General features: G+C 66.1%; 55 protein-coding genes. 6 read left to right on the top strand and 49 right to left on the bottom strand.

Annotated features, from left to right (window positions below; all coding sequences use genetic code 11):
* Window positions 1–33 precede the first annotated feature (33 nt).
* From ACPT9U_RS07765 to ACPT9U_RS07785, 5 genes are all read right to left on the bottom strand, one after another.
* Window positions 34–816, bottom strand: coding sequence for a VWA domain-containing protein (locus ACPT9U_RS07765; RefSeq protein ID WP_418365134.1), 783 nt, complete (start codon window positions 814–816; stop codon window positions 34–36).
* Between the two features lie 439 nt (window positions 817–1,255).
* On the bottom strand, window positions 1,256–2,164 hold the full coding sequence (gene cyoE / locus ACPT9U_RS07770; RefSeq protein WP_435750476.1) for a heme o synthase: 909 nt from the start codon (window positions 2,162–2,164) through the stop codon (window positions 1,256–1,258).
* An 81-nt stretch (window positions 2,165–2,245) separates the two neighbouring features.
* On the bottom strand, window positions 2,246–3,337 hold the full coding sequence (locus tag ACPT9U_RS07775; RefSeq protein WP_435750477.1) for a COX15/CtaA family protein: 1,092 nt from the start codon (window positions 3,335–3,337) through the stop codon (window positions 2,246–2,248).
* Between the two features lie 10 nt (window positions 3,338–3,347).
* Entirely contained in the window at window positions 3,348–3,950 is a 603-nt protein-coding gene (locus tag ACPT9U_RS07780; RefSeq protein WP_435750478.1) for a hypothetical protein, read from the bottom strand.
* A complete protein-coding gene (locus ACPT9U_RS07785; RefSeq protein ID WP_435750479.1) occupies window positions 3,937–4,833 on the bottom strand; it encodes an SURF1 family protein in 897 nt (298 codons plus the stop codon). The genes ACPT9U_RS07780 and ACPT9U_RS07785 overlap by 14 nt, the downstream gene beginning before the upstream one ends.
* Before the next feature lie 26 nt (window positions 4,834–4,859).
* Between ACPT9U_RS07785 and ACPT9U_RS07790 the strand changes: the two genes are divergently transcribed.
* The gene (locus ACPT9U_RS07790) at window positions 4,860–5,081 is read left to right on the top strand and encodes a DUF2909 domain-containing protein (protein ID WP_435750480.1); all 222 of its coding nucleotides are present in this window, start codon (window positions 4,860–4,862) and stop codon (window positions 5,079–5,081) included.
* Between the two features lie 39 nt (window positions 5,082–5,120).
* On the opposite strand, the gene ACPT9U_RS07795 is transcribed toward ACPT9U_RS07790, so the two are convergent.
* The 6 genes from ACPT9U_RS07795 to ACPT9U_RS07820 form a co-directional block, all read right to left on the bottom strand.
* Window positions 5,121–6,005 carry a cytochrome c oxidase subunit 3 gene (locus ACPT9U_RS07795; protein ID WP_435750481.1) on the bottom strand — a complete coding sequence of 295 codons (885 nt, stop codon included), beginning with the start codon at window positions 6,003–6,005 and terminating at the stop codon, window positions 5,121–5,123.
* 55 nt (window positions 6,006–6,060) lie between these two features.
* Window positions 6,061–6,588 carry a cytochrome c oxidase assembly protein gene (locus tag ACPT9U_RS07800; protein ID WP_435750482.1) on the bottom strand — a complete coding sequence of 176 codons (528 nt, stop codon included), beginning with the start codon at window positions 6,586–6,588 and terminating at the stop codon, window positions 6,061–6,063.
* Window positions 6,589–6,615: 27 nt separating this feature from the next.
* On the bottom strand, window positions 6,616–8,226 hold the full coding sequence (gene ctaD, locus ACPT9U_RS07805; RefSeq protein ID WP_435750483.1) for a cytochrome c oxidase subunit I: 1,611 nt from the start codon (window positions 8,224–8,226) through the stop codon (window positions 6,616–6,618).
* 3 nt (window positions 8,227–8,229) lie between these two features.
* Entirely contained in the window at window positions 8,230–9,396 is a 1,167-nt protein-coding gene (gene coxB / locus ACPT9U_RS07810; RefSeq protein WP_435750484.1) for a cytochrome c oxidase subunit II, read from the bottom strand.
* Window positions 9,397–9,747: 351 nt separating this feature from the next.
* Window positions 9,748–10,797, bottom strand: coding sequence for a Glu/Leu/Phe/Val dehydrogenase dimerization domain-containing protein (locus ACPT9U_RS07815; protein WP_435750485.1), 1,050 nt, complete (start codon window positions 10,795–10,797; stop codon window positions 9,748–9,750).
* A gap of 153 nt (window positions 10,798–10,950) precedes the next feature.
* Window positions 10,951–14,547, bottom strand: coding sequence for an indolepyruvate ferredoxin oxidoreductase family protein (locus ACPT9U_RS07820; protein WP_435750486.1), 3,597 nt, complete (start codon window positions 14,545–14,547; stop codon window positions 10,951–10,953).
* Window positions 14,548–15,018: 471 nt separating this feature from the next.
* Here ACPT9U_RS07820 and ACPT9U_RS07825 point away from each other — a divergent pair, with 471 nt between their 5' ends.
* A complete protein-coding gene (locus ACPT9U_RS07825) occupies window positions 15,019–16,359 on the top strand; it encodes a sodium-dependent transporter (RefSeq protein WP_435750487.1) in 1,341 nt (446 codons plus the stop codon).
* A gap of 46 nt (window positions 16,360–16,405) precedes the next feature.
* Here ACPT9U_RS07825 and ACPT9U_RS07830 read toward each other — a convergent pair whose 3' ends face one another.
* The 15 genes from ACPT9U_RS07830 to sucC all read right to left on the bottom strand — a co-directional run bounded on the left by ACPT9U_RS07830 (window position 16,406) and on the right by sucC (window position 34,101).
* Entirely contained in the window at window positions 16,406–16,864 is a 459-nt protein-coding gene (locus ACPT9U_RS07830) for an Lrp/AsnC family transcriptional regulator (RefSeq protein WP_418365146.1), read from the bottom strand.
* 7 nt (window positions 16,865–16,871) lie between these two features.
* Entirely contained in the window at window positions 16,872–17,216 is a 345-nt protein-coding gene (locus ACPT9U_RS07835) for an FKBP-type peptidyl-prolyl cis-trans isomerase (protein ID WP_435750488.1), read from the bottom strand.
* A 66-nt stretch (window positions 17,217–17,282) separates the two neighbouring features.
* Window positions 17,283–17,828 carry a peptide-methionine (S)-S-oxide reductase MsrA gene (gene msrA / locus ACPT9U_RS07840; protein ID WP_435750489.1) on the bottom strand — a complete coding sequence of 182 codons (546 nt, stop codon included), beginning with the start codon at window positions 17,826–17,828 and terminating at the stop codon, window positions 17,283–17,285.
* A 104-nt stretch (window positions 17,829–17,932) separates the two neighbouring features.
* The gene (locus ACPT9U_RS07845) at window positions 17,933–22,102 is read right to left on the bottom strand and encodes a translocation/assembly module TamB domain-containing protein (protein WP_435750490.1); all 4,170 of its coding nucleotides are present in this window, start codon (window positions 22,100–22,102) and stop codon (window positions 17,933–17,935) included.
* Between the two features lie 9 nt (window positions 22,103–22,111).
* Window positions 22,112–22,912, bottom strand: coding sequence for an indole-3-glycerol phosphate synthase TrpC (gene trpC / locus ACPT9U_RS07850; RefSeq protein WP_435750491.1), 801 nt, complete (start codon window positions 22,910–22,912; stop codon window positions 22,112–22,114).
* On the bottom strand, window positions 22,909–23,952 hold the full coding sequence (gene trpD, locus ACPT9U_RS07855; protein ID WP_418365151.1) for an anthranilate phosphoribosyltransferase: 1,044 nt from the start codon (window positions 23,950–23,952) through the stop codon (window positions 22,909–22,911). The genes trpC and trpD overlap by 4 nt, the downstream gene beginning before the upstream one ends.
* Window positions 23,953–23,972: 20 nt before the next feature.
* Window positions 23,973–24,560 (bottom strand): aminodeoxychorismate/anthranilate synthase component II, encoded by a 588-nt coding sequence (locus ACPT9U_RS07860; RefSeq protein ID WP_418365236.1) that lies wholly within the window; start codon window positions 24,558–24,560, stop codon window positions 23,973–23,975.
* A gap of 82 nt (window positions 24,561–24,642) precedes the next feature.
* Complete coding sequence (gene trpE / locus ACPT9U_RS07865; RefSeq protein ID WP_435750492.1) at window positions 24,643–26,115, bottom strand: anthranilate synthase component I; 1,473 nt, start codon at window positions 26,113–26,115, stop codon at window positions 24,643–24,645.
* A 298-nt stretch (window positions 26,116–26,413) separates the two neighbouring features.
* Window positions 26,414–27,088 (bottom strand): phosphoglycolate phosphatase, encoded by a 675-nt coding sequence (locus ACPT9U_RS07870; protein ID WP_418365153.1) that lies wholly within the window; start codon window positions 27,086–27,088, stop codon window positions 26,414–26,416.
* Window positions 27,085–27,780 (bottom strand): ribulose-phosphate 3-epimerase, encoded by a 696-nt coding sequence (rpe, locus tag ACPT9U_RS07875; RefSeq protein ID WP_418365154.1) that lies wholly within the window; start codon window positions 27,778–27,780, stop codon window positions 27,085–27,087. The genes ACPT9U_RS07870 and rpe overlap by 4 nt, the downstream gene beginning before the upstream one ends.
* 94 nt (window positions 27,781–27,874) lie before the next feature.
* Window positions 27,875–30,226, bottom strand: coding sequence for an ATPase, T2SS/T4P/T4SS family (locus tag ACPT9U_RS07880; protein ID WP_435750493.1), 2,352 nt, complete (start codon window positions 30,224–30,226; stop codon window positions 27,875–27,877).
* 78 nt (window positions 30,227–30,304) lie between these two features.
* Window positions 30,305–31,066 (bottom strand): 3',5'-cyclic-nucleotide phosphodiesterase, encoded by a 762-nt coding sequence (locus tag ACPT9U_RS07885; RefSeq protein WP_418365156.1) that lies wholly within the window; start codon window positions 31,064–31,066, stop codon window positions 30,305–30,307.
* A gap of 118 nt (window positions 31,067–31,184) precedes the next feature.
* Entirely contained in the window at window positions 31,185–31,877 is a 693-nt protein-coding gene (locus ACPT9U_RS07890; protein ID WP_435750494.1) for an FHA domain-containing protein, read from the bottom strand.
* Between the two features lie 157 nt (window positions 31,878–32,034).
* Window positions 32,035–32,928: a succinate--CoA ligase subunit alpha gene (sucD, locus tag ACPT9U_RS07895; RefSeq protein ID WP_418365158.1), complete on the bottom strand. Its 894-nt coding sequence runs from the start codon at window positions 32,926–32,928 to the stop codon at window positions 32,035–32,037.
* Between the two features lie 12 nt (window positions 32,929–32,940).
* Complete coding sequence (gene sucC, locus ACPT9U_RS07900) at window positions 32,941–34,101, bottom strand: ADP-forming succinate--CoA ligase subunit beta (protein WP_418365159.1); 1,161 nt, start codon at window positions 34,099–34,101, stop codon at window positions 32,941–32,943.
* A 460-nt stretch (window positions 34,102–34,561) separates the two neighbouring features.
* Between sucC and ACPT9U_RS07905 the strand changes: the two genes are divergently transcribed.
* On the top strand, window positions 34,562–36,217 hold the full coding sequence (locus tag ACPT9U_RS07905; RefSeq protein WP_435750495.1) for a type IV pilus assembly protein FimV: 1,656 nt from the start codon (window positions 34,562–34,564) through the stop codon (window positions 36,215–36,217).
* Between the two features lie 3 nt (window positions 36,218–36,220).
* On the opposite strand, the gene ACPT9U_RS07910 is transcribed toward ACPT9U_RS07905, so the two are convergent.
* Window positions 36,221–36,970: a Nif3-like dinuclear metal center hexameric protein gene (locus ACPT9U_RS07910; RefSeq protein ID WP_435750496.1), complete on the bottom strand. Its 750-nt coding sequence runs from the start codon at window positions 36,968–36,970 to the stop codon at window positions 36,221–36,223.
* Between the two features lie 71 nt (window positions 36,971–37,041).
* Between ACPT9U_RS07910 and ACPT9U_RS07915 the strand changes: the two genes are divergently transcribed.
* Complete coding sequence (locus tag ACPT9U_RS07915; protein WP_435750497.1) at window positions 37,042–38,205, top strand: Do family serine endopeptidase; 1,164 nt, start codon at window positions 37,042–37,044, stop codon at window positions 38,203–38,205.
* A gap of 53 nt (window positions 38,206–38,258) precedes the next feature.
* Here ACPT9U_RS07915 and tatC read toward each other — a convergent pair whose 3' ends face one another.
* The 10 genes from tatC to hisB all read right to left on the bottom strand — a co-directional run bounded on the left by tatC (window position 38,259) and on the right by hisB (window position 43,836).
* Window positions 38,259–39,080 (bottom strand): twin-arginine translocase subunit TatC, encoded by an 822-nt coding sequence (gene tatC / locus ACPT9U_RS07920; RefSeq protein WP_435750498.1) that lies wholly within the window; start codon window positions 39,078–39,080, stop codon window positions 38,259–38,261.
* A complete protein-coding gene (tatB, locus tag ACPT9U_RS07925; RefSeq protein ID WP_435750499.1) occupies window positions 39,077–39,568 on the bottom strand; it encodes a Sec-independent protein translocase protein TatB in 492 nt (163 codons plus the stop codon). Before tatB ends, tatC begins: the two co-directional genes overlap by 4 nt.
* A 93-nt stretch (window positions 39,569–39,661) precedes the next feature.
* The gene (gene tatA / locus ACPT9U_RS07930) at window positions 39,662–39,892 is read right to left on the bottom strand and encodes a Sec-independent protein translocase subunit TatA (protein WP_418365165.1); all 231 of its coding nucleotides are present in this window, start codon (window positions 39,890–39,892) and stop codon (window positions 39,662–39,664) included.
* A gap of 10 nt (window positions 39,893–39,902) precedes the next feature.
* Window positions 39,903–40,250, bottom strand: a complete 348-nt coding sequence (locus ACPT9U_RS07935) for a histidine triad nucleotide-binding protein (RefSeq protein ID WP_418365166.1) — start codon at window positions 40,248–40,250, stop codon at window positions 39,903–39,905.
* A complete protein-coding gene (locus ACPT9U_RS07940; RefSeq protein WP_418365167.1) occupies window positions 40,247–40,585 on the bottom strand; it encodes a phosphoribosyl-ATP diphosphatase in 339 nt (112 codons plus the stop codon). Before ACPT9U_RS07940 ends, ACPT9U_RS07935 begins: the two co-directional genes overlap by 4 nt.
* Window positions 40,582–40,977: a phosphoribosyl-AMP cyclohydrolase gene (gene hisI, locus ACPT9U_RS07945; RefSeq protein ID WP_418365168.1), complete on the bottom strand. Its 396-nt coding sequence runs from the start codon at window positions 40,975–40,977 to the stop codon at window positions 40,582–40,584. Before hisI ends, ACPT9U_RS07940 begins: the two co-directional genes overlap by 4 nt.
* Window positions 40,974–41,732, bottom strand: coding sequence for an imidazole glycerol phosphate synthase subunit HisF (gene hisF, locus ACPT9U_RS07950; protein WP_435750500.1), 759 nt, complete (start codon window positions 41,730–41,732; stop codon window positions 40,974–40,976). Before hisF ends, hisI begins: the two co-directional genes overlap by 4 nt.
* A gap of 22 nt (window positions 41,733–41,754) precedes the next feature.
* On the bottom strand, window positions 41,755–42,504 hold the full coding sequence (gene hisA, locus ACPT9U_RS07955; protein ID WP_435750501.1) for a 1-(5-phosphoribosyl)-5-[(5-phosphoribosylamino)methylideneamino]imidazole-4-carboxamide isomerase: 750 nt from the start codon (window positions 42,502–42,504) through the stop codon (window positions 41,755–41,757).
* A gap of 44 nt (window positions 42,505–42,548) precedes the next feature.
* On the bottom strand, window positions 42,549–43,187 hold the full coding sequence (gene hisH, locus ACPT9U_RS07960; protein WP_435750502.1) for an imidazole glycerol phosphate synthase subunit HisH: 639 nt from the start codon (window positions 43,185–43,187) through the stop codon (window positions 42,549–42,551).
* Between the two features lie 61 nt (window positions 43,188–43,248).
* On the bottom strand, window positions 43,249–43,836 hold the full coding sequence (gene hisB / locus ACPT9U_RS07965; protein WP_418365171.1) for an imidazoleglycerol-phosphate dehydratase HisB: 588 nt from the start codon (window positions 43,834–43,836) through the stop codon (window positions 43,249–43,251).
* Between the two features lie 168 nt (window positions 43,837–44,004).
* Between hisB and hisC the strand changes: the two genes are divergently transcribed.
* Window positions 44,005–45,078, top strand: coding sequence for a histidinol-phosphate transaminase (hisC, locus tag ACPT9U_RS07970; protein WP_435750503.1), 1,074 nt, complete (start codon window positions 44,005–44,007; stop codon window positions 45,076–45,078).
* A 55-nt stretch (window positions 45,079–45,133) separates the two neighbouring features.
* Here hisC and hisD read toward each other — a convergent pair whose 3' ends face one another.
* Together hisD and hisG are read right to left on the bottom strand one after the other, a co-directional pair.
* A complete protein-coding gene (gene hisD, locus ACPT9U_RS07975) occupies window positions 45,134–46,441 on the bottom strand; it encodes a histidinol dehydrogenase (RefSeq protein ID WP_435750504.1) in 1,308 nt (435 codons plus the stop codon).
* Window positions 46,442–46,451: 10 nt separating this feature from the next.
* The gene (gene hisG, locus ACPT9U_RS07980; RefSeq protein ID WP_418365174.1) at window positions 46,452–47,096 is read right to left on the bottom strand and encodes an ATP phosphoribosyltransferase; all 645 of its coding nucleotides are present in this window, start codon (window positions 47,094–47,096) and stop codon (window positions 46,452–46,454) included.
* A gap of 150 nt (window positions 47,097–47,246) precedes the next feature.
* Here hisG and rnk point away from each other — a divergent pair, with 150 nt between their 5' ends.
* A complete protein-coding gene (gene rnk, locus ACPT9U_RS07985; protein ID WP_418365175.1) occupies window positions 47,247–47,654 on the top strand; it encodes a nucleoside diphosphate kinase regulator in 408 nt (135 codons plus the stop codon).
* 133 nt (window positions 47,655–47,787) lie between these two features.
* Here rnk and murA read toward each other — a convergent pair whose 3' ends face one another.
* Genes murA through ACPT9U_RS08035 form a run of 10 tightly spaced genes read right to left on the bottom strand, consistent with a single transcriptional unit; the run spans window position 47,788 to window position 54,948 of the window.
* Window positions 47,788–49,038 carry a UDP-N-acetylglucosamine 1-carboxyvinyltransferase gene (gene murA / locus ACPT9U_RS07990; RefSeq protein WP_435750505.1) on the bottom strand — a complete coding sequence of 417 codons (1,251 nt, stop codon included), beginning with the start codon at window positions 49,036–49,038 and terminating at the stop codon, window positions 47,788–47,790.
* Window positions 49,039–49,045: 7 nt separating this feature from the next.
* Complete coding sequence (locus ACPT9U_RS07995) at window positions 49,046–49,303, bottom strand: BolA family protein (RefSeq protein WP_418365177.1); 258 nt, start codon at window positions 49,301–49,303, stop codon at window positions 49,046–49,048.
* A 10-nt stretch (window positions 49,304–49,313) separates the two neighbouring features.
* Complete coding sequence (locus ACPT9U_RS08000) at window positions 49,314–50,111, bottom strand: ABC transporter permease (protein ID WP_435750506.1); 798 nt, start codon at window positions 50,109–50,111, stop codon at window positions 49,314–49,316.
* A 22-nt stretch (window positions 50,112–50,133) separates the two neighbouring features.
* Entirely contained in the window at window positions 50,134–51,030 is an 897-nt protein-coding gene (locus tag ACPT9U_RS08005; RefSeq protein ID WP_418365179.1) for an ABC transporter ATP-binding protein, read from the bottom strand.
* Window positions 51,027–51,320 carry an STAS domain-containing protein gene (locus tag ACPT9U_RS08010; protein WP_435750507.1) on the bottom strand — a complete coding sequence of 98 codons (294 nt, stop codon included), beginning with the start codon at window positions 51,318–51,320 and terminating at the stop codon, window positions 51,027–51,029. The genes ACPT9U_RS08005 and ACPT9U_RS08010 overlap by 4 nt, the downstream gene beginning before the upstream one ends.
* Window positions 51,317–51,982, bottom strand: a complete 666-nt coding sequence (locus ACPT9U_RS08015; RefSeq protein WP_435750508.1) for an MlaC/ttg2D family ABC transporter substrate-binding protein — start codon at window positions 51,980–51,982, stop codon at window positions 51,317–51,319. Before ACPT9U_RS08015 ends, ACPT9U_RS08010 begins: the two co-directional genes overlap by 4 nt.
* Before the next feature lie 15 nt (window positions 51,983–51,997).
* Window positions 51,998–52,840 carry an MlaA family lipoprotein gene (locus tag ACPT9U_RS08020; protein ID WP_435750509.1) on the bottom strand — a complete coding sequence of 281 codons (843 nt, stop codon included), beginning with the start codon at window positions 52,838–52,840 and terminating at the stop codon, window positions 51,998–52,000.
* A 31-nt stretch (window positions 52,841–52,871) separates the two neighbouring features.
* The gene (gene mlaD / locus ACPT9U_RS08025) at window positions 52,872–53,339 is read right to left on the bottom strand and encodes an outer membrane lipid asymmetry maintenance protein MlaD (RefSeq protein ID WP_418365238.1); all 468 of its coding nucleotides are present in this window, start codon (window positions 53,337–53,339) and stop codon (window positions 52,872–52,874) included.
* A 2-nt stretch (window positions 53,340–53,341) separates the two neighbouring features.
* Window positions 53,342–54,130 carry a lipid asymmetry maintenance ABC transporter permease subunit MlaE gene (mlaE, locus tag ACPT9U_RS08030; RefSeq protein WP_418365183.1) on the bottom strand — a complete coding sequence of 263 codons (789 nt, stop codon included), beginning with the start codon at window positions 54,128–54,130 and terminating at the stop codon, window positions 53,342–53,344.
* A complete protein-coding gene (locus ACPT9U_RS08035; RefSeq protein WP_435750510.1) occupies window positions 54,127–54,948 on the bottom strand; it encodes an ABC transporter ATP-binding protein in 822 nt (273 codons plus the stop codon). Before ACPT9U_RS08035 ends, mlaE begins: the two co-directional genes overlap by 4 nt.
* Window positions 54,949–55,341: the final 393 nt, after the last annotated feature.

Below are 55,341 nucleotides of genomic sequence, written 5' to 3' on the forward strand. Positions count from 1 at the left end.
CCTCTTGATTCACATCGAAGTTTCCGAAGTGCCTCAGGCGGCAGTCTGCAGCATACCTTCGTCGCGACGACGGCGCATGGCGGCCAGGCCGAACATGCCAAGACCAAGCAAGGCGAGGCTGGTGGGCTCAGGCACCGTGCCGCCACCCGTATCATCCACCACACGGCGGACCTTGGCGGCCAGCGCCCCTTCGTAACCCTCAAAACTGTTCACCGTCAGCACGAAACCCTGCTGCAGCGGATTCGGCAGGGCGCTCGGGTCGCTGGTCGTGACACCAGGATTCGGCGACACGAGGGCTTGAAGGTAGGTCAGATTGAACGAGCCGATCGCCTCGGCGCTGATGCTATCCCAACCGGCGGCGACGAGTGAGTTTCGCAGATCCAACGCTGCAGGCCCGGAGCTCGAACCATCGGTACTGATGTTCAGAAGACTCAAGTCTCCGAACCCCAAGCCCGTGTAGGCTGTCGTAAGCGCCGTGGTCGCGGTCGAGATGTTGGTGCCTCCGCCCGTGTAGGCGAGGCCGCGAATGATGTCTTGCAGGGACACCAGATTCCCGGAGGTGACGATCGTCGGCGCCAGATCCAGCGTCGCCGTGCTCGCAAAGGAGGAAACTGCGATGCGGTACTGGTTGGTCCCCGAAGTCGGGATCAAGGACAGCGCGTTGGCCAGCCCATTGACGACTGTGCTCCAGTTCGTCCCTCCGACGCTGCCGGAACGATCCAGCGCAAAACCCAGGTCGATCAAAGCTGCCTGCGCCGGCCCCACTCCCACGCCGAGGGCAATGACCACCCCGGCAAAGCATTTACGTAGCTTCATGTTGGCTTCTCCGCAAAGTATCCGAAAAACGACGGCACGGACAATACAAGCAGGAATGATGCCAAAAATAATTTACAGTTATATTTCATGGAGTTACGAAAACGCACGCTCCATCCCAGATTTGATGTGTAAATTCTTCCGACAGCACCGAACGCTGCTCCACACGCAGAAGCCCCCGGCTGCACTCCGAAGAGCCGACAGAATGTCGGAAACGAGCAGACGCCCTCGCAAGGCGCCCTGGGCGCGATCGAACCGAACCCCATTGCCCCTATCCGCCGCCCACAGCCTGCCGGCGGGCGCCGCACCGTACCCCGCCTGACCGAAGACCCGCCCGCAGACACAGGCGAAGCTGTCCGGCATCAGCGGCGTCGGCGACTGCGAGCTGGAGCACTATTGGGCGGCGATCCCGAAGTTGCTCGCCAAAGAGCGCGGCCCTCGATCACAGATAGTGATCCACCAGCAGCACGAGGAACAGCAGCATCAGGTGGGTGATCGAGAAGCGGAAGGTGCGGATCGCGGTGTCGGCACGCGGGGCGAACTTGAGCCGCCAGGCGTGGCGCAGGAACTGCAGGTTCAGCGCCAGGCCGCCGGCGAGGTAGAGCAACCCGCTCATCCCCACCAGATACGGCAGCAGGCACACCGCCAGCAGGAGCACGGTGTACAGCAGCACCAGGGTGCGGGTGAATTCGATGCCGTGGGTGACCGGCAGCATCGGCAGACCGGCGCGGCGGTAATCCTCGACCCGGTGGATGGCAAGCGCCCAGAAGTGCGGCGGGGTCCATGTGAAGATGATCATCATCAGCAACAGGGCCTCGGCACCGACGCTGCCGGCGATCGCCGTCCACCCCAGCACAGGCGGCAGCGCCCCCGCCACCCCGCCGATGACGATGTTCTGCGGCGTGGCGCGCTTGAGGAACACGGTGTAGATCACCGCGTAGCCGAACAGGCCGGCCAACGTCAGCCATGCGGTGAGCGCGTTGACCGTGACCAGCAGCAGCGTAAATCCCGCCGCGGAAAGTGCGAAGGCGAAGCTCACCGCCTGCGCGTTGCTGAGCCGACCGGAGGGAAGCGGTCGCATCCGCGTACGGGCCATGCGGGCATCGATCTTTTGGTCGAGCACGTGATTGAAGGCGGCCGCCGCACCCGACACCATCGCGATGCCCAGGCTCGCCACCGCCATCAACGCGGGATCGGGCAGGTCCTCGCTGGAGAGCATCATGCCCACCCAGGCGGTCAGCACCAGCAGCGCCACCACCCGCGGCTTGGTGAGCTGCCAGAAGGCGCGACCGAGCACGAGCGCCTCACCCAGGCTGGCCGCCACCGTCGGAATACGCTTGTAGCCGTCCATGTTCGTCTCCCCTTCATCTCACTACCGGGCCCGGTTCGCGGCATGGCGCCGCGCGCTTTACTTGGCGCCGCTTGACATCGCCTACCGGGCCTTCGCCGGGCTTTCAACCACCATCGCACACGAGCGCCTGACCGGCGACTGCCTGCAGGAAGCTGCGTTCCGCCCCGCCTGCACGTGCAAATGCCGGGTCAGCAGCACCAGGGTGGCAAGCAGGCAGGCGGCGGTGAGGTTGTGCGCGACTGCGTTCAGGAGTGGTACCTGGCCAATGACGTTGATCAGACCGAGCGTCACCTGCAGCGCGAGCAGCCCCCCGACACCGGCCGCCAACTGGCGCAATCGCGCGTCTGCCGCGTGGCGCCAGCACAGCAGCACCAGGCTGCCGACCACGCCGGTGGCGACCAGCGCGCCCATGCGGTGCAAGACGTGGATGCTCATGCGCGCCTCGTAGGGCAGCACGCCGAATTCATAGGTCTCGTGACCGAGCGGCAGGCTGAAGGCAGCGCGCAGCGAGAACTGGGCGCTCCAGCCGCTCTCGCAGAAGGGCAACTGGTAACACACCGCGGCCGCGTAGTTGGCCGAGGTCCAGCCTCCGAGCACGATCTGCGCCAGCAACACGACAAAGGCCAGCCAGGCGAGCGGCAGCAGGCGGGCGCCCCAGGGGCCGCCTGCTGCCGATTCCGGCGCGGGTCGCGGCAGCGTCGCGCCGACATCGCGGCCGAGTTCGAAGCGCAGCAGCGCCAACAACGACAGCAGCGCGAAACCGCCGCAGAGGTGCGCCACCACCACCACCGGCATCAGGTTCATGGTCACCGTCCACATACCGAGCGCAGCCTGGAACACCACTAGCCCCAGCAGCGCCGCGGCCAACCCGCGCCCGCGCGGCAGGCGGCGCGAGACGACGAAGATCGCCAGCACGCACAACCCGAGCAGGCCGGCAAGGTAGCGGTGCACCATCTCGTTGCGCGCCTTGAAGGGGTCGACCCGGGCGTCGGGAAAGCGCGCCTGCGCCGCGGCGATGTGCGTGTCGTGCACCGGGGGCGTGAGCCGGCCGTAGCAGCCGGGCCAGTCCGGACAGCCGAGCCCGGCATCGGTGAGCCGGGTGTAGGCGCCGAGCGCGATCACCGCGAGCGCGAGCACCAAGGTCGCAGTCACCAGCCAGCGCGCACGTTTCATCGCCACCTCCTCATACCCCGCTGCGGTCGTAGTTCATCAGCCTCAGCAGGTCGCTGCGGATTTCGCCCGCCACGCGCTGCGCCTGCGCAGCCCCCGGCTCAACCGCATAGCGCAGCAGCGCCAGGCCGCGCGGATCGACCAGCACGATACGCCCGAGGAGCGCGGTGTCGCTGATCTGCGCAGCCTGCCATGCGATATGTGGATAACGTGCCCGTGCCGCTGGGTCCTCCGCCGCCAGCACCAGCGCCTGCACCCGAGCCTGCTTGCGTCCGAGCCCGGCGTGGAGTTGCTGCAGGATCAACAGCGCCTGCTCGCAGCGCGTGGCCGGGGCGACTGCCCGGGTCGTCGTTGCACGGTCGCCATCCGTCCTGGCCGACGCATCCTGCCCGTCAAGACAAGTCAACTCGCCCTCCCCCGCCGGCACATAGACCAGATGCCATTGCCCGCCACCCTGCGCGGGCGGGGGCAGCAGGCGCAGCTCCTGCGTCAGCCACTCGCCGTGGTTGACCGTTGGTGCTGCGGCAAACCAACCAAAGCGCAAACTCGCCCATGCCGCCGCCAGCGGCACCAAGGCGCAGAGCAGGAACAGGCTGAGAAACTTACGGCTGCTCATGAGCGATCTCCCGAGAGGCGGCGGGCAACCGGCGCGCGCTGGCGGCGAGCGCGACGCCGATCACCGCCAGCGCGATCAGGCCCCACTGCAGCGCGTAGCCGCGGTGGCGCTCGGGTGGCAGCACCACCGGCCGGTAATGGACGTGGAAGGGCGAGCCCTGCTGCTGGTAGATCAGCCCGGGCGCCAGCGGCACCGCCAGCCAGCCCGCGAGTTGCGCCGGACCAGCCTGCTGGATGCGCATCGGCCAGCGCCCGTGGTCCTCGACGTTGGCACCGAGCAAGAGGCCGGTGACGTCGGTGCGGAAGACGCCCTGCACGCGCAGCTGCGACGGGATCGCCGGCACCGGCAGCGCATCACGCCCGCGCTCGGCCGCGATCCAGCCCAGATTGACCAGCGCCGCACGCGGCGCCGCGCCGCTGCTGCCCGCGGCGCGCGCATCGGCGACGTCTTCCACCGCGATCACCACGTCGTAGCCCGGCTGGCGGTCGACGATGCGGTTATCGACCAGCCAGACCATCGGCGCGATCCAGCGCGCTTCGAAGTCGAGCTGCATGCCATCGAGCGTGACCGGCACGCCCGGCGCCGCCCGGCCTTCGACCAGCGTGCGGGTCGAATCGCCGCTCTGCGCTGGGGTGGTGCGCGCGGTGGCCACACCGGCCGCCTCGCGTCCCACAGGCGCATGCAGTTCCGCCAGCCGCGCCAAGCCCACCGCGCCCTCGCGCTCCCACTGCGCGATGCGGGCCAGCGTCGCCAGCTTGTCCTCGCCGCGCTGCCACTGCCACACTGATAGCCCCGCGGGCACCGCGGCGACCGCCAGCACCGCGAGCACCCACGGCCAGCGCAGCACCCAGCAGTGGCCGAACGCGCTAACCTTCATCGCCATACCTCGCCACCCGCCGGAGAATCTTCATGACCAGCTCGCTCGCCATCAAGCTCGTGATCGTGGTGCTGCTCGCCCTGGTCGTCGTGAGCCTTTTCCAGGCGCTGCTCGTGATGCTGAAGGGCGGCGACAGCAGCACCCGGATGTCGAAACACCTCGGCCGCCGCCTCGCGTTCTCGGTCGCGGTGATGGCGCTTCTGCTGGCGCTGCTCGCCACCGGGGTGATCACGCCCAACGCCCGACCGTACTGAACCCGCCCATCTCGATCGCCTGCCCGCATCGCTCCGGCCTCACAGCACATAGACGAAGATAAACAGGTTCAGCCACACCACATCCACGAAGTGCCAGTACCAGGCCGCGGCCTGAAAGCCGAAGTGGTGCTCGGCGGTGAAGTGGTCCTTGATCACGATGCGCAGCAGCATCACCAGCAGGATCAGCGCGCCGATGGTGACGTGCAGGCCGTGGAAGCCGGTGAGCAGATAAAAGGTGTTGCCGTAGACGCCGGAGTCCAGGCGCAGGCCCAGGTCGTCGTAGGCGTGCATGTACTCGTAGCCCTGCAGGAACAGGAAGCTCACCCCGAGCAGCACGGTGATCGCGAGGAAGAGCTTGAGCCGCAGCCGATTGCCCTGCTCGATCGCCACGTGCGCCACCTGCAGCGTCACCGACGAGGCGAGCAGGATCAGCGTGTTCCACAGCGGCAGGCCCGACCACGGCATGGCCTGGGTCTCGGTGCCGCCGGGGGTCTTCAACAGCGGCCAGGCGGCCTCGAAGTCGGGCCACAGGATCTCGGCGGTCATGGCGTTGTTGCTGGCCCCGTCGAGCCAGGGCACCGACACCATGCGCGCATAGAACAGCGCACCGAAGAAGGCGAGGAAGAACATTACCTCGGAGAAGATGAACCAGCTCATGCACTGGCGGAACGAGCGGTCGAGCTGCGCGCTGTAGAGGCCCCGCTGGGACTCGTCGATGACCTTGCCGAACCAGCCGAACAGCGTCACCACCAGCAGACTGATGCCGCCAGCGAACACCCAGGGACCGGTGTGCGCATCGGGCTGGTCGAGCTGGCTGATCCAGGTCGCGCCGCCATAGCCGATCAGCAGCAGCGCGAGCGCGCCGACGATCGGCCAGGCGCTGTCGTGCGGCACGTAGTACTTCTCATGCGTGGTCGTGGTCATGTTGCCCCTCCCTTGCTGCGGGCCCGAGCGCAGCCTGCGCCCGGGCCGCATGACTTCAGCGACTCGCGGTCTGGCCCACACTGCGATACAGGCGGTAAGACAAAGTCATTGTCTTGAAGCGCGCAGGTAGCGCCGGATCGACGTAGAACTGCACCGGCATGGACTTGCGCTCGCCCGGCGCCAGCGGCTGCTCCTGGAAGCAGAAACATTCGATCTTCATGAAGTGGCGGGCCGCCTCGCCGGGTGCCACCGAGGGCACTGCGGTGGTCACGATCGGCTGGTCGCTGCGGTTCTCAACCATGAACTCGACCACCTGCAGGTCGCCTGGATTGAGCTGGATGCGCGCGGTCTGCGGCGCGAAGTCCACCGCCACGGTCGGATCATGGGTGGCGAGGAACTCGACCGTGATCTCGCGCCCGCGGTCGATGCGGTCCGGGGCCGCGGCGGCAACCTTGTCGGTCTTGCCGTTGATGCCGGTGATGTCGCAGAACACGTCGTACAGCGGCACGAGTGCAAAGCCGAAGGCGAACATCGCCACGCAGGCAAACAGCAGCTTGCTGATCAGGCTACGGTGGGCAGACATTGCACGTCCTCCCTGCGCCGCCGTCGCTTACTTCACGACCGGCGGGGTGTCGAAGGTGTGGTACGGCGCGGGCGACGGCACTTCCCACTCCAGCCCCTGCGCGCCTTCCCACACCTGGTCGGTGGCCTTGTCGCCGATGCCGCGCATGCAGCGCACCACGCCCCACACGAACAGCAGCTGCGACAGGCCGAAGAGGAAGCCGCCGATGCTCATGAAGGCATTGAGGTCGGCGAATTGCAGCGCGTAGTCGGGGATACGGCGCGGCATACCGGCCAGGCCGACGAAGTGCATCGGGAAGAACAGCATGTTCACCGAGATCAGCGAGCACCAGAAATGAACCTGGGCGAGGCGCTCGTTGTACATCACGCCGGTCCACTTCGGAATCCAGTAGTACACCGCGGCGATGATGCCGAACACCGCGCCGGTCACCAGCACGTAGTGGAAGTGGGCGACGACGAAGTAGGTATCCTGGTACTGGAAGTCGGCCGGGATGATGGCCAGCATCAGGCCGGAGAAGCCGCCGATCGTGAACAGCACGATGAAGGCGAGCGAGAACATCATCGGCACCTCGAAGCTCATCGAGCCGCGCCACATCGTCGCCACCCAGTTGAACACCTTCACCCCGGTGGGCACGGCGATCAGCATGGTGGCGTACATGAAGAACAGTTCGGCGACCACCGGCATGCCGGTGGTGAACATGTGGTGGCCCCAGACGATGAAGGACAGGAAGGCGATGCTGGCGGTGGCCACCACCATCGACTCGTAACCGAACAGCGGCTTGCGGGCGAAGGTGGGGATGATGCTGGAGACGATGCCGAAGGCCGGGAGGATCATGATGTACACCTCCGGGTGGCCGAAGAACCAGAAGATGTGCTGGAACATCACCGGGTCGCCACCGCCCGCGGCGTCGAAGAAGCTGGTGCCGAAGTACTTGTCGGTGAGCACCATGGTGACCACGCCGGCGAGCACCGGCATCACCGCGATGAGCAGGAAGGCGGTGATGAGCCAGGTCCACACGAAGAGCGGCAGCTTCATCCAGGTCATGCCGGGCGCGCGCATGTTCCAGATGGTGACGATGACGTTGATCGCGCCCATGATCGAGGACACGCCCATCAGGTGCACCGCGAGCACGAAGAAGGCGGTGGAGTCGCCGCTGTAGGTCGTCGACAGCGGCGCGTAGAAGGTCCACCCCGCCGCCGGCGCGCCGCCCTCCATGAACAGCGTGGAAAGCAGGATCGTGAACGCGCACGGCAGGATCCAGAAGCTCCAGTTATTCACCCGCGGCAGCGCCATGTCGGGCGCGCCGATCATCAGCGGAATCATCCAGTTGGCCAGGCCGACGAAGGCCGGCATCACCGCGCCGAACACCATCACCAGGCCGTGCACCGTGGTCATCTGGTTGAAGAAGTGCGGATCGACGAACTGCAGCCCGGGCTGGAACAGCTCGGCGCGGATCACCATCGCCAGGCTGCCGCCGATGAACAGCATGGTCAGCGAAAACAGCAGGTAGAGCGTGCCGATGTCCTTGTGGTTGGTGCTGAACAGCCAGCGCGCGAGACCGCGCGGCTTGTGGTCGTGGTCATGCGCGTGACCTGCAGCGCCGTGCGCGTCCAGGGTGCCTGTGATCTGGGTGCTCATCGCTTACTCCCCCTTCTCGATCGCGGCCGCAACATCGGCTGGCTGCACCATGTCGCCCTTGGCGTTGCCCCAGGCGTTGCGCTCGTAGGTGATGACGGTGGCGAGTTCCTTGGCGCTCAGCTGCTTGCCGAAGGCCTGCATCGCGGTGCCAGCCTTGCCGAACAGCACGATGTGGATGTGCGCGGCGGGGTCGCCGGTAGCGATCGCGCTGCCCTTCAGGCCTGGAAACACGCCGGCCAGGCCCTCGCCGTTGGGCTGGTGACAGGCCACGCAGGCGCGGTCGTAGACCTCCTGGCCGAGCGCCATCAGCTCGTCCATCGCCATCGGGCCGGCGGTCGCGGCCTCGGCCTTCGCCTGCTCGGCGGCCGCGACCTGCTGCGCCGCCCAGGCCTCGAAGTCCTCGGGGGTCTTCACATCGACCGCCACCGGCATGAAGCCGTGGTCGCGGCCGCACAGCTCGGCGCACTTGCCGTAGTACAGCCCGGGCTTGTCGACCCGCGTCCAGGTCTCGTTGATGAAACCGGGCACCGCGTCCTTCTTGATCGCGAAGTCCGGCACCCACCACGAGTGGATCACGTCGTCGGCGGTGAGCAGAAAGCGCACCTTCTTGCCGGTGGGCAGCACCAGCGGCTTGTCCACCGCCATCAGGTAGTCGGGGTCTTTCTCGGCCTCGTTGGCGATCTGCGCGCGTGGGGTGGCGAGCACCGAGTAGTACTCGATCGGGTAGTCGAGGTACTTGTAGTGCCACTTCCACTGCGAGCCGGTGACCAGCACGGTGAGCTCGGAGGCCGAGACATCCTCCATCGCGACCAGCGTGCGCGTGGCCGGCACCGCCATCGCAACCAGGATCAGCACCGGGATCGCGGTCCACAGGATCTCGATCTTCATGCTGCCGTGGAACTGCGCAGGCACCGCCCCCTTCGACTTGCGGTGATGCACGATGGACCAGAACATCAGGCTGAACACGACCAGCGCGATGGCGACGCAGATGTAGAAGATCGTCATGTGCAGGTCGAAGACCTGCTGGCTGATCTCGGTGGCGCCGCGCGTCATGTTGAAGCGGGCTTCCTGCGCGCCCGCCGGGACACTGGCCGCGAACAGCGTGGCTGCGGCCGTGGGATGGTTCAGATACGTCCTTGCTTGCCTCAACCCGGATGAATGGTGTCTCACTGCCGACCCCCTCTTATCGTTATGGGTGTGATGCCGCCGGAAAAGCGCAAATGAAGGTCTGCGGGCTCCCTGTGTACGTGTGTGAGATCTGGCGCGGGGACCGTGTTGGGGTGCGGCCGCCCGCCGCTCGCCACCTTGACGACCCGGCCAAGGCGACCGGGACTTTAGATTCACTATAAGCAGCAGAACCAGAAAGGCAAGGAAGGATGCGAACGAACGCGCAAGCCATTCGCATTAGCGCCTCCGGCTGATCCTGCCGGCCGCCGGGCCAAGCGCCGAGTCCACGGCAGGTCCGGCGGACCGAGAGTCGGTCGACACAGGGGCGCCCGATGCACGGCGCCCCTGCCCCGCTCAGCGCTTGAAGCGCTCCTCGGCGATGGCGTCCGCCACCTCGCCGGTTGGCCGCTCTTCCTTGCGCGCGCGCTCGAAGACCTCCATCAGATTGTCATGGATGCCCTCGATATGCTTGAGCAGCGCGCTGCGGTCGAAGCCGATGCGCTCGTGATAGACGTCGATGATGCCGCCGGCATTGATGACATAGTCGGGCGCATACAGGATGCCGCGCTTCATCAGCTCGAGGCCGTGGCGGGCTTCGGCGAGCTGGTTGTTGGCGGCGCCGGCGACGATCTTCGCCTTCAGCTGCGGGATGGTGCTGTCGTTGAGGATGGCACCGAGCGCGCAGGGGGCAAAGACATCGACGTCGAGGCTGAAGATCTCCTCCGGCGCGACCACCGTGGCGCCAAGCTCGCGGCTGGCCTGCACGAGCGGCTCGCGATGGATGTCGGTGACCCACAGCTGGGCGCCGGCTTCCTTCAACTGGCGGGCGAGGTCGTAGCCGACGTTGCCTACGCCCTGCACCGCCACGCGCAGGCCTTCGAGCGAGTCGCGACCGAGGCACTCCTTCACCGCAGCCTGGATGCCGATGAAGGTGCCGTAGGCGGTGGCCGGCGACGGGTCACCGCTGCGCGTGCCCTCGTCCGAGGGCTTGTCGTGGATGCCGGCCACATGCTGGGTGAATTGCGTCATGTACTTCATGTCGGCGACGCTGGTACCGGAGTCCTCGGCGGCGATGTAGCGGCCGTTCAGCTGCTCGAGCGCGCGTGCGAAGGCGGCCAGGAGCTCGGGTGTCTTCTGCGTGCGCGGGTTGCCGATGATCACCGACTTGCCGCCACCGAGCTTCAGATTGGCCATCGCCGACTTGTAGGTCATGCCGCGCGACAGGCGCAGCACGTCGCGGATCGCCTCGTCCTCGCTGGCATACGGCCACATACGGCAACCGCCGAGCGCGGGGCCGAGCTTGGAATTGTGGACGGCGATGATCGCCTTCAGTCCACTCTTGTCGTCGCTGACGAAGACCACCTGCTCGTGGTCGGCGAAGTCGCTCAGGGAAAATACGGCCATGCTGTGTCTCCTTCCTTGTGGGAACGTGGGTATGCGCCGTCCCGCCCGGCGCTGCTCGTGGCAGGCCGGGGCAGGCAGGCGGGGCGTGAAACGGGGTGTTCTGAATCGACGGATCGTGGGGAATAAGAAATAGGGGACAGACCCCATTGATCTTCAGCCGGGGATGATGGCGATGGTCTTGCGCGCCTTGGTTGCGAGCGGGGCGCTGGGCGGGCGGCGGTGGCGGAAGTCCTCGAGCAGGGCAGCCTGGCGCTTGCGGGCGCTGGCGAGGTAGCGCTCGCGCACGTGGCCATAGCCACGGATCTGGTCGGGGATGGCAGCCAGCTCGATCGCCGCTTCGTGGTTGCTGTGATCGAGGTTCGTGATGATCTCCTCAACCACGCGCTCGTAGTCGGCAATCAGCTCGCGGTCGAGCCTACGATCGTGGCTGCGGGCGAAGGGGTCGAGCATCGAGCCACGCAGGTGACGGAACTTCGCCAGCGTTCCCATCGCTTTGAGCATCCAGGGGCCGTAGGCCTTCTTCTTCAATTCGCCGGTCTGCGGGTCCTTGTCGGCCAGGGTGGGCGGGGCGAGGTGGAAGACGAGCTTGTAGTCGCCCTCGAACTGCTCCTCGACACGCTTGAGGAAGTCGGTGTCGGTGTACAGGCGCGCGACCTCGTACTCATCCTTGTAGGCAAGCAGCTTGTGGTAGCCCCGCGCGACCGCCTCGGTCAGCAGGGTGATGCCGGGCGCGAGCTTCGCTTCCGCGGCACGCACGCGCTCGACCAGCTTCGCGTAGCGCTTGGCGTAGGCGGCGTTCTGGTAGTCCGTGAGCTGGGCCTTGCGGCGGGCGATCACCTCGTCGACGCTGGTCGAGAGCTTGTGGTGTTCCGGCGTGCCGAACTGCGGCTTGGCCGCCTCAATCACCGCCTTCAGATCCAACGCCGCGCGCCGGCCCCACAGGAAGGCGGCCTTGTTGGCCTCGACCGCGGCGCCGTTGATCTCGATCGCACGCTCGATCGCCTGCCGCGACAACGGCACCAGACCGCGCTGCCAGGCATAGCCGAGCATGAACAGGTTGGTGGCGATCGAGTCGCCGAGCAGGTCGGTGGCGATGCGGGTGGCGTCGAGGAACTCGGCCTTGTCCGCACCGACCGCATCGACGATCTGCGCTTCCATCGAGGCCGCCGGGAACTGCGGATCCGGGTTGGCGCCGACGTTGCCGCTGCGCGCCTGGGCGGCGAAACCGCGCACGAACTCGCTGGTGTTGGTCTGGTCGCGGTTGATGACGACGCGGGTCAGGCCGTGCTGCATCTTGGCAAGCGACTCGTCGCTGGCCGCCACCACCAGGTCGCAGCCGATCACCGCGTTGGCCTCGCCGGCGGCGACGCGCGCGGCATGGAGCAATTCCTGGCGGTCGGCGATGCGCACATGCGACCACACTGCGCCACCCTTCTGCGCCAGACCCGCCATGTCGAGCACCGAGATGCCCTTGCCTTCGAGGTGGGCGGCCATGCCCAGCAGCGCGCCGATCGTCACCACACCGGTGCCGCCAACGCCGGTGATGAGGATGCCCCAGGGCGCGGAGGTGGACGGCAGCTGCGGCTCGGGGAGTTCGCCCGCAAGACGGCCGCCGAGTGCGCTCGCGCCGCTGGCTTTGCCCTTTCTCAGCTTGCCGCCCTCGATGGTGACGAAGCTCGGGCAGAAGCCCTTCACGCAGGAATAGTCCTTGTTGCACGAGCTCTGGTCGATGAAGCGCTTGCGGCCGAACTCGGTCTCGACCGCACCTACCGACATGCAGTTCGACTTGTCGCTGCAGTCGCCGCAGCCTTCGCACACATGGTCGTTGATGACCACGCGCCTGGCCGGGTCGGGGAAGGTACCGCGCTTGCGGCGGCGGCGCTTCTCGGCGGCGCAGGTCTGGTCGTAGATGATTGCGGTCACCGCCGGCACCGTGCGCAGTTCACGCTGCACGCCATCGAGTTCGTCGCGGTGGCGCACGCCGACGCCGTGCGGCAGGTCGGCCGGACCATAGGCGCGCGGCGTGCCGTCATTGACCACCACCACCGTGCCCACGCCCTCGGCGAGCAGTTGGCGAGCGATGATCGGCACCGACAGCGTGCCGTCGTGCGGCTGGCCGCCGGTCATCGCCACCGCGTCGTTGTAGAGGATCTTGTAGGTGATGTTCACCTTCGCCGCCACCGCCGCGCGGATGGCGAGGATGCCCGAGTGCATGTAGGTGCCGTCGCCGAGGTTGGCGAACACGTGTGGCGTCTCGGTGAAGGGCGCCTGGCCGATCCAGGGCACGCCCTCGCCACCCATCTGGCAGAAGGTCTGGGTGTGCTCGGGCGACAGCCAGGTCGCCATGTAGTGACAGCCGATGCCGGCAATCGCGCGTGAGCCCTCGGGCACCTTTGTCGAGGTGTTGTGCGGACAGCCCGAGCAGTAGTGCGGCACGCGCTGGATGGACAGCCGCGGCTTGGCAAGCGCGTCCTCCTTGGCTTCGATGAAGGCGAGCCGCGCCTTGATGCGGTCGGAGGTGTAGAAGCGGGCGATGCGGCCGGCGATGGCGCGGGCGATCATCGCGGGCGTGAGCTCACCCGCGGCGGGCAGCAGCCACTCCGCGTGCGGCAGGCTCCACTCCCCCTTCTCGTCGAACTTGCCGATGACACGCGGGCGCACCTCGTCCTTCCAGTTGTAGAGTTCCTCCTTGAGCTGGTACTCGAGGAACTGGCGCTTCTCCTCGATCACCAGAATCTCATCCAGCCCTTCGGCGAACTTGCGCACGCCTTCCGCTTCCAGCGGCCACACCATGCCGACCTTGTACAGGCGCAGGCCGATAGCGGCCGCCTTCGCCTCGTCGATGCCGAGGTCGTCCAGCGCCTGGCGCACGTCGAGGTAACTCTTGCCGCTGGTGATGATGCCCAGCCTGGCATTTGGGCTGTCGATGATGGTGCGGTTGAGATTGTTCAGGCGGCAGTATGCGAGCGCGGCATAGAGCTTGTGGTGCAGCAGGCGCTTCTCCTGCACCAGCGGTGGGTCGGGCCAGCGGAGATTGAGTCCATCCTCAGGCAGCGGGAAGTCCTGCACGCTCGGGATCAGCGTCTGCACCTTGAAGGGGTCGATATCCACCGACGAGGACGTCTCCACCGTGTCAGTCAGCGCCTTGAAGGCCACCCAGCAGCCCGAGTAGCGCGAGAGCGCGAAGCCGTGCAGGCCGTACTCCAGATACTCCTGGATACCGGCAGGCGCGAGCACCGGCATCATCAGCGCCTTGAACACGTGCTCGGTCTGGTGCGGCAGCGTCGAGGACTTTGCGGCGTGGTCGTCGCCGGCGATCACCAGCACGCCGCCGTGCTTCGACGTCCCTGCGGCGTTGGCGTGGCGGAACACGTCGCCGGTGCGGTCGACGCCCGGGCCCTTGCCGTACCAGATCGAGAACACGCCGTCGTACTTCGCATTCGGGTCCAGGTTGACCTGTTGCGTGCCCCACACCGAGGTTGCGGCGAGGTCTTCGTTCAGCCCGGCCTGAAAGCGGATGTGCATCGGCTCGAGATACTTCTTCGCCTTCCAGAACTCCTGGTCGACGTTGCCGAGCGGCGAGCCGCGATAGCCGGTGACGAAGCCGGCCGTGTTGAGTCCGGCGGCTTCGTCACGCATCTTCTGCATCATCGGCAGGCGCACCAGGGCCTGGATGCCGGTCATCCAGGCGCGGCCGGACTTGAGGGTGTATTTATCGTCGAGGCTGACGGGGGGCACGGTGTTCGACATGGTGGTGTGAACCGCCGCCGGAGAACACCTGCACGCGGGTGGCGCGCAGCGATCACAGGCAGGCGTTGTCTCCTTGGGTAGTGAGTTCTGTGGTTCGTCCGGTTTCCGCGGACAACGCATCGCATGCTACGGAGCGCGGAGGAAATAATTTTCCTGTTTTCGGCTGCGCAGCAACGAGATAAGAAAAACTATTCCACCCATCACACTTACTATTCGCCGCGTCCGACTACGGCCACCCCGCCAGCGGGCATGAAAAAAAGTACAAGGGCCATCTGGTTCGCAACCAGCTCACGTCTGCACCGCACAAACGGCAAGGGCGCGTCTACACTGCGGCCTTTTTTGCCCTCCGCGCCACGAGCGCCGACATGAATGAGGAGACTACCGTGATCCAATCCGCCACTTCCGGCCACGTGCGCCACCCCGCACGCCCCTTGGTGCGCCCTGCGCCGACCGCACGCAAGGAGTGCTGACATGAGCGCCACCACGCACGCCCAATGGTCGTCGCGGATGGGCTTCGTGCTCGCCGCCACCGGTTCCGCCGTCGGCCTCGGCAACATCTGGAAATTTCCCTACATGGTCGGGCAGAGCGGCGGCGCCGCCTTCGTCCTCGTTTACCTGCTGTGCATTGCACTGATCGGCGTGCCCATCCTGGTGTCGGAATGGATGATCGGCCGCCGCGGCCAGAAGAACCCGATCAACACCATGGCGCAGCTCGCGCAGCAGCACGGGCACACGCGCAACTGGGCGGTGGTCGGCATCGTCGGCGTGCTCGCAGCCTTCCTGATCCTGTCCTTCTACTCGGTGATCGGCGGCTGGACGTTGGCCTACATCCGCGACGCCGCCACCGGCAGCTTCACCGGCCTGGACAAGGGTAGCGTTGGCGCGATCTTCGAAGGCTTCCTGGCCAGCCCCGCCGAGCTGCTGAGCTGGCACACCGTGTTCATGCTGCTCACCGTGATCATCGTGGCGATGGGCGTGTCGTCCGGCCTGGAGCGGGGCAGCAAGATCCTGATGCCGGCGCTGGCGCTGATCCTGGTTGTTATGGTCGGTTACGGCATGACGACTGGCGCGTTCGGCCAGGCCGTCGCCTATCTGTTCAACCCCGACTGGAGCAGGCTTGACGGCTCGGTGCTGCTCGCCGCGCTCGGACACGCCTTCTTCACCCTTTCGCTGGGCATGGGGATCATGATGGCCTACGGCTCCTACCTGGGCGAGGACGTGAATCTGCTGCGTACCGCGCGCACCGTGGTGATCATGGATACCGTGTTCGCGCTCTGCGCCGGCCTGGCGATCTTCCCGATCGTGTTCGCCAATGGCCTGGACCCCGCGGCCGGCCCCGGCCTGGTGTTCGTCACACTGCCGCTGGCCTTCGGCAACATGGGCGGTGGCCTGGTGCTGGGCAGCCTGTTCTTCCTGCTGCTGACCTTCGCCGCGCTGACCTCGTCGATCTCGCTACTGGAGCCGGTGGTCGAACTGCTCGAAGAGCGCACGCCAATGAATCGCGTCACCGCCACCGTAGTGGCCGGCGTGACGATCTGGGCGCTGGGCATCGCCGCGCTGCTGTCGTTCAACATCTGGGGTGACGTCAAGCTGTTCGGGCTCAACATCTTCGACCTGCTCGACTACGTCACCAGCAAGTTCATGCTGCCGCTGGCGGGCCTGGGCGCGATCGTGTTCGCGGCGTGGAAACTCGAGCAGGCGAGCGTGAAGCGCGAACTGCGCCTCGGTGACACAGGTTTCGCGTTGTGGACGGTGCTGGCGCGCTACGTAGCGCCGCTGGGCGTGCTCTACGTGTTCTGGAACAACCTGTAAGACCTCGCGCCTCACGGCGCGATCGAAGGAAACGGCCCTGCCCGCCTCACAGCGGCAGGGCCGTTTCGTTCTTGATCTCGCGCAGCGCCACCGCCGAGTGGGTGACGTCGATCTCGGGGATCTTGAGCAGGAAGTCGTGCATGAAGACCGAAAGCGCCTCAAGGTTCGGCAGGTAGAGCTTGAGCAGGCAGTCGGTCTCGCCGAGCAGCTCGTAGCACTCGACCACCTCTTCGCAGGCCTTCACCACCTTCTCGAAGCGTTCGAGCACGTCGGCACTGTGCTGCTTCAGCTTGACCCTGACCCAGACGCAAGTGCCCAAGCCCACCTTCTGCCGGTCGACGAGCGCGACGTAGCCGCGGATCACACCCGCCTCCTCCATGTCGCGCACCCGCCGCCAGCACGGGGTGGGCGACATGCCGACCTTGTCGGCCAGCGCCTGGGTGCTCAGCGTGGAATCCTTCTGCAGCAAGGTCAGGATGTGGCGCTGCGCCGGGTCAAGTTTCATGGCGGGCTCAGAGCACCTTGAGCAGTTCGACCTCGAACACCAGGGTGGCGTTGGGCGGGATGACGCCGCCGGCGCCGCGCGCGCCATAGCCGAGCTCGGGCGGGATGGTGAGCTTGCGCTTGCCGCCTTCCTGCATGCCCTGCACGCCCTCGTCCCAGCCGCGGATCACGTGGCCGGCACCGAGCGGAAAGGCGAACGGGTCGTTGCGGTCCTTGCTCGAGTCGAACTTGCGCCCGTCCGTGAGCCAGCCGGTGTAATGCACCGAGACCATGCGGCCCGCAACGGCAGTGTCGCCGGTGCCGACTTCAAGTTCTTCGATGACGAGGCCGCTGGGGGTGGTCTGCTGGGTCATACCGTTCTCCTGTCTTGGGTGGAAGCGCGCATTCTACCCGCTGTACCACAGCCGCAGCGGCGGCGATCAGCCGGCGAAGCGCATGCGGTACTTGGCAACCTTGGGCGCGACGACATACTGACAGTAGGGCTGATGACTGTTGTTGGCGTAGTAGTCGTGATGCTCGGGCTCCGCCGCCCAGAACATCGGCGCGGGCAGCACCTGCGTGACGATGGGCGCGGGAAACGCGCGCTCGCGGGTCAGCTCATCGATCAGGGCAAGCGCGCTGTCGCGCTGCGCATCGCGGGTGGTGAAGATCACCGAGCGGTACTGCGGACCGACGTCGTTGCCCTGGCGGTCGGGCGTGGTGGGGTCGTGGATGGTGAAGAAGATCTCGAGCAGGCACCTGTAGCTCACCACCGACGGATCGAAGTCGATCTTCACCACTTCGGCGTGGCCGCTGGTGCCGGTGCACACCTGGCGATAGCCGGGATCATCGACGTGGCCGCCACAGTAGCCGGGCACCACTTCCTCCACGCCATCGACGAGGTCGAAGACGGCTTCGAGGCACCAGAAGCAGCCACCGCCAAGGATGGCGGATTCCGTTGCTGCGTGTGATGTTTGCAGGCTCATCGGGTTCTCCTTGATCGTGTTGCCCCTTGGGAGCCGGCCAACGCACGAATGTTCCCGCCCGACTGCACCTCGCGCGGCTCCATGCGGAGCGAGCCGACAGGCCTTCAGCGGAACGAGAAGCCGTACTGCAGGTCGAGGGCCGTGTCAGTGCCACCGCGCGCGATCACCGACATGCGGCGCGAGAGCTGGTAGGTGAGCTTGACCAGGGTCGCCGCACCGCCCAGGCTCTGCTCGAAGGACAGGAACAGGTCCGGGCCGAGGCGCTTGCCCAGGCTCAGCACCTGTCCCGCCACCGAGGGGCCGCTGGCCACCGTCGACCCGCTCCCGACCACCCGGCTCGAGGCAGCACGGCTGGTGCTGTTGAGCTCGCCCTGGCCAAAGGAGAAGGAATCGAAGCCGAGGCTGCGCGACAGTTCCTCGGTCATGCCGCCGCCCGGACCGCCGAGTAAGCCGGCCGCCGCCGGCAGCAGCAGGCCGAGATCGGCGCCCGAGCCGGCGTCCGGTGCGCGCCCGAGCACGATCCACGACAGCTTGGCGGGGTCGGGCACGTTGGGCTCGGACACGAGGCGGATCTGCGGGCGCTTTGCGCTGCCGGTGACAGACACGCCCGCCTCCACCTCCAGGCCCTTGCGCAGCGCAACGATGTTGAGACCCGGCGCATCCAGCGGTCCCTGAAAGTTGATCAGGCCGCGCTCGATGGTGAGGTTCTGCCCGTAACCTCGAAAGCCGCCGCCTACCGTAGAGATCGTGCCCACCGCCGACAGCGGCCGCCCCGGTTGCAGGCGGATGCGCAGGTCACCCGCAAGCCGGGTCTCCAGTCCCATTGCCGACAGGTAGAGCGCATCGCCCAATCCCACGCGCACGTCGGCATCCACCGTGAAGGCACCGCCGCCCTCGGCCGGGGCTTCGCCCTTAAGCACGATCACGTCATCCGACAGGCTGGGCGGCAGCGATTCGGCGAACTCGATGTAGCCGGCGTCCGCACGGAAGCCGGCGTCGAGCACCAGCGAGGTCCAGGTGCTGCGCGCACTGCCCTCACCCGAGACCAGCATCCAGCGATCATCGCGCTGCAGCAGCGGCAGACGGTCGGCATCGAAGCGGAAGTTGCCTGCGCCACTGGCAAGCACCACCTCGCCGCGCGCCGTGAAGCGTCCCGGCGTGGCGGTGAGCCGCTCGAAGGGAATGCGGTTCTCCGGCGGGCGCACACGGTTGTCGGAGACGAACTCGAGCCGCTCCAGGCGCACGCGCTCGTCGTCGAAGTCGAGATCGAGCTCGCCGCCGGCGAGGATCAGGCCCTGATCGATGAGGGTGAAGGCGAGCTCGCGGCCCTCGACGCGCCCGCTCGCGCTCGGCGCCTCGAGCGTACCGCCAAGGGTGAACTCACCGGCGATGCGGCCGGCGGTCTCGACATTCTCACGCGCCAGGCGGCCGAGCCAGGTGATCGAGGGCATATCCAGCCGGGCAGCACCGCTCAGCGCGGTCGCGGGCGGCACGCTCCACATGCCGTCGGCGTCGCGTCGTGCACGCAAACCGGCCTCGGCCTGCACGCTGCCGAACTCGCGCCCGCGTGCATCGAGCGTCACGCGCAGCCGGTCGCCTTGCGCACGCAACACGGCCTCGAGCCCCTCCAGCCCGAGCCGGGTGCGGATCTCGCCTTCGACGCTGAGATCACCGGACTCGCGGAACACGCGCGCCTCGCCTTCGAGCGTCCTCCCGACCGCCAGATCCCACTTCGCGCCGAGCGTGAGCGGGTCGGCGTTGCGGCGCGGGCGGCCGTCCGCGCGCGGCGGGCGCAGGTCGAGCACCAGCCCGGCCAGCTCGCCACGCAGCACGCTGCGCGTGGGCGACCAGGTGGTTTCCTGAAGGCGGATGCGGCCCTTCTGCCCCGCGTCGATATTCGCTGCACCGAGGCTGACGCGGTCGGCAGCCAGGGACAACGGTGCCGGGGCAATCAGCCTGGCCGCAAAGCGCCCGGCGGTCTCGAGCGCGGCCAGCTCTCCGCGCCAGCGCGGCGCATCGCCCTCGAGCACGCCTCCCTGGAGCACGAGGCGCAGGGTGTCGGCGACCTCGTCCTGCTCCGGCGTCTGCGCGCTGAGTTCGAACCTGTGCTGCGCACGCGAGCCCTCGGCCGCGACTTGCGCGCCCGCCAGCCAGTCGGGCTGCGCCTTGCCGTTCGCGCCGGGGCTCGCGGGGCCGAGCCCGGACAGGCCCAGCGCGAGCGCGAAGGGTCCGTCGATGCCGCGCTCGAGGCGGACGCTGCCGTTGACGCCGTCCAGCGCCACGTCGCCGGGCAACACCAGCTTCTCGCCGAAGAACTGCAGCTGGCCGTTGGGCGCCTCGACCGTCCCGCCCACCTGCCCTTCGGCACCCAGCCTGCCGGCGAGCTCGAGGCCGAGCGCCTTGCCGAGCCGGGACAGCGCCGGCGCATCGAGGCGCAGCGAGAGCGTGTCCGCCGCCCCCCCGAGTGCCCCTTGGGCGGCCAGCGTGTTGCCCGCCGCGTCGAGACGCACGCGCAGTTCGGGCAAGCGCTCGCCCTGCAGCCGCACCCGGCCCTCGCCGCTCAGCGGCAAGCCCTCGAGCACGCTGTCCGGGATCGTGAAATCGAGCGCGGCGACCTTCGGCAGGCCTTCGGCGGGCAGCTCGGCCTCGGCCACGAGATCCAGATCGAGGCGCGCCCTGGGCGCCCCGGGCAGCACGGCGCGCGGATCGAAGCCACGGATACGGGCATCCACCCGGGCGAGGCGCAGCGCCGGGAGCGTCGCCGCCTGGCCCGGCGTCTGGCCAGTCTCCGCGGCCTCGTCGTTCGTCTGCCCGGCTGACGGCCCGCTTGCCGCGAGCGCCTCGAGCGCGGCCTCGGCGTCGATGCGCGCGGCGCCCACGTCGAGGCCGATCCGCGCGCTCTGGCGGTCAGCATCGGCCTCGGCATCGACGCGGCCGGCGACGATCTGGCGCGGCAGCCGGGTATCAAGCGCCTGCGTGTCGATGCCGGCCAGGGCCAGCGCCGCGACCACCCGGCCAAAACCGTTCGGATCATCCCCATCGCTCGGCGGCGCCCAGGCGAGGCTGCCGTCGATACGCCCCTCGCCGGGCAGGCGGATGGCGAGCGCGTCGAGCGCGATCCGACCGACGCGCCAGTCGAGCACACCTTCGAAATGCTGCAGCGGAATGCCCCCCGCGTCGGCCGCCGCCGGGAGGCGGTTGTCGAGGCGAAGCGGGCCGGTAAGCAGGCCTTCGCCGTCGGCGGGCGCCGCGAGCTCGGCCACGAGCCTCAAGGCAGCCGTGGGTGCACCGTCGACGAAGGCGGCCGGGTCGAGTTCGCCCGCTTCGAGGAGCAGGCGGCGCAGGGGATTCGGCGCGAAGCTCTCGGCCGCAGCCTCGAGTCGCACCTGCAGGCCGTCGGAGCTCGCTTCGGCGCGCAGTTGCGGCTCGAGCAAGGAGTTGCCGAGCGTGACCGCCACCGACAGCGGTCGCGACTCGATGACGCCCTCGAAGCCACCCTCGCCTTCCAGCTTGAAGGGTGAGGCGCCGGCCAATGCCAGCGCCAGCCTCGCCCTGCCCTGCGGCACATCGACGACGAGCTCGCGCAGGTGGTGCAGCCTGCCATCGCTGTCGAGCGCAGCCTCGAGCCTGGTGAAGATCAGCCCCTGCTCGGCCGCCACCTCGGTGGTCGCCTCCGCAGCCTGGGCGGGGTCGGAGGCCGCGTCGGCGGCGCGTTCCAGGGTTTCGGCGGCCTGCTCGAGCACACCCTCAGGCGCGCCGGGCGCGGGCAATTCGTGCATCGCGAACGCGCCGATGGCGAGGCGCGCGATCTCGACCGCGAGCGGGATCTCGAGCGAGCCCGGCGGCTGTGGCGGCGGCGGAGACGCAGGCTCATCTTCGGCGACGACCTGGCCCAGATCAACGCGCGCGACGCTCAGCACGTCGACCTGCAGCCGGCGCGACAACAGCGCCGAGGGCTGCCAGGCGAGCGTAAAGTCCCTCAGCCCGAGCTCAAGCGCCGGCGAGCGATAGTCGAGCCGCTCGATGTCCAGGCGGCCGAGCACACGGCCGCGCGCGCCCTGCACCTGCAGCGCGCCAGCGGTGACGCGCTGCGCCAGCGCGATCGCTGCGTCCAGGCCCGACTGCGTACCCAGCAGCCACGCCGCAGCACCGATCACGAGCGCAACAGGCAGCGCCAAGACCCAGCCCAGCGCCTTCAGCACGCTACGGCCACGCGACCGCACCGGGCTCGGGCTGGTCGCGGGCTGTGCGGGATTCGCTGCGTCGTCGCCCATGGGCGTCCGTCAGCCGCCGAACAAGGCCTGCAACTCCAGACCCGGGTCGGGCGCGCGCATGAAGGCTTCGCCGACGAGGAATGTATGCACGTCGTGGCTGCGCATCAACGCGACGTCCTGCGGCTGCAGGATGCCCGACTCGGTGACCACGACGCGCCCGCCTGGGCCGCTGGCGATGCGCGGCAGCAGGTCGAGCGTGGCCTGCAGCGAGACCTCGAAGCTGCGCAGGTTGCGGTTGTTGATACCGATCAGCGGCGTCTGCAGCTGCAGGGCCTGGTCGAGCTCGGCGCCATCATGCACCTCGACCAGCACCGCCATGCCGAGCGCGATCGCGAGCTGCTCCATGTCGCGCATCTGCGCGAGATCGAGGCAGGCCGCGATGAGCAGGATGGCGTCGGCACCCATCGCCCGGGCCTCGAACACCTGGTAGGGATCGATCATGAAGTCCTTGCGCAGCACCGGCAGCCTGCACGCAGCGCGGGCTTGCTGCAAGTAGGCGGGGTCACCCTGGAAGAACTGGCGGTCGGTAAGCACCGACAGGCAGGCGGCGCCAGCGCGCTCGTACGCGGCGGCGATCTCGGCGGGGTGGAAGTCGGCGCGGATGACACCCTTGGACGGACTGGCCTTCTTGATCTCGGCGATGACCGCAGGGCGGCCGGCCGCATGCTTCGCGCGGATCGCGGCGACGAAATCGCGCGCCGGCGCCGCCGCCTCCGCCTGCGCACGCAGCGCGGGCTGGGGCAGCTCGGCGCGCGCGGCGGCGACCTCCTGCTCCTTGACGGCACAGATCTTCTGCAGGATGTCGCTCATTTGCCGCTCCGGAACTGCTGGGTGAAGCGCACGAACGCGTCGAGCCTGGCCCTCGCGGCGCCGCTCTCGATGGTCTCGCGAGCACGCAGGATGCCGGCGCCGATGGTATCCACCAGGTTGGCGGTGTACAGCGCCACGCCGGCGTTGAAGACGACGATCTCGCGTGCAGGCCCGGTCTGGTTGTCGAGCACGCCCAGCAGCACCGCGCGCGACTCTGCGGCGTCCTCGACGCGCAGGTTGCGGCTGCCCGCCATGGCGAGGCCGAAATCCTCGGGGTGAATCTCGTACTCGGTGACCTTGTTGTCCTTGAGCTCGCCGACCAGCGTGGTACCGCCGAGGCTGACCTCGTCCATGCCGTCCAGGCCATGCACCACCAATACGTGGTTGGCGCCAAGGCGCTGCATGACGCGCGCCTGGATGCCGACGAGGTCGGGGTGGAACACACCCATCAAGGTATTGGGGGCACTGGCCGGATTGGTTAGCGGGCCCAGGATGTTGAAGATCGTGCGCACGCCCATCTCGCGCCGCACCGGAGCGACGTTCTTCATCGCCGCGTGATGCGCCGGGGCATACATGAAGCCGATGCCGGTCGCCTCGATGCACTCGGCGATCTGCTGCGGCGTGAGGTCCAGGTTGACGCCGAGCGCCTCGAGCACGTCGGCCGCGCCCGATTTGGACGAAACGCTGCGCCCGCCGTGTTTGGCCACACGCGCACCGGCCGCGGCAGCAACGAAGATGGTGGCCGTGGAGATGTTGAAGGTGTGCGCGCCATCCCCCCCCGTCCCGACCACGTCCAGGAAGTGATCGTGCGGCGGCTGCACGACGACCTTGGTCGACAGCTCGCGCATCACGGTGGCCGCGGCGGTGATCTCGCCGATGGTTTCCTTCTTGACCCGCAGCCCGGTGAGGATGGCCGCGGTCATCAGCGGCGAGATCTCGCCGGCCATGATCTGTCGCATCAGCGACAGCATCTCGTCGTAGAAGATCTCGCGGTGCTCGATCGTGCGTTGCAGGGCTTGCTGGGCAGTAATCGTGGTCATGATGGTCTCGCAGCGAGGTCTCAGGCGGCGGCCGGCAGGCGTGCGCCGCGGTCGAGGAAGTTCTTCAGCAGCGCGTGTCCGCACTCGGTGAGGATGGATTCGGGGTGGAACTGCACACCCTCGATGTCGAGTGTCCTGTGGCGCACACCCATGATCTCATCGTCGTCGGTCCAGGCGGTCACTTCCAGACAGTCGGGCAGCGTCGAGCGTTCAATCGCAAGGGAGTGATAGCGCGTGCAGGTCAGCGGATTGGGCAGGCCGCGGAACACGCCGGCATCCTTGTGATGCACGGGTGAGGTCTTGCCGTGCATCAGCTTCTGCGCGTGCACGATGCGCCCGCCGAAGGCGGCACCGATGCTCTGGTGGCCAAGGCACACGCCAAGGATGGGGAGCTTGCCGGCGAAGGCCTTGATGGCCGGAACCGAGATGCCGGCCTCGGCCGGCGAGCATGGCCCGGGCGAAATGACGAGGTGATCCGGCGCGAGGCGCTCGATCTGTTCAAGGGTGATCTCGTCGTTGCGGAACACCTTCACCCTGGCGCCCAGTTCGCCGAAATACTGCACGAGGTTGTAGGTGAAGCTGTCGTAGTTGTCGATCATCAGCAGCATGGTCTTCCCTTCGCGAAGGCCGGCGGAGTGGGCCGGCTTCGTCAGCATTCAGGTTACACAGGCGCGGGGCGCGCCAGAGCACTCAGGCCCGGGTGTCCAGCCCGCCTTCGGCCATCTCGGCGGCGCGCAGCATTGCACGCGCCTTGCTCTGCGTTTCCTGCCATTCGGCTTCGGGGTCGGAGTCGGCGACGATGCCCGCGCCAGCCTGGACGTGGATCTGCCCGTCCTTGACGACCGCGGTACGGATCGCGATCGCGATGTCCATGTCGCCATGAAAGCCGAGATAGCCAACCGAACCCGCATAGATGCCGCGCTTGACCGGCTCCAGTTCATCGATGATCTCCATCGCCCGCACCTTCGGCGCGCCCGACACGGTCCCGGCGGGGAAGGTGGCGCGCAGCACGGCGAGCGCATCGAGCCCCTCCTTGAGCTTGCCCTCGACATTGGAGACGATGTGCATCACGTGCGAGTAGCGCTCGATGGTGAAGCGCTCGGTGACCTTGACCGAGCCGATCTCGGATACGCGCCCGGCGTCGTTGCGGCCAAGGTCGAGCAACTGCACGTGCTCGGCAATTTCCTTCTGGTCGGCGAGCAACTCCTTTTCCAGCGCGAGATCCTCGGCCACCGTGGCGCCGCGCTTGCGCGTGCCGGCGATCGGGCGCACGGTGACGACGTCGTCCTCAAGCCGGGTCAGGATCTCGGGCGAGGCGCCGACGACGTGGAAGTCCTCGAAGTTGAAATAGAACATGTAGGGCGAAGGATTGAGCGAGCGGATGGCGCGGTACAGCGCCATCGGACTGGCGGCGTAGGGCTTGCTCATGCGCTGCGACAACACGACCTGCATCACGTCGCCGTCGACGATGTACTGCTTGGCGCGGCGCACCGCGTCCTTGAAGCCTTCTTCGCCGAAGCTCGACACCGCGGGCGCGGACTCGGCTCGGATCTCCTCGGGAATCTGCACCGGCGCCCGCAACCGGGCGAGCAACTCGCGCAGACGCTTCTGGGCGCGCTTGTACGCACTGGGCACCTCCGGCTCTGCGTACACGACGAGCGTGAGCTTGCCGCTGAGGTTGTCGACGATGGCGACCTCCTCGGACAGCAGCAGCAGGATGTCGGGAGTGCCCAGCGTATCGGTCTTCTCGGTCTTCGCCAGCTTGGGCTCGATGTAGCGCACCGTGTCGTAGCCGAAGCAGCCCACGAGCCCGCCAGCGAAGCGCGGCAAATGCTCGCGTGGCGGCACCTTGATGCGGTTCATGAACTCGGCGACGAAGTTGAGCGGATCGCCGTAGTCGCGGCGCTCGACCAGGCGGTTGCCGGTGAGCAGCAGCGCCGAGCGGCCATAGACCTCGATGCGCGTGGGCGACGAGAGCCCGATGAAGGAGTAACGGCCGAAACGCTCCCCTCCCTGCACCGACTCGAGCAGGTAGGTGTAGGGCTCGTTGGCGAGCTTCAGGTAGATGGAGAGCGGGGTATCGAGATCGGCGAAGGTCTCGAGGGTGAGCGGAATGCGGTTGTAGCCCTCGGCGGCGAGGGCGTTGAACTCGTGTTCGAGCATGGGGGCTCCACGTGGATCGTTTGAATCGGAAGGGCTTGCAGCAGGCGGGGCAGGGATGCGGCGGATGCGCCGCAGACCCCGCGGTGGGAGGTCGCGTTCAGTGGCCCAGAGGCCAACGCCAGCCACCGTTCCAGACCGGCTGGACGGAGGGCGAGGCGGCGATGAAGCGATCCCGGGTTGCGAGCATCACGATGTCGATCTTGAGTGGATATGAACGATTGCGCGAGAGAACTGCGTTGGAAAACCGGGCGAAAGATCCGCGCGAGAATCCTGCCGACGACTGCAGAGCGTTGGTTCGCTATGCACAGGCGATATGATCCAACACTTCGAGTGCGTTCGATAGTAGCCCATCGCATTCTATGGTGTCCACCGGCATGCCCTCGCTGTATCCGTAGCGCACCAGCAGCACCGGCATGCCCGCGCTGCGGGCGGCGAATGCGTCATTGGCCGAGTCGCCGATCATCAGTGCGCGCGGTGCCTCCACCCGCATCCGCTCGCAGGCCAGATGCAGTACAGCCGGATCGGGCTTCTTCACCGCAAGCGTGTCACCGCTCACCACGGTATCGAAGAAATGCGCGATCTCCATGCGTGCGAGCAGCGGCAGCGTGAAAGCCTCCGCCTTGTTGGTCACCACCGCCAGCGGCAGGCCTCGTGTGCGCAAGGCGCCCAGCAACTCGACGACGCCCGGGTAGATACGGGTGCGAGCACCATTGACGAGGGCGTAATGGCGGCGGAACACCGTCACTGCAGTCGCGATCTCCTCCTCGCGCGCATGACTGCCCTCCGTCATGCAGCGATGCACGAGGTTGGGAATACCCTTGCCGACGAAGCTGTGGATTTCGTCCTGACTACGGACCGGGCGACCGAGCTCAACCAGCATCCGGTTGGCGGCATCGGTGAGATCGGCGATAGTGTCGAGCAGGGTGCCATCGAGGTCGAACAGCACGGCCTGCGGGGCAAAGCGTGCGCTCATGCAGCCACCCGGGCAAGCTCGCTGCGCAAGGCACCGATGATCGAGTCGTAGCGGTGGGGGTCGCCCTCCTTGCCCGCGCCGAATACCGCGGAGCCGGCGACGAAGGTGTCGGCGCCCGCACGCGCGATGTCGGCGATGTTCTCGGTCTTCACCCCGCCGTCGATCTCGAGCAGGATGCGGCGCCCGGTACGTGCCTCGTAGGCATCGAGCCTCGCTCGCGCCGCTTGCAGCTTGACCAGGGTCTCGGGAATGAACTTCTGGCCGCCAAAACCGGGGTTGACGCTCATCAGCAGCACCACGTCGATCTTGTCCATGACGTGGTCCATCCAGGCCAGCGGCGTGGCGGGATTGAACACCAGCCCGGCCTGGCAGCCCGAGTCGCGGATCAGGCCGAGCGAGCGGTCGATGTGCTCGGAGGCCTCGGGGTGGAAGGTGATGATGCTGGCACCGGCCTTGGCGAAATCGGGAATGATGCGGTCAACCGGCTTCACCATCAGGTGCACATCGATCGGCGCGGTGGTGTGGGGACGGATCGCCTCGCACACCAGCGGGCCGATGGTGAGGTTGGGGACGTAATGGTTGTCCATCACGTCGAAGTGGATCCAGTCGGCGCCGGAGGCGATCACGTTGCGCACTTCCTCGCCGAGGCGGGCGAAGTCGGCGGACAGCAGGCTGGGGGCGATGCGGTACATGGCGGTCTCCGGAGGCAGGGGGTCAGTCCGGATTCTAACCGCAGCAGACACGCGCTTGTGGCCGCCAGCAGCCACAAACGCAGCAACTGTGCGCTCAGCGCACGCAGACCTTGCGCACCTGTTTCATGTCGGTGATGCCCGCCAACACCTTCTCCATGCCGTCCTGGCGCAGGGTGCGCATGCCCTCGTGCAGCGCCTGGCCAAGCACCTGGTCTACGCGGCCACGCTCCTGGATCAGACGCTTGATCGCTTCCGAACCCAGCATGAGCTCATGCAGGCCCACCCGCCCCTTGTAGCCGTGGTTGCAATGCTCGCACCCCACCGGGGCATAGAGCGTGAAGCGCCCCGCCTTGTCGGCGAATGCCTCCTTCCAGCGCGCAAGCACCCTTCCCCGCGCGCCTTCCGGGTCGGCCCGGAACTCGTCTACGAGGTGCATGTCCTCGCAGTACTCCTCCAGCATGCGATGCATCTCGTCCTCGTCCGGGTGATAGGCCGCCCGGCACTTCAGACACAGGCGCTTGGCGAGGCGCTGGGCGAGTACGCCGAGCAGGGCGTCGGCGAAGTTGAACGGGTCCATACCCATGTCGAGCAGGCGAACCACCGACTCGGGCGCGCTGTTCGTGTGCAGGGTCGAGAACACAAGGTGGCCGGTGAGCGAGGCCTCGATACCCACGGTAACGGTCTCGTGGTCACGCATCTCGCCCACCATGATCACGTCCGGATCGGCACGCAGGAAGGCACGCATCATGGTGGCAAAGTCGATGCCGGCCTTGCGGTTGACCTGAACCTGGCGCAAACCCTTCTGGGTGATCTCCACGGGGTCCTCGACCGTCCAGATCTTGGTGTCGGGCGTGTTGATGTAGTTGAGGATGGAGTGCAGCGTGGTGGTCTTGCCCGAGCCGGTGGGACCGCACACGAAGAAGATGCCGTAGGGCTTGGCGATCGCCCCCTTGAGCCGTTCGAGATTGAAGGGCAGCAGCCCGAGCTTGTCGATCTGGATCGGCTCGCTGCTCGCGAGCAGGCGCATGACCACATCCTCCATACCCCCTTGGGTGGGCAGGGTGGCCACGCGCAGCTCGAGATCGATGGGCGCGAACTTGCGGAAGCGGATCTTGCCGTCCTGCGGCTTGCGGCGCTCGGCGATGTCGAGATCACACATGATCTTGATGCGGGTCACGAGCGGATTGCGGTAGCTCGCCGGCACCTCGATGTAAGGTACGAGGGAGCCGTCCTTGCGGAACCGGATCAGGGTCTTCTCCCGCCCGGGGCGCGGCTCGATGTGGATGTCGGAGGCACCCTGCTTGTAGGCGTCGATGATGACCTTGTTGACCAGCTTGACCAGTTCGTTGTCCGCTGCAGCGGTGACATCGTCCTTACGCGCAACGCTTTCCTCCTCGTGCTCGTCGAGCCCGGAGAGCAGGTCGTTGACCGAGGCATCGCCCAGGTCGACGCCGAAGAACTGTTCGATGGTCTGCTCGAAATCACGCTCGGTCGTGACGCGGTAGCTGAGGCGCTTCTTCAGGAACACGTTCTGCGCGACACCCGAACTCCTCACCTGCTCGGGATCGATGCACAGGATCACCACGCCTTCGGTGGTTTCCTCATAGGGTAGCCAGAGGCTCTGCTCGACATACTCGCGCTTGATGTTGCGCAGCAGGTCCAGCGGTTTGACGTGGTTGGCCACGAAGGGCTGGTACGGCACGCCGAAGAAGCGTGCCGCCGCTTCGCCCAGCTCTGCAGTCCCCAGGCCGAACTGGTCGATCAGAACGGATTCGGTGCCGTTGCCATTCTCGCGTGCATCGCGCGTGGCATCGGCGAACTCCTCGGCCGTGATCCGCCCGTCCATGACCAAGGCGTCAAAGCGGGAGCGCAGCCTTGCGGGCTGGCTCGCATGGCGCAGAAAAGCGACGGCCAGCGTCTGCGCAAGCCCCTGCACGCCCTCCTCCGCAATCTGGGAAAAAGGCGCCCCGCTCAGCGTGTTGATCAGCTGCAACACACCAAGTAGCTTGCCGCTCTCCGGATCGCGGATCGGGGCGACGAGCATCTGGCGGGAGTGGAAGCCGGTACTGGCATCGACCTCGCGCCTGAGCTTGAGCCCAGGCGAGATCTGCTGCAGTTCGGAGTCGTCGTAGGCGTCCCGGATGTTAACGAGTTGCCCACTGAGCGCGACGAAGCCTGCGATGCTGTTCTCGGCGATCGGCAGGCGAATGCTCTGCACGCCGCTCAGCCCGGTCTTCACCCGGGTGATGATGGAGTGCCCGCTCTCGTCCACAGTGTAGATGCTGAAGCGCTCGGCCTCGAACAGGGCACAGAACTCGGGCGCAAGCTCAAGGAGGAGCTCGTCGACATTCCGGCTCGCGTGGATCCGGTTCGTGAGCGTCTGCAATCCCTTGAAAAAGGCCAGGCGGCGCGTCACGGCGCTGACGGGGGGCGCATTCTCGGTCATTCTCTCCTCGCTTGCTCTTCGTTCTGGATCAGGCAGGCGCTACCTGCCCGTCGCTGCGGCGCCCCCGCACCCGCTCGCTCAGAATTCGAGCACGTCGCCCTGGCCGAGCCGACGCAGGATCCGCCCTCCCTCGTGCAGTTCTTCCATGATGCGCAGGCTCGCGCCTGGCTTGAGGTGACTGACGTGCACCCGGGGCGCTCCTCCGATGCGGTCGAGCATGGCATGTGCGGAGCTCGGGCACAGATGCCGGGACGCGCTCGCCAGCGCTTGCTGGTCTTCGGCGAAGGCGGTCTCGAGGATGAGGTGGCGCAGTTGCGGGCAGGCATTGATCGCATCGATCAGTTCTTCACAGTACGCAGTGTCGCCAGAGAAGACCAGTTGCCCATGCCCGCTGTCAAGCCCATACGCCACCGAGGGGATGGTGTGCCGCGCAGGCAGCGCGGTAATGCACCTTCCATCGAGCTCGACGGAGTCCCCCACCTGCAGGGGGCTGAAGCGCATGAAGGGCCGCTCACGGTCGGGAATCGCGGTGAAATCCGGCCAGATCTGCCAGTTGAAGATGTGCGCCTGCAGGGCTGCGATGGACTCGCCGAGCGCATGCACCACGAGCGGCGAGGCCCTCAGCTCGCCCACCGTATCCACCAGCAGAGGCAGGGCTGCTATGTGATCGAGGTGGACATGGGTGAGGAAAACGTGATCGATGCGGCGAAGCACCTCCAGCGGCAGGTCACCCACACCCGTGCCGCAGTCGATCAGGATGTCGTCGTCAACAAGGAAGGAGGTGGTGCGCGACTGCGAGCCACCGATTCCACCACTGCACCCCAGAACCTCGAGCCTCATCTCTCCGACCACCCATCGCGCGCCCGACCTGAGGTCAGCGCAGAATCCTCATGATGCGATCGAAGTTAACACTTCGGGCTCCGGCTGCCGCGGCACAAAATCACGGCTCGTCGTGCGCTCAGGCGCGCAGGAAGAACTCCATCTTCACGCCAGCCAGCTCGATGATGTCGTGGTCGCGCAACGGGCGCGCCTGGGCATCGATTGCCTTGCCGTTGACGAGCGGAAAGCTCGCGCCTTCGACATGGGTGATGAAGAAGCCGTGCGGTCGCCGCGTGATGACCGCAACCTGGCGCCCGGGCTTCCCGAGCGTCGTCAGCGACTTGGTGAGTTCCAGTTCACGCCCTGCATTGCCGCCGCTGAGGACCTGGATCACGCCAGTGACAGCGCCCGCCGCCGGTGCAGCCTGGGTACCGGACAGCCCGACATCGGTTGCAATCTCGGCATCGACCATGGTACCGGGCATCTGGAACGGCTTGAGGGCAACCGAGTCGATCATCTCGGATGCAGCCAGTCCGGGCTTGGCGTCGTCGACGATGTACTTGATGCGGTACTTGCCCAGCTCGATCACGTCGTTGTTGCGCAGGACATTCTTCTTGACCTGCTGGCCGTTCAGATAGGTGCCGTTGGTACTGTTCTGATCTTCGAGAAAGGCATCGTTGGTGATGCAGGTGATCACCGCGTGGTGCCCGCTGATCGCCAGGTTGTCGATCTGGATGTCGTTGTCCGGCTTGCGCCCGATGGTGGTGCGCTCCTTGACGATCGGCAGCTCCTTGAGCACCAGACCGTCCATGCTGAGAACCAGTTTCGGCATGACCCTACCCGTCGAAGAGTTCCTGTTGCAGTCCCTGCGCGCACCGCAAGTCGCAGCGGAAACAACGCACGAGCGCATTCTACAGCGCGACCGCAACGCGTTAACAAAAAAGGCGCCGGACTCGCCGGCGCCTCTTGTCTGCGTCATGCAAGAACGATCAGAGCATCGCCTTGAGCAGCTTGCCCATTTCGGAGGGGTCACGCGTGACCTTGAAGCCGCACTCTTCCATGATGGCGAGCTTGGCGTCGGCGGTGTCGGCACCGCCGGAGATCAGCGCGCCAGCATGGCCCATGCGCTTGCCGGCCGGGGCGGTAACGCCGGCGATGAAGCCGACGATCGGCTTCTTCATGTTGGCCTTGCACCACATCGCGGCTTCGGCTTCGTCCGGACCGCCGATCTCGCCGATCATGATCACCGCGTCGGTGTCCGGATCGTCGTTGAACATGCGCATCACGTCGATGTGCTTGAGGCCGTTGATCGGGTCGCCACCGATACCGACCGCCGAGGACTGGCCGAGACCGATCTCGGTCAGCTGCGCCACGGCTTCATAGGTCAGCGTGCCGGAGCGCGACACGACGCCGATGCGGCCCTTGCGGTGGATGTGGCCGGGCATGATGCCGATCTTGATCTCGTCGGGCGTGATCAGGCCGGGGCAGTTGGGGCCGAGCAGCAGGGTTTCCTTGCCGCCAGCGGCAACCTTCTGCTTCATCTTGTTGCGCACCATCAGCATGTCACGGACCGGGATGCCTTCGGTGATGCAGATCGCCAGGTCGAGGTCGGCCTCGCAGGCTTCCCAGATGGCATCGGCAGCACCCGCGGGCGGCACGTAGATGACCGACACGGTGGCGCCGGTCTCGGCAGCGGCTTCCTTGACCGAGGCGTAGATGGGGATGTCGAAGATCTTCTCGCCCGCCTTCTTCGGGTTCACGCCGGCGACGAAGCAGTTCTTGCCGTTGGCGTATTCCTGGCACTTCTCGGTGTGGAACTGACCGGTCTTGCCGGTGATGCCCTGGGTGATGACCTTGGTGTCTTTGTTGATCAGGATGGACATTCGAAGCTCTCCTTACTTGACCGCAGCGACGATCTTGGTCGCGGCATCCGCCATGGTGTCGGCGGTGATGATCGGCAAACCCGACTCGGCGAGGATCTTCTTGCCGAGGTCTTCGTTGGTGCCCTTCATGCGCACCACGAGCGGGACGGAGAGGTGAACTTCCTTGGCTGCAGCGACCACGCCGGTGGCGATGGTGTCGCACCGCATGATGCCGCCGAAGATGTTGACCAGAATGCCCTTGACCTTGGGGTTCTTGAGCATGATCTTGAAGGCTTCGGTGACCTTCTCGGTGGTCGCGCCGCCGCCGACGTCGAGGAAGTTGGCCGGCTCGGCGCCGAACAGCTTGATCGTATCCATGGTAGCCATGGCCAGACCGGCGCCATTCACCAGGCAACCGATGTTGCCGTCGAGGCTGATGTAGGCAAGGTCGAATTTGGATGCTTCGAGCTCGTCAGCGTCCTCTTCGTCGAAGTCACGGAAATCGACGATTTCCGGGTGACGGTAGAGGGCGTTGGAGTCGAAGTTGAACTTGGCGTCGAGCGCCTTGATGTTGCCGTTGCCCTCGAGGATCAGCGGGTTGATTTCCGCGAGCGAGGCATCGGTTTCCATGTAGCAGGTGTAAAGGCGCTTGAGCGTGTCGACCGCCTTGGCCACGGAAGCGTCGGGCACCCCGATGCCGCGGGCCAGGTTCTCGGCCTGAGCGTCGGTCAGACCGACGAGCGGATCGACGAACTCCTTGAGGATCTTCTCGGGGGTACTGTGGGCGACTTCCTCGATGTCCATGCCGCCTTCCGAGGAGGCCATCATCGCAACCTTCTGCGTGGCACGGTCGGTCAGCGCGGCGACGTAGTATTCGTGCTTGATGTCGGCGCCTTCCTCGATCAGCAGGTTGCGCACCTTCTGGCCCTCGGGGCCGGTCTGGTGGGTCACGAGCTGCATGCCGAGGATGTCATTGGCGTGCTGGCGCACTTCGTCGAGCGAACGGGCGAGCTTTACGCCGCCGCCCTTGCCGCGGCCACCCGCGTGGATCTGGGCCTTGACCACCCAGATCTTGCCGCCGAGTTCCTCGGCCGCCTTGACCGCTCCGTCGACCGACACGCAGTGGAAGCCGCGCGGCGTAACGACGCCGTATTTTCTCAACAGTTCTTTTGCCTGATACTCATGAATCTTCATGGTTGCCCTTCGATCGAAGCCGTGACGGCACTGACCGTCACGAACAGGTTGATGGCACGACTCGGAGCACGCGCTCCGCCACGGGCGTCGTCTCCCTCGGCCGCCGCCCGTCGTATTGAATCGGGACCCCCCCGACCCGACCCGCAAGCCGGGCGCACAAATGCCCCGGTGCAAGACTCCATAATTATAACCCGCTTTGGACGGCGCACTGGTGCACTGCAATTGCGCGATACAGGCTGGACGGGAGCACAATTCCGGGCCCACCCCTCTCGCCGCCGTCATGGAGCAGCACGACCAACCAAGCGCCCGAAAGCGTCGCAAACAAGGCGTGATGCGGTGCGCACACCGTCGAAGCGAGTACAATTTCATGCACGATCATGCGACAGAGTTCCTGGAGCGGACCTTGCAGGCCTGATAAAAAAAGTCCCACTCGAACAACCCAGCGCCGGACGCGCGGACGATGAACACCAAACTCATACCGCTTTCCCTTGCCATTGCAGCCGCCCTGCTGACGCAGACGCCGGCGGTGCACGCGGCTTCGCTGGGCGAAATCCAGGGAACCTCGGCGCTGGGAGAGGCCTTCCGCGCAGAGATTGCACTCATCGGCGCCGGCACTGAAGTCGGTTGCTTCCGGGTGGCCCGCGTTCGGGCCGAAGAAGACGGGATTCCTGCCATCGGCAGCGGGCAGATCACTATTGAGGGGCGTGGCACGCAGGCCCGACTCGTGATCCGTAGCAGCGCCCGCGTACACGACCCCATCGTCCGCATCGCGGTCGAAAACATCTGCGAATCGCGCCTGCACAAGGAGTTCACCCTCCTGCTCCCTTTCACCTCGGCGGCCGATACCGCAGCTCCGCAGCCCAGGCCGCAAGCGCGTCCCCATCCTGCATCGCGCCCAGGCGCGGGAGCGCCCCCGGCCACGACGCCGAAGAAACCAGCAACCGCCCCCGCCAAACGTGAGCCTCCCGCGCGCACTGCATCCAAAGGCCGTCCCGCAGGAGGAGAATCGGCCAGCGATCGCCTCGTCGTCGACAAGGCGGAGCCCCCGGTCGGTGCGAACACACGGGGCGAACGCGCGCCCGCAGAGCCCTCGGCCGATCTGCTGACCCGCGAGCGCGAACTCGCGGCCGCCATCGACCGCAGCATCATTGCCGAGATGGAACTACTCGCGCGCATCAAGGAATTGGAAGAGATCCAGGCCCGACTGGAGGCTCGGCTGCGAGCGGCAGTCGCGAGCGCGCCGGCAGCAGCGCCTGCCATTCCGTCCATCCCTGCAGCAAGCGCGCCCGTCGCTGCAGCGCCCGCAGCGCAAGCGCCGGCTGCGACCGATACGATACAGAACGACGTTTACCTGTTCGCCGGCCTGGGGGCTGTCGCCCTGCTGCTGGCGCTGTGGCTGCGCGGCCGGCGAAACGAACCGCCCCCCGTAGCGAAACGGCCGACGGATGAGGACGCACGCGAGAACGTGCGACGTGGCGTCGCGCGTGCGGAGGATACCCTGTTCGCAAGCCCAACCACGGTTTCCACGTCCACAGTCACCCGCCCCCCCACGCCGGCGGAAGCCCGGGCCGAGGCCTTCTCCCTTGCGCCGCCGCCGGAAGTGGTCGACACCGAATCCATGGAGGAGCACAAGTCCGCGGTCGAGCTCGCCGAGATCATGATGAGTTTCGGCCGCGTGCGCGGCGCTGCGGACACGCTCGCCGAGTTCATCCGCAGCAACCCGCGCGAAGCCGTCACGCCGTGGTTGAAGCTGCTGGAGGCCTATCGCGCGGGCGGCCTGCGCGAGGAATTCGATGCCGTCGCACGCGAGCTCAACAAGACCTTCAACGTCAACACCGTCACTTGGGACAATTACGACACCCTGCGCAACATTTCGGCAAGCCTCGAAGACCTCTCGCACGTTTCCGAGAACCTGCAGCACAGTTGGGGCACCACCGTTTGCCAACGCTACCTGCAGCACCTGTTGCGCGACAACCGGGACGGCACCCGCGCAGGCTTCCCGTTCCCCGTGGTGGACGAAATCCTCACCCTGGCGGCAATCCTCGACGACCAGCTCGGACCGTACAAGTCCGTGATGGAGCAGGTCGCTCCGCCGGCCTCCACCTTGCCGCGCTAGGGGCTACACCGGGTTGTCGAGATCGACAAAGTCGGCCTGCAATCCGAATTGCCGCGCGAGATGCTCTGCCACGGCGCGGGCGCCGTAGCGTTCGGTCGCGTGGTGACCCGCAGCAAGGTAAGGCACTCCGGACTCGCGCGCGAGGTGCACCGTCTGTTCCGAGATCTCGCCTGATACATACAGATCCGCGCCGGCGAGGATCGCCTGCTCGAAATACCCCTGCGCGGCACCGGTGCACCAGGCCACCCTTCGCACCACACGCCCGGCGTCGCCCACCAGCATCGGATCGCGCCGCAGGCTCGCGCCGATCGTGACAGCAAGGTCGCCTGCCGTCATGTCCGCCCGGGCGGGACGACCGATCCAGCCCAGGCCCTGATCAGCGAAGCGACCTTCGACCTGCCAGCCCATCAGCGCCCCGAGCTGCGCGTTGTTGCCGAGTTCCGGGTGCATGTCGAGCGGCAGATGGTAAGCGAACAGGCTGATGTCGTTGGCAAGCAGGGCACGCAGGCGACGACGCCGGTAGCCGGTCACCCGTCCATCGTCGCCACGCCAGAACAGGCCGTGGTGGACGAACACCGCATCGTAGTCGCCGCCAATGGCGTGGTCGATCAAGGCCTGGCTGGCGGTGACACCACACAGCACACGTGCAACCTCGGTACGACCTTCCACTTGCAGGCCGTTTGGGCAATAATCCTTGAGCCGCGGGGTATCCAGGAGCGCGTCCAGTTGCGCCCCAAGCTCGGCAAGTTGCATTCGATCCTCTCCATTCCATGGACGGGCTTGCGCTTCCTCTGCGCCCCACCCGACACCATCAGGCCCACATTATGCGCCGCTTGTGGCTCATCTTCGCGCAGGCCGTCACCGTCAGCGTGGCCGTGCTGTTCGTGCTCAACACGCTCAAGCCGGAGTGGCTGCGCACAGCCACCCCGGCATCGGTTGTCGCGATTCTCGAAGCGCCGGACAACGGCGAAGCGCGCGCCCAGGCGACAAGCTCCTACGCCAACGCCGCGCAACGCTCGATGCCGGCGGTGGTGCACATCTTCACCACCAGCGCCGGCCGTGGCCAGCGCCACCCGCTGTTCGACGATCCGCTGTTCCGTCATTTCTTTGGCGACCGCCCACAACAGGAGCGAGGCCAGCGCGAAGCCGGCCTGGGCTCGGGCGTCATCGTCAGCCCTGAGGGCTATGTCCTCACCAACAACCACGTCATCGAAACCGCCGATGCGATCGAGGTTGCACTGAACGACGGACGCAAGTTCTCCGCCCGCCTGATCGGCCGCGACCCGGAAACCGACCTGGCCATCCTTCGCATCGAGACGGATGAACCGCTACCGGTGATCACTTTCTCCGGTACCGACAGCCTGACGGTGGGCGACGTCGTGCTCGCCATCGGCAACCCTTTCGGGGTGGGCCAGACCGTGACCATGGGCATCGTGTCTGCGCTTGGGCGCAGCCAGCTCGGCATCAACACCTTCGAGAACTACATCCAGACCGACGCCGCCATCAACCCTGGCAACTCGGGTGGCGCCCTCGTCGACAGCCGCGGCGATCTGGTAGGCATCAACACCGCGATCTACTCTCGCTCTGGCGGTTCGCTTGGCATTGGTTTCGCGATCCCGGTATCGATCGTGCGCGACGTGCTGCAGCAGATCGTCGCCAGCGGCGAGGTGGTGCGCGGCTGGGTCGGCGTGGAGATACAGGACCTGACCGCCGAACTGGCGGCCTCGTTCGGCCACCCGGACGCCAACGGCGCGCTGATCGCGGGCGTGCTGCGCGGCAGCCCCGCGGATCGCGGCGGCGTCCGCCCGGGAGACATCCTGATCGCGGTCGACGGGCGCAGCGTTCGCGACCCGAGGGCGATGCTGGACATGGTCGCCGCCCTCCCTCCCGGCAGAAAGTCCGGCTTCACGGTAAAAAGGAACGGCGAGCAACTCGAGCTCACGGTCGAAGTCGGTCGCCGGCCAACACCCGCCAGCACACGGCGCTAGGTCAGAACCGCGCGCAAAACCGAGCGCATTCCGGCGCGCGGCCCGGAGAGTTGTCAGGACTTCCCGCCCTTGCCCTCTTCGGCCTCGATACGATCGAGCTCGCGATCCATGTCTTCGATCGAGGGCGGCTCATAACCGGCAGCAGCCTCTTTCTGCGGCGAGGGTTTCGTAATCATGCGTGCGAGCACGATGCCCAACTCATAGAGCAGACACATCGGCACGGCGAGCATGAACTGCGAGACCACGTCGGGCGGGGTGACGATCGCGGCGATCACGAACGCCCCCACGATCACGTAGGGGCGCATCTCCTTGAGCTTGGCCACATCGACGATGCCAGTCTTGACCATCAGGATCACGGCCACCGGAACCTCGAAGGTGATCCCGAAGGCGATGAACATCGACATCACGAAGGACAAGTACTGCTCGATGTCCGGCGCAGGCACGATGCTCTTGGGGGCGAACTCGGCGATGAAGCTGAATACCATGCCGAACACGAAGAAGTAGCAGAACGCCATGCCGATCAGGAACAGCAGGGTGCTGCCGAGTACCAGGGGCAGCGCCATGCGCTTCTCATGTGCATAAAGCCCGGGCGCGATGAAGGCCCAAGCCTGATAGAGCACCCAGGGCAGCGCAAACACGAAGGCGACCATCATGGTTACCTTCACCGGCACGAAAAAGGGCGTGACCACCCCGGTGGCGATCATGTTGGTGCCCGCGGGCAAGGTGTCCATCATCGGCTTGGCGAGGATGTCGTAAATGTCTCCCGCCCAGGGCATCAGCACCACGAAGACGATGACAACCGCAAGCAGCGCGCGGATCAGCCGGTCTCGCAGTTCAACGAGGTGCGAGATGAAGGTTTCCTGTTGTGTGCTCATGCCTTGCCCTTGTCCGGGGTGGGAGCCGAAGCCGGGGCGGCCCCGTCAAGACCGAGCTCGAGTTGTGGCCGGTGTTCCGTACCGCTCGCAAGCAGCGCACCACCCCGGACCGGTCCGGGGTCTGCGGCCGCTTCCGCACTGCCGCCCTCGCCCTTGACCGGCGCAGTCTCGCTGGCGCGCGCGCCGTCGGGCAGGATCGAGCGCACCTCTTCCGCGGCCTGCCCCACTTCGGACTCGACGCTCGCCACACCCTGACGCACGGTGGACTCGAGCTCTTGCGCCTGCTGCTTGACCTGCTCCTGAAGCTTCTTGAGCTCTTCGAGCTGCATCTCACGCTGGATGTCGGATTTCACGTCCGTTACGTAGCGCTGCACGCGCCCGAGCAGGTGCCCCGCCGTGCGCGCGACCTTGGGCAGGCGCTCGGGCCCGACCACGATCAGCATCACGACGCCGATCACCATGAGTTCCGAAAAGCCGAAGTCGAACATGTGTGCTCGCTCGAGACACGGACCCGAGCGGGTCCGCAGGAAAACGAAGGGGCGCTCCGTTCAGGGCGCCCCTCGGATTGCGAGACGCGTCGCTCAGGACCGGTTCTGGTCTACCTTTTCGCGCGCCTCGCCCTCGATGGTCTGGTCCTCGGCAATCTTCTGCTGCGTGCCGGAGGCATTCGCATCGCCCTCCTTCATGCCTTCCTTGAAGCCCTTCACCGCCCCGCCGAGATCGGAGCCGATGTTGCGCAGCTTCTTGGTACCGAACACCAGCAGGACAATGACCAGCACGATGAGCCAGTGCCAGATGCTGAAAGAACCCATACCGCTCTCCTTAACGCTTCAACATGGGCGGCAGGGGATTCGGCCCGCCCAGAATGTGGAGGTGCAGATGATACACCTCCTGCAAACCGACTCTTCCGGTATTGACGATGGTGCGGAAGCCCTCGGTACAGCCCTGCTCGCGCGCGATGCGCCCGGCTGCAACCATCAGACGCCCCATTGCCGCCTCGTGTTCCTCGGACAGGTGCGCCATCGAGTCAACGTGCACTTTCGGCACGACCAGCACATGTACCGGCGCGACCGGATTGATGTCGTGGAAGGCGTAGACGTGCTCGTCCTCATAGACCTTCTTCGACGGAATCTCGCCGCGCACGATGCGGCAAAAGATACAGTCGCTCATGCACCCGCCCCCTGCGCGGTACGCGACTTCTTCTCATCGATACCCGACACGCCCTCGCGGCGACGGAACTCGGCGAGTACGTCGTCCACCGAAAGGCCGTGATGGGCGAGCAGCACCATGGAGTGGAACCAGAGGTCGGTGACCTCCCACACCAGGTGCAACATGTCCTTGTCCTTGGCGGCCATGATGGTCTCGGCGGCTTCCTCGGCGACCTTCTTGCAGATCGTGTCGGTGCCCTTCTGGTAAAGGCTGGAGACGTAGGAGGAATCCGGATCGGCCTTCTTGCGCGCAGCCAGGGTTTCGGCCACGCGATGCAGCACTTCGATATCGATCATTTGTAGATCTCCTGCGGGTCTTTCAAAACCGGTTCGACGGCCTGCCAGTGACCGTCATCGAAATACTTCTGGAAGAAACAACTATGGCGCCCGGTGTGGCAAGCGATGCCGCCAACCTGCTCGATCTTCAGCAACACCACGTCGTTGTCGCAGTCGATGCGGATATCGAGCACCTTCTGCACATGACCGGACTCTTCACCCTTGTGCCACAGCTTACGGCGCGAACGTGACCAGTAGATGGCTTCGCCGGTCTCGGCGGTGCGCTGCAGGGCCTCGCGGTTCATCCAGGCGAACATCAGCACATCGCCGGTGGAAGCCTCCTGCGCGATCACCGGCACCAGGCCATGCTCATCCCACTTGACCTCGTTCAACCAGCGCGTGTTCTCGCTCACAGCCGTACCTCGATCCCTCGCGCGCGCATCAGCTCCTTGGCCTCGCGTACGGTGTGCTGTCCGAAATGAAAGATGCTCGCCGCCAGCACCGCGTCTGCACGGCCTTCCGAGACGCCCTCGGCGAGGTGCTCCAGAGTACCGACACCACCGCTGGCGATCACCGGGATGCGCACCGCATCCGACACCGCCCGCGTGAGCGCGAGATCGAAGCCGCTCTTGGTGCCGTCGCGATCCATGCTGGTGAGCAGGATCTCGCCGGCGCCGAGCGACTCGACCTTACGCGCCCACTCGATGGCGTCCAGCCCGGTGTTGTTGCGCCCGCCGTGGGTGAAGACCTCCCACTTGCCGGGCGCGGTCTGCTTGGCGTCGATCGCCACCACGATGCACTGGCTGCCGACCTTGCTCGAGGCGTCATTCACCAGTTGCGGGTTGTTGACCGCCGCGGTGTTCATGCTGACCTTGTCGGCGCCGGCATTAAGCAGGCGGCGCACATCCTCGACCACACGCACGCCGCCACCGACGGTGAGCGGAATGAAGACCTGCTCGGCGACCTGCTCGACCACATGCAGGATGATGTCGCGGTCGTCCGAACTCGCGGTGATGTCGAGGAAGGTGATCTCGTCAGCGCCCTGCTCGTCGTAACGGCGGGCGATCTCGACCGGATCACCGGCGTCGCGTAGCTCGACGAAATTGACGCCCTTGACCACACGCCCGGACTTCACGTCCAGGCAGGGAATGATGCGTTTGGCGAGCATCAGCGGCACTCAGCGGAGAAGGTCATTCGGCGGCACCGCGCAGCTCGTCGGCGCGCGCCTGTGCGGCGGCGAAATCGAGCGTGCCTTCGTAGATCGCACGGCCGGTGATCGCGCCCATGATGCCTTCGTCCTCTACCGCGCACAGCGCGTCGATGTCGCGCAGGTCGGTGATGCCCCCGCTGGCGATGACGGGAATGCGCAGCGCGCGTGCCAAGCGCACAGTGGCCTCGACATTGACTCCCGAGAGCATGCCGTCGCGGCCGATGTCGGTATAGATCACCGACTCCACGCCGTAGTCCTCGAACTTCTTCGCCAGGTCAACGACGTCGTGGCCGGTGAGTTTGGACCAGCCGTCCACCGCCACCTTGCCGTCCTTGGCATCCAGGCCCACGATGATGTGGCCGGGGAAGGCAGTGCAGGCATCATGCAGAAAGCCGGGGTTCTTCACCGCGGCGGTGCCGATGATGACGTAGGTGATGCCGTTGTCGAGATAGTGCTCGATCGTGTCGAGGTCGCGGATCCCGCCGCCAAGCTGGACCGGAATGTCGTCGCCCACCTCGTCGGTGATCGCGCGGATCGCAGCGCCATTCTTGGGCTTGCCGGCGAAAGCGCCGTTGAGGTCTACCAGATGCAGGCGCCGCGCCCCGGCATCGAGCCAGTGGCGAGCCATGGCACCGGGATCTTCGGAGAACACCGTGGCGTCGTCCATCTCGCCCTGTTTCAGGCGAACACATTGACCGTCCTTGAGGTCGATGGCGGGAATGAGCAGCATACGGGGGGTCAGCAATGATGGATCGGATGAAGGGCGCTGGCCGCTCAGGGCTGCCAGCGAATGAAATTGCCCAGCAGGCGCAAGCCAGCCGCAGCACTCTTTTCGGGGTGGAACTGGGCCGCGAAGATATTAGCCCGCGCTACCGCACTGGTAAAGCGAACACCATAGTCGGTCTCCGCCGCGGCCAGGCCGGGCGCGGCAGGCACCACGTAGTAGCTATGCACGAAGTAGAAGCGCTCGCCGTCGGGAATGCCTTCCCACAGCGGATGCGGGCCGCACTGCCGGACCTCGTTCCAGCCCATGTGCGGCACCTTAAGCCGGCTACCGTCCGCCGCGAGCATCTTCGCATCAGGAAAGCGCACCACCTCACCCGGCAGTATGCCCAGCCCCGGCACATCACCCTCGGCGCTATGCTCGAACAGCATCTGCTGGCCGATGCAAATACCGAGAAAGGGCTTCTCGGCCGCCGCGGCGAGTACAGCCGGGCGCAGACCGCGCGCATCCAGTTCGCGCATGCAGTCGGGCATGGCGCCCTGACCGGGGAATACGACGCGCTCGGCCGCGGTGACGCGGGCCGGATCCGAGGTGATGAAGACATCGTGCCCGGGCGCGACGTGCTCGATCGCCTTGGCGACCGAGCGCAGGTTGCCCATGCCGTAATCGATGATGGCCACGGTGGTCATCGGCTTGACTCGCTATTGGACGAAACGGCGGCGGCACCCGGCCGCCGCGGGATGGGAAGAATCAGAGCGCGCCCTTGGTCGAGGGAATGGTGCCCGCGGCCCGCTCGTCATGCTCAGCCGCCATGCGTAGCGCACGGGCAAAGGCCTTGAACACGGTTTCGCACTGATGGTGAGCGTTCTCGCCGCGCAGGTTGTCGATATGCAGCGTGACGCCCGCGTGATTGACGAAGCCCTGGAAAAACTCGCGCGCCAGATCCACGTCGAAATTGCCGATGCGTGCGCGGGTGTAGTTCACGAAGTAGTGCAGCCCAGGGCGGCCGGAGAAATCGACCACCACGCGCGACAAGGCCTCGTCGAGCGGCACATAGGCGTGACCGTAGCGGCGCAGGCCCTTCTTGTCGCCAAGCGCCTTGGCGAATGCCTGGCCGAGCGTGATTCCCACGTCCTCGACGGTGTGATGATCGTCGATGTGCGTGTCGCCCTCGCAATGGATGTCCAGGTCGATTAGGCCGTGGCGCACGATCTGATCGAGCATGTGATCGAAGAACGGCACGCCGGTATCCAGCTTGCCCTGGCCGCAGCCGTCCAGGTCGATGCGCACGGTGATCTTCGTTTCGAGGGTGTTACGTGTGACTTCTGCTTGCCGCATGGGGGCTTCTGGCCAAAGGGTTAAGGTCGGGGCCATGATACCATCGCGCGGCAAACCCGCAGCAAAGTGCGGGCTATTGTCCACAATGGCGCCGGCTATCGCGATGCCCCGCGTGCATTTACGTGCTTGCGCGCCGATCCCGTCCCACCTCGAACCGCAGACATCCGCATGAGCCGCTTCTGGAGCGCCGTGACCCACGGCCTGACCCCCTATGTGCCGGGCGAGCAACCCAAGCTCGACAACCTGGTCAAGCTCAACACCAACGAGCACCCCTACGGGCCTTCGCCGCGGGTACTCGAGGCGATCCGTGCCGCAGCCGGTGACGGTCTGCGCCTCTATCCCGACCCCAACGCCGATGCGCTGAAGGCCGCGCTCGCACGCCACCATGGCGTGCAGCCGCAGCAGGTCTTCGTTGGCAACGGTTCGGACGAGGTACTTGCTCACGCCTTCATGGGGCTGCTCAAGCACGAGCGCCCGCTGTGGTTTCCCGACATCACCTACAGCTTCTACCCGGTGTATTGCGAGTTGTACGGCATCGACTACCGCACGATCCCGCTCGCGGACGACTACTCGATCCGGGTAGAGGACTATCTACCGAAGGGCGACGACTACGCCGGCGCGATCATCTTCCCGAACCCCAACGCCCCCACCGGCCGCCTGCTCGACCTCATGGACGTCGAGCACATCGTCGCCGCAAACCCGGAGGCGGTGGTGCTGGTGGACGAAGCCTATGTCGATTTCGGGGGCGAGAGCGCAGTCGCGCTGGTCGACCGCCACCCCAACCTGCTCGTCACCCACACCTTCTCCAAGAGCCGCTCGCTTGCCGGCCTGCGCGTGGGCTACGCGGTGGGCCATGCCGAGCTGATCGAGGGCCTGGAGCGGGTTAAGAACAGCTTCAACTCCTACCCGCTGGATCGCCTCGCGCTTGCCGGCGCCGTGGCCTCGGTCGATGACGGCGAACACTTCCGCGCCAATTGCGCACGCGTGGTCACGACGCGCGAAAACCTCACCGCCGCCATGCAGGCGCTCGGCTTCGAGGTACTGCCCTCGGCAGCCAACTTCATCTTCGCCCGCCATCCGGCACGCGACGGCGCCGAGCTCACCACCGAACTGCGCAAACGCGCGATCATCGTCCGCCACTTCAAGGCACCACGCATCGACCAGTTCATGCGCATCACGGTGGGCACGGATGAACAGTGCGCCACGCTGGTCGATGCGCTGAAGGACATTCTCAACCGCTGAAGCAGCGCCGGGGCGCGGCCGGCGGGTGAGCGCACTCCGCCAACGCTGCGCCGGCTCAACCCTTCAGCCGCATTTCCGCCGAGCGCGCGTGCGCCTGCAGGCCTTCGCCATGGGCAAGGATGGACGCCACCCTGCCCAAGTGCTGCGCGCCGGCCTGCGAGATGTTCACGATGCTGGTGCGCTTCTGGAAGTCGTAGGTGCCGAGCGGCGACGAGAAGCGTGCGCTGCGCATGGTCGGCAGCACGTGGTTGGGGCCGGCGCAGTAGTCGCCGAGCGCCTCCACCGCCCAGTGGCCGACGAAGATCGCGCCGGCGTGGCGGATATGATCGATCCAGGCCTCGGCATCGTCCATCGACAGCTCGAGGTGCTCGGGCGCGATGCGGTTGGCGATCGCGCAGGCCTGCTCCAGGCTGTCGACATGGATCAGCGCACCGCGGCTGGCGAGCGACTTGGCGATCGTGTCGCGGCGCGGCATGGTGGGCAGCAGGCGGTCGATCGCCTCGTGCACCGCGTCGATGAAGGCCACGTCAGTGCACAGCAGGATGGACTGCGCAAGCTCGTCGTGCTCGGCCTGGGCGAAGAGATCCATCGCCACCCAGTCGGCGTGACCGGAACCGTCGGAGATGATCAGCACCTCGGAAGGACCGGCGACCATGTCGATGCCTACTGTGCCGAACACCCGGCGCTTGGCCTCAGCCACATAGGCGTTGCCCGGGCCGACGATCTTGTCCACCTGCGGGATGGTCTGCGTGCCGTAAGCCAGCGCCGCCACCGCCTGCGCGCCGCCGATGGTGAACACGCGGTCGACGCCGGTGATCGCGGCGGCCGCCAGCACGAGCGGATTCTTGTCGCCGCGCGGCGTGGGCACGACCATGATCAGTTCGCCGACGCCGGCGACCTTGGCCGGGATCGCGTTCATCAGTACCGAGCTCGGATAGGATGCGCGTCCGCCCGGCACGTAGAGGCCGACGCGGTCGAGCGGCGTGACCTTCTGCCCCAGGCGGGTGCCGTCGGCCTCGGCGAATTCCCACGACTCGCCCTTCTGGCGCTCATGATAGATGCGCACACGGTCAGCGGCGATCGTCAGCGCCTCGCGCTGCGCGGATGACAAGCTATTGAGCGCCGCATGCAGCTCAGACTTCGGCAGTTCCAGCGCCGCCATCGAATCCACGTCCAGGCCATCGAAGCGACGGGTGTACCCCACCACCGCGGCGTCTCCAGTGGTGCGCACCGCGCGCAGGATCTCGGTGACGGCGGTATCGATACGCTCGTCTGCTTCGGACTCGAAGGCGAGCAACGCATCCAGCGTGGACAGAAACTCGGGTTCGCGCGCGGCAAGGCGGCGGATGGGCGTCTGGCTCATGAAGCAGTCCTTACGGTTTGATCGCGCCGGCGAAGGCGTCGAGCAGCGGCTGGATGAGTTCGCGCTTGAGCTTGAGCGAGGCCTGGTTGACGATCAGCCGCGAACTGATGGGCATGATGTCCTCGACCTCCTCGAGGTTGTTCGCACGCAGCGTACCGCCGGTGGAGACCAGGTCGACGATGGCATCGGCCAGTCCGACCAGCGGGGCGAGCTCCATCGAGCCGTAGAGTTTGATAAGGTCCGCATGCATGCCCTTGCCGGCGAAATGCGCCTTGGCGGCGTTGATGTACTTTGTGGCGATGCGGATCCTTCCGCCAGGACGGGTCGCAGCGGCGTAGTCGAAACCCTTCTGCACCGCGACGCACAACCGACACTTCGCGATGTTGAGGTCAAGCGGCTGATACAGGCCCGCTCCACCATGCTCGATCAGCACGTCCTTGCCGGCAATGCCCAGATCCGCCGCGCCATACTGGACGTAGGTGGGCGTATCGGTCGCACGCACGATCACCAAGCGCACATCGGGCCGGTTGGTGCCGATGATGAGCTTGCGCGAGGATTCGGGATTGTCGGTGGGCACGATGCCCGCGGCGGCGAGCAGCGGCAGGGTTTCTTCGAAGATGCGCCCCTTGGACAGGGCGAGCGTGATGCTGGACACGTGGAAGACCTTGATCTGACGGACGCCGCATTGTAACCCGGCGCCGCTTCTGTTAACCTTTGCGCAACTGGCTGAACCGCAGGTGGCGGTTCGGCCTTTTCTTTTGTTTCGCCGCTGCGTCGGCGCGCACTTCAGGCAGGAATCCGCACCATGAAACCGTCGATCATCGTCTCCAGCAGCGACCTCGAGCGCCTCGAGGGCCTGCTGACCCTCCCCGCCTTCCGCAGCCGCAGCGACCTGGACGGCCTGCGCGAGGAGCTCGAGCGTGCGGACGTTCGCGAACCCGAGGACATGCCGTCCGACGTCATCACCATGAACAGCCGCGCGCGCTTCGTCGAGGAAGGCACCGGACGCGAGTATGAACTGACCCTTGCCTATCCCAAGGACGCCAACGCCGAAGCACACCGGGTATCGATCTTCTCGCCTGCGGGCAGCGCCCTGCTGGGTCTGTCGGCCGGACAGTCGATCGACTGGAAGGCGGCCGACGGGAAAGAGATCCACCTGAAAGTGATCGAAGTCACCTGGCAGCCGGAAGCCCACGGACAATTCGACCTCTGAGCGACCTCTGAGCGGCCTCTGAAATCTACGCACTGCGCTGCGCGCATTCGGCACCACGCGTGACGAAGGCAGGCCCTGACGAAGCGGACAACATCGCGTCGTCAGGGCCCGCCTACTTGCGGTTCGCCCGCCTTCAGGCCAGTCGCCTGACCTTCGCACCAAGCGCGGCGAGCTTTTCCTCGAGGCGCTCATAGCCCCGGTCAAGGTGATAGATGCGCTCGATCACCGTTTCGCCCTCGGCCACCAGACCCGCCACCACGAGCGACGCCGAAGCGCGCAGGTCAGTCGCCATCACGGTAGCCCCCTCCAGCCTCTCCACGCCCTGAACCACAGCAGTGTTGCCGTCGATGCGAATGTCGGCCCCCAGGCGCTGGAGTTCGACCGCGTGCATGAAGCGGTTCTCGAAAATGGTTTCGCGAATCATCGCCACACCGCTGGCGACACTGTTGATCGCCATGAACTGCGCCTGCATGTCGGTCGGAAACGCTGGATAGGGCGCGGTACGCAGGCTCACCGCATGGAGCCGGGGCGGCGCAGCCAGGCGAATCGCATCGCGCTCGCACACGATCTCGCAACCCGCGTCCATCAGCTTGTCGATCACCGCATCCAGATAGCTCGAGCTGGTGCCCGTCAGGCGTATCGAACCGCCGCTGGCCGCCGCCGCGCACAGGTAGGTGCCGGTCTCGATGCGGTCAGGCATGATCCGGTGCGTCGCACCGTGCAGACGCTCGACACCGCGGATGCGGATCACGTCGGTTCCAGCACCGGAGATCTGCGCCCCCATCTCCACCAGGCATCGGGCGAGATCGACCACCTCGGGCTCGCGTGCGGCATTCTCGATCACCGTCTCGCCGTCGGCGAGGGTGGCCGCCATCATCAGATTCTCCGTTCCCGTCACCGTTACCATGTCGGTGAACAGGCGCGCGCCCTTGAGACGCGGCACGGTGGCATGGACGTAGCCATGCTCGACCCGTACCTCCGCACCCATCGCCTGCAGCCCCTTGATGTGCTGATCGACCGGACGCGCACCGATCGCGCAGCCACCGGGCAGCGACACCCTTGCCTCGCCGCAGCGCGCCACCAACGGCCCAAGCACGAGGATGGAGGCGCGCATGGTCTTGACCATCTCGTAGGGCGCCACGGGGTTGTTCAGGCCCGAGGCGTCCACCATCACGATGTCACCGCTGCGCTCGACCTTCACCCCCATCTGCCCGAGCAGGGCGAGCAGAGTGCCGATGTCCTTCAGCTGCGGCACGTTGGTGAACGTGACCGGCTCGGAGGTCAGCAGCGCCGCACACAGGATGGGCAGCGCTGCATTTTTGGCACCAGAAATGGCGACCTCGCCCGACAGGCGGGCGCCGCCTTCGATCAGCAGCTGGTCCATCGCCGCCTCACATACCCAACTCGCCACGCCCTTCCTCCCACTGCGCGGGCGTGAAGGTCTGCAGTTGCAGGGCGTGGATCTCGTTGCCCATCAGCCTGCCGAGGGTGGCGTAGACGGCCTGGTGCTGACGAACCTTCATCTTGCCCTCGAAGGTCGAGCTGACCACGATGCCGCGAAAATGCACGCCATCCTCGCCCTCGATGAACACCATCTCGCAGGGCAGACCCTGCTCGATCAGGCGCTTGATCTCGCTTGCTTCAAACATCTGTAATCCTTTACGAACGCAGCTTGTAGCCCCGCGCGAGCATCCCCAGGGTGAGCGCCGCGAGTACCACGAAACAAAGGCCCACCACGCCAAGCGAAAGCCAGGGCGAAGTGTCCGATTGACCGAAAAAGCCGTAGCGGAACCCGTCGATCATGAAGAAGAACGGGTTGAAATGCGATACATCCTGCCAGAACTGCGGCAACGAGTGGATGGAGTAAAAGACCCCCGACAGCATCGTGAGCGGCAGGATCAGGAAGTTCTGGAAGGCGGCAAGCTGGTCGAACTTGTCCGCCCAGATCCCGGCGATGACCCCGAAGGATCCGAGAATCACCCCACCCAGGACCGCGAAGCTCAGCACCCACAGCGGATTGGCCATCGGCACCTCGACGAACGCCGCTGACACCGCCAGAACGCCAGCGCCGACCATCAGGCCGCGCAGCGTGGAGGCGATCACGTAGGCAGCATAGAACTCGCGGTAGGACAAGGGCGGCAACAGCACGAAGATGATGTTACCGGTGATCTTGCTCTGGATCAGCGAGGACGAGCTGTTGGCGAAGGCGTTCTGCAGCACCGACATCATCACCAGCCCGGGCACCAGGAAGCTGGTGTAGGCGACCTCCCCATAGACCGTGACGTGGCGGTCGAGCACATGCGAGAAGATGAGCAGGAACAGGAGCGCATTGAGCACCGGCGCGGCGACAGTTTGAAAGCTGACCTTCCAGAAACGCAAGGTTTCCTTGTACAGCAAGGTGCGAAAACCTGTAAGCGGCGATTCGGCGGCCATGGGCTCGATACGCGGCGAAGCCATGAGCTCGGTCCCGGTTGAGCGGTCAGGCACGGTGCATCACCTCGACGAATACGCGCTCGAGATCCGGCTCGCCAAGTTGCATCTCGGTGAGGCCGGCCTGGGCCTCACGCAGGCGGGCCAGCAACGCCTCGACATCGGCAAAACTGTCGAAACCGAACTCGACCCAGCCACCTTCACCCGAAACACCACCGAGCACGACTGCCCGCTCCGGATGGTCGAGCCGCACGCGCAGGCTGTGGGTCGCGAAGCGGCGCAACAGGTTCTCGGTGGTATCGAGCGCCACGACCTTTCCGGCCTTGAGCATGGCGATGCGTCCGCACAAGGTTTCTGCCTCTTCCAGATAGTGGGTCGTGAGCACGATGGTATGGCCGTCCCGGTTGAGCTTGCGTATGAACTGCCAGAGCCCCTGGCGGAGTTCGACATCCACCCCCGCAGTGGGCTCGTCGAGCACGATCACCGGTGGCCGATGCACCAGCGCCTGCGCCACCAGTACGCGCCGCTTCATCCCGCCCGAGAGCATCCGCATGTTGGCATTGGCCTTGTGCGTGAGATCCAGGCTGGCGAGGATCTCGTCGATCCAGGCGTCGTTATGGCGTATGCCGAAGTATCCGGATTGAATGCGAAGCAGCTCACGCACAGAAAAGAAGGGATCGAACACCAACTCCTGCGGCACCACGCCAAGCTTGCGGCGGGCGTTGCGATAGTCGGCGACGACGTCGTGTCCCATGATGGCGAGCGTGCCGGCGTCGGCCCGAACCAGTCCGGACAGCGCCGAGATGAGCGTCGTCTTGCCTGCGCCGTTGGGGCCAAGCAGTCCGAAGAACTCCCCCTGGGAAATCTCGAGGTCAACCCCGCCCAGCGCCTGCAGCGAACCATAACGCTTGCTGACGCCCTGGATGCTGATCGCAGGCAGCGTCATTCAGCCGGTTCCAGCGGCAGCAGCGTGTCGATGTCGTAGAGCGCGGCAAGGCTCATCATGCCCGCAGGCAGGCCGCGCACGGTGAGGCGGTTGCCGGCGGCACGCGCGCAGCGCATCCAGTCGAGCAGCAGCGCCAGCGCAGCCGAATCAGCCGCCTCGACGGCCTTGAAATCGACCACGAGACTGCCTGCACGCGCCAGCCGCCGCCCCTGCTCGAGCACCTCGGGCGCCGAAGCCATGGTCAGGTCGCCCTCGGGAGCGAACACGGTGACGGGAGCAGGCACGCTCATGCGCTCGGACCGCCTGCTTCATGCTGCAGCCCGTGCTGATCGGCAAGGCTGCGGTTGCGCTCCTCCAGCGACCGGATCAGTCCATCGATGCCACCCCGGCTGATCTCCTGACCGAAGCTGCTGCGATAATTGGTCACCAGGCTCACGCCCGCGACGATGACGTCGAACACCTTCCAGCCCTGCTCGCTCTTCTCGAGCATGTAGTCGATGCCAACCGGCTGCGCGCCGGCCTGAATGACTTCAGTACGGACCTGCACGCGTGTATCCGCCGATCCGAAACGCGAGGGGCGAAACTCGATGCGCTGATCTCGGTACTGGGTCAGCGCATTGGAGTAGGTGCGCACCAGCAGGGTACGGAAGGCATCGACGAGCCTTGTCTGCTGCTCGGGCGAAGCCTGACGCCAGTCACGGCCGACGGCCAGCATCGTCATGCGGCGAAAGTCGAAATGCGGCAGGACCTTGGCGTCGACGAGCTCGATGACACGCTTGGTGTCACCCGACTGAATGGCCTTGTCGGCACGCACGATCTCGAGCACCTCGTTGGTGACATCGCGGACCAGCACGTCCGGCGCCCTGGCGTCCGTGCTTGCGGAAGCGGGCAGGGTGCCGACCAGGGTCAGGCAGAGCAGGGGCAGGAACAGGAGATTGAGGATTCTTTTCATGGTCTTGGTTCAGTTTCAGCGGTTTGACGATGCACGCCCGGCGCTGGGTGCCCATTGCCCGGCATCGACGAGTTCGAGACGCTCCACCGCAGCGCTCGCGACAGCATCCACCCCTGCCCCCGGCGGTACGGCGGACTGTTCGTCGAAATCTTCGTACACGCGCTCCTGCTGGCCGTCGCTGATCTTGTAACGACGTTGTTCAAGATAGAAGTCGCGCACGAAAGCGTAGCGGTCGAGTGCGGCCTCTTCCAGGGTGCGATCGGCCCCCAGCAACACCGAGCGGGTATGCACGACACGCGTTGCGGTGACGGTGTTACGCGTGGGCACATGGTCGATACCGAAGGGCGTGTTGCCCATCATGTCTGCGGGCAGCGCCACCGCGTCGCGCACCGTGCGCGGACCGAAGAAGGGCAGGACGATGTAGGCGCCTTCACCCACGCCCCAGCGGCCAAGCGTCTGGCCGAGATCCTCGTCGTGCTTGGCCAGCCCGGCTTCGCTCGCGATGTCGAGCAGACCGAGCAGCCCCCACGTGGAGTTGAGCGCGAAGCGCATCAGGTCGCTCATGCCCTCGGCGACCTTGCCCTGGAGCAAGTTGTTGAGCGCGATCCACGGGTCGGCGAGGTTGCTGAAGACATTGCCCACTCCGGTGCGTGCCGGCTGTGGCAGGACCGCCTCATACACCTGGGCGACGGGCTTCACGACGGCCTTGTCCAGCTGCTCGTTGAAGCTGAACATCGCGCGGTTGTAGCCCTCGAGCGGGTCGTTCGGGTTGCCGGTGCTGGCACAGCCCGCCGCCAGCGTTGCCGAAAGCACGGCCACGACGAGCCCCTTGCGGGAGGAGCGGAAAACGTTTCGCATTGTTGTTTTCTCCGGAAATCCAGGGCGCCACTTACTGCGCCGGCGCATCCGCGGCACGGTCGAACATGAACTGCCCGATGAGCTTCTCGAGCACCACGGCAGACTGCGTGATCAACACGCGGTCGCCGCCCTGCAGCATCTCGATGTCGGCGCCGGCCTCCAGTCCCACGTACTGCTCTCCGAGCAGGCCCGAGGTCAGGATGGAGGCCGTCGTGTCGGCAGGAAACGCGTAGCGCCTGTCGATCTCGAGTTCGACCACCGCGCGGTAGATCTCCGCATCGAAGCGGATGCTGGCAACACGACCGACGAGCACCCCCGAGCTCTTGACCGGCGCGCGCACCTTCAGCCCTCCGATGTTGTCGAAGGGCGCTTCCACACGGTACGTCTCGCTGCCGTTCAGCCCAGAGAAATTGCCGACCTTCATCGCCAGAAACACGAGCGCGGCGAAACCGATCGCAACAAAAATGCCGACCCACAGGTCGAGCGCGGTACGACTCATCATCAACCCCGGAACATGAAAGAGGTAAGCACGAAATCCAGCGCCAGGATGGCCAGCGCGGACGTGACGACAGTGCGGGTGATCGCGCGCGACACGCCTTCGGCAGTCGGATGGCAATCGTAGCCTTCGAACACCGCGATCAGCGACACCACCGTACCGAAGACCGCAGACTTGATCACACCGTTCATCACGTCGTACTCGAATTCTACGGCCGCCTGCATCTGCGACCAGAACGCGCCGTCGTCGACGCCGATGACCACCACCGTGATCAACCAGCCACCGAAGATACCCATGGCGGAGAATAGCGCCGCCAGCAGCGGCATCGACAGCACGCCCCCCCAGAAGCGCGGCGCGACCACGCGCGCGATCGGATTCACCGCCATCATGTCCATCGCCTTCAGCTGCTCGGTGGTCTTCATCAGTCCGATTTCGGCGGTGATGGCCGAACCCGCACGACTGGCGAAGAGCAGCGCGGCGATCACCGGCCCGAGCTCGCGCAGCAGCGACAGCGCCACCATCACCCCGACCGCATCGGCCGAACCATAGCGCTGCAGGATGTCGTAGCCCTGCAGACCGAGCACCAGGCCGACAAACAGGCCGGACACCACGATGATCAGCAGGGACAGCACGCCGCTGAAGTAGAGCTCACGGATGGTGAGATGGATGCGGCGCAACGACTGCCCGGAGTGCATCAGCACGGCAATCAGGAAGCGGGTAGCAAAGCCCAGCCGCCAGACGCCGTCGATGGTCAGCGCGCCGATGCGCCGCAGTGCGGCTGTAATGGCGTTCATGCGCCCTCCCCGCCGAGCAGGCTGTCGATCGGCTCCGCCGGATAATGGAAGGGCACCGGTCCGTCTGCCTCGGCATTGACGAACTGATGCACGAAGGGATCGGTGGAGGCGCGGATCTCGTCCGGCGTCCCCTTGGCTACGATACGTCCATCCGAGACGAAATAGATGTAGTCGACGATCTCGAGGGACTCGTGCACGTCATGCGTGACCATCACCGAGCTCGCGCCGAGCGCGTCGTTGAGCTTGCGGATGAGCTGGCCGATGATGCCGAGCGAGATCGGATCGAGGCCGGCGAAAGGCTCGTCGTACAGGATCAGCATGGGGTCGAGCGCCACTGCGCGCGCCAGCGCCACGCGCCGTGCCATGCCGCCCGAGAGCTCGCTCGGCTGCAGTCGCGCCGCGCCGCGCAGACCAACCGCCTGCAGCTTCATCAGCACCAGATCCTCGACCATGTCTGCCGGCAGGCTCGTATGTTCTCGCAGCGGAAAGGCGACGTTGTCGAACACGCTCATGTCGGTGAACAGCGCACCGAACTGAAACAGCATGCCCATGCGCCGGCGCAGCGCATAGAGCGCACTGCCCGACAGGTGCGCCACATTGCGCTCTTCGACCTCGACCGCACCTGCAGTAGCGCGCAACTGACCGCCGATGAGTCGCAGCAAGGTGGTCTTGCCGCAACCACTGCCACCCATGATCGCGACGACCTGACCGCGGTGCACGCTCAGATCGATGCCGCGCAGGACCTCGCGCGCGCCATAGGCGAAGCGCACGTCGCGCAAAGTGACCAGCGGGGAAGATTGTCCGGTAGGTGCCGACACGGTAGGAGAGAGGCAGAAAAATCGGTAAGTATATCAGAGCGATGCATCACAGGCCGGCAGTTGCTGCAACGCAACAGCACGCAGACGTCACATCTGCGCCTCGCAGCCGACGCAAGATTGTGCCAGAAGCCTGTTCACATTCACTCATAATGTCATTAGCATTCATTCATGCCGAATGAGAATGCTCGCCGAAGCCTGAGCCTCGCCCTCCTGACCGCCCTGGCGCTCGCAACGGGCTGTGCGCCCCTCCAGCCAGCCCGCGATCCGATTGGCCATCTCTCCGCAGCAGACACGCGTGCGCCCGCGCCGCCGCCCCCGGAGCCCACCAGTCCACCACACGCAGCGGAAGCACGCCCGGGCGCACCCCCGCTGCACGCTGCACCTGCCCTGCCA

Source organism: Thauera sp. AutoDN2 (assembly GCF_051280715.1).
Classification (GTDB): domain Bacteria; phylum Pseudomonadota; class Gammaproteobacteria; order Burkholderiales; family Rhodocyclaceae; genus Thauera.

Excerpts from the sequence above, each read along its gene's own strand:
- ACPT9U_RS07765 (WP_418365134.1), bottom strand. The coding sequence starts at position 816 with ATGAAGCTACGTAAATGCTTTGCCGGGGTGGTCATTGCCCTCGGCGTG.
- cyoE (WP_435750476.1), bottom strand. The coding sequence starts at position 2,164 with ATGGACGGCTACAAGCGTATTCCGACGGTGGCGGCCAGCCTGGGTGAG.
- ACPT9U_RS07775 (WP_435750477.1), bottom strand. The coding sequence starts at position 3,337 with ATGAAACGTGCGCGCTGGCTGGTGACTGCGACCTTGGTGCTCGCGCTC.
- ACPT9U_RS07780 (WP_435750478.1), bottom strand. The coding sequence starts at position 3,950 with ATGAGCAGCCGTAAGTTTCTCAGCCTGTTCCTGCTCTGCGCCTTGGTG.
- ACPT9U_RS07785 (WP_435750479.1), bottom strand. The coding sequence starts at position 4,833 with ATGGCGATGAAGGTTAGCGCGTTCGGCCACTGCTGGGTGCTGCGCTGG.
- ACPT9U_RS07790 (WP_435750480.1), top strand. The coding sequence starts at position 4,860 with ATGACCAGCTCGCTCGCCATCAAGCTCGTGATCGTGGTGCTGCTCGCC.
- ACPT9U_RS07795 (WP_435750481.1), bottom strand. The coding sequence starts at position 6,005 with ATGACCACGACCACGCATGAGAAGTACTACGTGCCGCACGACAGCGCC.
- ACPT9U_RS07800 (WP_435750482.1), bottom strand. The coding sequence starts at position 6,588 with ATGTCTGCCCACCGTAGCCTGATCAGCAAGCTGCTGTTTGCCTGCGTG.
- ctaD (WP_435750483.1), bottom strand. The coding sequence starts at position 8,226 with ATGAGCACCCAGATCACAGGCACCCTGGACGCGCACGGCGCTGCAGGT.
- ACPT9U_RS07815 (WP_435750485.1), bottom strand. The coding sequence starts at position 10,797 with ATGGCCGTATTTTCCCTGAGCGACTTCGCCGACCACGAGCAGGTGGTC.
- ACPT9U_RS07820 (WP_435750486.1), bottom strand. The coding sequence starts at position 14,547 with ATGTCGAACACCGTGCCCCCCGTCAGCCTCGACGATAAATACACCCTC.
- ACPT9U_RS07825 (WP_435750487.1), top strand. The coding sequence starts at position 15,019 with ATGAGCGCCACCACGCACGCCCAATGGTCGTCGCGGATGGGCTTCGTG.
- ACPT9U_RS07830 (WP_418365146.1), bottom strand. The coding sequence starts at position 16,864 with ATGAAACTTGACCCGGCGCAGCGCCACATCCTGACCTTGCTGCAGAAG.
- ACPT9U_RS07835 (WP_435750488.1), bottom strand. The coding sequence starts at position 17,216 with ATGACCCAGCAGACCACCCCCAGCGGCCTCGTCATCGAAGAACTTGAA.
- msrA (WP_435750489.1), bottom strand. The coding sequence starts at position 17,828 with ATGAGCCTGCAAACATCACACGCAGCAACGGAATCCGCCATCCTTGGC.
- ACPT9U_RS07845 (WP_435750490.1), bottom strand. The coding sequence starts at position 22,102 with ATGGGCGACGACGCAGCGAATCCCGCACAGCCCGCGACCAGCCCGAGC.
- trpC (WP_435750491.1), bottom strand. The coding sequence starts at position 22,912 with ATGAGCGACATCCTGCAGAAGATCTGTGCCGTCAAGGAGCAGGAGGTC.
- trpD (WP_418365151.1), bottom strand. The coding sequence starts at position 23,952 with ATGACCACGATTACTGCCCAGCAAGCCCTGCAACGCACGATCGAGCAC.
- ACPT9U_RS07860 (WP_418365236.1), bottom strand. The coding sequence starts at position 24,560 with ATGCTGCTGATGATCGACAACTACGACAGCTTCACCTACAACCTCGTG.
- trpE (WP_435750492.1), bottom strand. The coding sequence starts at position 26,115 with ATGCTCGAACACGAGTTCAACGCCCTCGCCGCCGAGGGCTACAACCGC.
- ACPT9U_RS07870 (WP_418365153.1), bottom strand. The coding sequence starts at position 27,088 with ATGAGCGCACGCTTTGCCCCGCAGGCCGTGCTGTTCGACCTCGATGGC.
- rpe (WP_418365154.1), bottom strand. The coding sequence starts at position 27,780 with ATGTACCGCATCGCCCCCAGCCTGCTGTCCGCCGACTTCGCCCGCCTC.
- ACPT9U_RS07880 (WP_435750493.1), bottom strand. The coding sequence starts at position 30,226 with ATGACCGAGAATGCGCCCCCCGTCAGCGCCGTGACGCGCCGCCTGGCC.
- ACPT9U_RS07885 (WP_418365156.1), bottom strand. The coding sequence starts at position 31,066 with ATGAGGCTCGAGGTTCTGGGGTGCAGTGGTGGAATCGGTGGCTCGCAG.
- ACPT9U_RS07890 (WP_435750494.1), bottom strand. The coding sequence starts at position 31,877 with ATGCCGAAACTGGTTCTCAGCATGGACGGTCTGGTGCTCAAGGAGCTG.
- sucD (WP_418365158.1), bottom strand. The coding sequence starts at position 32,928 with ATGTCCATCCTGATCAACAAAGACACCAAGGTCATCACCCAGGGCATC.
- sucC (WP_418365159.1), bottom strand. The coding sequence starts at position 34,101 with ATGAAGATTCATGAGTATCAGGCAAAAGAACTGTTGAGAAAATACGGC.
- ACPT9U_RS07905 (WP_435750495.1), top strand. The coding sequence starts at position 34,562 with ATGAACACCAAACTCATACCGCTTTCCCTTGCCATTGCAGCCGCCCTG.
- ACPT9U_RS07910 (WP_435750496.1), bottom strand. The coding sequence starts at position 36,970 with ATGCAACTTGCCGAGCTTGGGGCGCAACTGGACGCGCTCCTGGATACC.
- ACPT9U_RS07915 (WP_435750497.1), top strand. The coding sequence starts at position 37,042 with ATGCGCCGCTTGTGGCTCATCTTCGCGCAGGCCGTCACCGTCAGCGTG.
- tatC (WP_435750498.1), bottom strand. The coding sequence starts at position 39,080 with ATGAGCACACAACAGGAAACCTTCATCTCGCACCTCGTTGAACTGCGA.
- tatB (WP_435750499.1), bottom strand. The coding sequence starts at position 39,568 with ATGTTCGACTTCGGCTTTTCGGAACTCATGGTGATCGGCGTCGTGATG.
- tatA (WP_418365165.1), bottom strand. The coding sequence starts at position 39,892 with ATGGGTTCTTTCAGCATCTGGCACTGGCTCATCGTGCTGGTCATTGTC.
- ACPT9U_RS07935 (WP_418365166.1), bottom strand. The coding sequence starts at position 40,250 with ATGAGCGACTGTATCTTTTGCCGCATCGTGCGCGGCGAGATTCCGTCG.
- ACPT9U_RS07940 (WP_418365167.1), bottom strand. The coding sequence starts at position 40,585 with ATGATCGATATCGAAGTGCTGCATCGCGTGGCCGAAACCCTGGCTGCG.
- hisF (WP_435750500.1), bottom strand. The coding sequence starts at position 41,732 with ATGCTCGCCAAACGCATCATTCCCTGCCTGGACGTGAAGTCCGGGCGT.
- hisA (WP_435750501.1), bottom strand. The coding sequence starts at position 42,504 with ATGCTGCTCATTCCCGCCATCGACCTCAAGGACGGTCAATGTGTTCGC.
- hisH (WP_435750502.1), bottom strand. The coding sequence starts at position 43,187 with ATGACCACCGTGGCCATCATCGATTACGGCATGGGCAACCTGCGCTCG.
- hisB (WP_418365171.1), bottom strand. The coding sequence starts at position 43,836 with ATGCGGCAAGCAGAAGTCACACGTAACACCCTCGAAACGAAGATCACC.
- hisC (WP_435750503.1), top strand. The coding sequence starts at position 44,005 with ATGAGCCGCTTCTGGAGCGCCGTGACCCACGGCCTGACCCCCTATGTG.
- hisD (WP_435750504.1), bottom strand. The coding sequence starts at position 46,441 with ATGAGCCAGACGCCCATCCGCCGCCTTGCCGCGCGCGAACCCGAGTTT.
- rnk (WP_418365175.1), top strand. The coding sequence starts at position 47,247 with ATGAAACCGTCGATCATCGTCTCCAGCAGCGACCTCGAGCGCCTCGAG.
- murA (WP_435750505.1), bottom strand. The coding sequence starts at position 49,038 with ATGGACCAGCTGCTGATCGAAGGCGGCGCCCGCCTGTCGGGCGAGGTC.
- ACPT9U_RS07995 (WP_418365177.1), bottom strand. The coding sequence starts at position 49,303 with ATGTTTGAAGCAAGCGAGATCAAGCGCCTGATCGAGCAGGGTCTGCCC.
- ACPT9U_RS08000 (WP_435750506.1), bottom strand. The coding sequence starts at position 50,111 with ATGGCTTCGCCGCGTATCGAGCCCATGGCCGCCGAATCGCCGCTTACA.
- ACPT9U_RS08005 (WP_418365179.1), bottom strand. The coding sequence starts at position 51,030 with ATGACGCTGCCTGCGATCAGCATCCAGGGCGTCAGCAAGCGTTATGGT.
- ACPT9U_RS08010 (WP_435750507.1), bottom strand. The coding sequence starts at position 51,320 with ATGAGCGTGCCTGCTCCCGTCACCGTGTTCGCTCCCGAGGGCGACCTG.
- ACPT9U_RS08015 (WP_435750508.1), bottom strand. The coding sequence starts at position 51,982 with ATGAAAAGAATCCTCAATCTCCTGTTCCTGCCCCTGCTCTGCCTGACC.
- ACPT9U_RS08020 (WP_435750509.1), bottom strand. The coding sequence starts at position 52,840 with ATGCGAAACGTTTTCCGCTCCTCCCGCAAGGGGCTCGTCGTGGCCGTG.
- mlaD (WP_418365238.1), bottom strand. The coding sequence starts at position 53,339 with ATGAGTCGTACCGCGCTCGACCTGTGGGTCGGCATTTTTGTTGCGATC.
- mlaE (WP_418365183.1), bottom strand. The coding sequence starts at position 54,130 with ATGAACGCCATTACAGCCGCACTGCGGCGCATCGGCGCGCTGACCATC.